Annotated in this window: 46 protein-coding genes and 1 tRNA gene; 27 read left to right on the top strand and 20 right to left on the bottom strand. The window is 48.4% G+C overall.

The genetic code is table 11. The features are described 5' to 3' along the window. Positions 1 to 1429 precede the first annotated feature (1429 nt). Positions 1430 to 3499 carry an NAD(+) synthase gene (locus tag LBQ00_03490; protein ID MDR2017929.1) on the bottom strand — a complete coding sequence of 690 codons (2070 nt, stop codon included), beginning with the start codon at positions 3497 to 3499 and terminating at the stop codon, positions 1430 to 1432. A gap of 70 nt (positions 3500 to 3569) precedes the next feature. Beyond that, on the bottom strand, positions 3570 to 5228 hold the full coding sequence (gene ilvD / locus LBQ00_03485; protein MDR2017928.1) for a dihydroxy-acid dehydratase: 1659 nt from the start codon (positions 5226 to 5228) through the stop codon (positions 3570 to 3572). Positions 5229 to 5441: 213 nt separating this feature from the next. Between ilvD and LBQ00_03480 the strand changes: the two genes are divergently transcribed. From LBQ00_03480 to LBQ00_03375, 22 genes are all read left to right on the top strand, one after another. Beyond that, on the top strand, positions 5442 to 6104 hold the full coding sequence (locus LBQ00_03480) for a class I SAM-dependent methyltransferase (protein ID MDR2017927.1): 663 nt from the start codon (positions 5442 to 5444) through the stop codon (positions 6102 to 6104). A 549-nt stretch (positions 6105 to 6653) separates the two neighbouring features. Next, the gene (locus tag LBQ00_03475; protein ID MDR2017926.1) at positions 6654 to 6893 is read left to right on the top strand and encodes a hypothetical protein; all 240 of its coding nucleotides are present in this window, start codon (positions 6654 to 6656) and stop codon (positions 6891 to 6893) included. Positions 6894 to 7071: 178 nt separating this feature from the next. Then, the gene (locus LBQ00_03470) at positions 7072 to 7611 is read left to right on the top strand and encodes a S26 family signal peptidase (protein MDR2017925.1); all 540 of its coding nucleotides are present in this window, start codon (positions 7072 to 7074) and stop codon (positions 7609 to 7611) included. A 9-nt stretch (positions 7612 to 7620) separates the two neighbouring features. Further along, positions 7621 to 8226, top strand: coding sequence for a lytic transglycosylase domain-containing protein (locus tag LBQ00_03465; protein MDR2017924.1), 606 nt, complete (start codon positions 7621 to 7623; stop codon positions 8224 to 8226). Then, positions 8223 to 9074, top strand: coding sequence for a P-type conjugative transfer ATPase TrbB (gene trbB, locus LBQ00_03460; GenBank protein MDR2017923.1), 852 nt, complete (start codon positions 8223 to 8225; stop codon positions 9072 to 9074). The genes LBQ00_03465 and trbB overlap by 4 nt, the downstream gene beginning before the upstream one ends. A gap of 118 nt (positions 9075 to 9192) precedes the next feature. Beyond that, entirely contained in the window at positions 9193 to 9501 is a 309-nt protein-coding gene (locus tag LBQ00_03455; GenBank protein MDR2017922.1) for a TrbC/VirB2 family protein, read from the top strand. 4 nt (positions 9502 to 9505) lie between these two features. After that, on the top strand, positions 9506 to 9754 hold the full coding sequence (locus LBQ00_03450) for a VirB3 family type IV secretion system protein (GenBank protein ID MDR2017921.1): 249 nt from the start codon (positions 9506 to 9508) through the stop codon (positions 9752 to 9754). Position 9755: 1 nt separating this feature from the next. Beyond that, the gene (locus LBQ00_03445; protein MDR2017920.1) at positions 9756 to 12176 is read left to right on the top strand and encodes a conjugal transfer protein TrbE; all 2421 of its coding nucleotides are present in this window, start codon (positions 9756 to 9758) and stop codon (positions 12174 to 12176) included. Beyond that, on the top strand, positions 12173 to 12448 hold the full coding sequence (locus tag LBQ00_03440) for a hypothetical protein (protein MDR2017919.1): 276 nt from the start codon (positions 12173 to 12175) through the stop codon (positions 12446 to 12448). The genes LBQ00_03445 and LBQ00_03440 overlap by 4 nt, the downstream gene beginning before the upstream one ends. Before the next feature lie 4 nt (positions 12449 to 12452). Further along, positions 12453 to 12635 (top strand): EexN family lipoprotein, encoded by a 183-nt coding sequence (locus tag LBQ00_03435; GenBank protein MDR2017918.1) that lies wholly within the window; start codon positions 12453 to 12455, stop codon positions 12633 to 12635. 90 nt (positions 12636 to 12725) lie between these two features. Further along, entirely contained in the window at positions 12726 to 12986 is a 261-nt protein-coding gene (locus LBQ00_03430) for an EexN family lipoprotein (GenBank protein ID MDR2017917.1), read from the top strand. Positions 12987 to 12995: 9 nt separating this feature from the next. Further along, on the top strand, positions 12996 to 13256 hold the full coding sequence (locus LBQ00_03425; GenBank protein MDR2017916.1) for a hypothetical protein: 261 nt from the start codon (positions 12996 to 12998) through the stop codon (positions 13254 to 13256). A 137-nt stretch (positions 13257 to 13393) separates the two neighbouring features. Continuing rightward, the gene (gene trbJ, locus LBQ00_03420; protein MDR2017915.1) at positions 13394 to 14185 is read left to right on the top strand and encodes a P-type conjugative transfer protein TrbJ; all 792 of its coding nucleotides are present in this window, start codon (positions 13394 to 13396) and stop codon (positions 14183 to 14185) included. A 10-nt stretch (positions 14186 to 14195) separates the two neighbouring features. Then, entirely contained in the window at positions 14196 to 14480 is a 285-nt protein-coding gene (locus LBQ00_03415; GenBank protein MDR2017914.1) for an EexN family lipoprotein, read from the top strand. A gap of 14 nt (positions 14481 to 14494) precedes the next feature. Next, complete coding sequence (locus LBQ00_03410) at positions 14495 to 14767, top strand: EexN family lipoprotein (protein ID MDR2017913.1); 273 nt, start codon at positions 14495 to 14497, stop codon at positions 14765 to 14767. Positions 14768 to 14776: 9 nt separating this feature from the next. Beyond that, on the top strand, positions 14777 to 16060 hold the full coding sequence (trbL, locus tag LBQ00_03405) for a P-type conjugative transfer protein TrbL (protein MDR2017912.1): 1284 nt from the start codon (positions 14777 to 14779) through the stop codon (positions 16058 to 16060). Next, positions 16057 to 16749 carry a hypothetical protein gene (locus LBQ00_03400; GenBank protein MDR2017911.1) on the top strand — a complete coding sequence of 231 codons (693 nt, stop codon included), beginning with the start codon at positions 16057 to 16059 and terminating at the stop codon, positions 16747 to 16749. Before trbL ends, LBQ00_03400 begins: the two co-directional genes overlap by 4 nt. Positions 16750 to 16763: 14 nt before the next feature. Beyond that, positions 16764 to 17759 (top strand): P-type conjugative transfer protein TrbG, encoded by a 996-nt coding sequence (gene trbG / locus LBQ00_03395; protein ID MDR2017910.1) that lies wholly within the window; start codon positions 16764 to 16766, stop codon positions 17757 to 17759. A gap of 8 nt (positions 17760 to 17767) precedes the next feature. After that, on the top strand, positions 17768 to 19081 hold the full coding sequence (locus tag LBQ00_03390; protein ID MDR2017909.1) for a hypothetical protein: 1314 nt from the start codon (positions 17768 to 17770) through the stop codon (positions 19079 to 19081). Positions 19082 to 19106: 25 nt separating this feature from the next. Then, the gene (locus tag LBQ00_03385) at positions 19107 to 19580 is read left to right on the top strand and encodes a single-stranded DNA-binding protein (GenBank protein MDR2017908.1); all 474 of its coding nucleotides are present in this window, start codon (positions 19107 to 19109) and stop codon (positions 19578 to 19580) included. A gap of 48 nt (positions 19581 to 19628) precedes the next feature. Further along, positions 19629 to 21308: a type IV secretion system DNA-binding domain-containing protein gene (locus LBQ00_03380; GenBank protein MDR2017907.1), complete on the top strand. Its 1680-nt coding sequence runs from the start codon at positions 19629 to 19631 to the stop codon at positions 21306 to 21308. A 523-nt stretch (positions 21309 to 21831) separates the two neighbouring features. Then, positions 21832 to 22794, top strand: coding sequence for a hypothetical protein (locus LBQ00_03375; protein MDR2017906.1), 963 nt, complete (start codon positions 21832 to 21834; stop codon positions 22792 to 22794). A 90-nt stretch (positions 22795 to 22884) separates the two neighbouring features. Here the strand turns inward: LBQ00_03375 and LBQ00_03370 are convergent, their stop codons facing one another. From LBQ00_03370 to LBQ00_03325, 10 genes are all read right to left on the bottom strand, one after another. Further along, positions 22885 to 23721: an FAD/NAD(P)-binding protein gene (locus LBQ00_03370; protein ID MDR2017905.1), complete on the bottom strand. Its 837-nt coding sequence runs from the start codon at positions 23719 to 23721 to the stop codon at positions 22885 to 22887. A 13-nt stretch (positions 23722 to 23734) separates the two neighbouring features. Beyond that, positions 23735 to 24814, bottom strand: coding sequence for a 4Fe-4S dicluster domain-containing protein (locus tag LBQ00_03365; protein MDR2017904.1), 1080 nt, complete (start codon positions 24812 to 24814; stop codon positions 23735 to 23737). Continuing rightward, positions 24814 to 25767, bottom strand: a complete 954-nt coding sequence (locus LBQ00_03360; GenBank protein MDR2017903.1) for a 4Fe-4S dicluster domain-containing protein — start codon at positions 25765 to 25767, stop codon at positions 24814 to 24816. The genes LBQ00_03365 and LBQ00_03360 overlap by 1 nt, the downstream gene beginning before the upstream one ends. Further along, positions 25757 to 26194: a hydrogenase iron-sulfur subunit gene (locus LBQ00_03355; protein MDR2017902.1), complete on the bottom strand. Its 438-nt coding sequence runs from the start codon at positions 26192 to 26194 to the stop codon at positions 25757 to 25759. Before LBQ00_03355 ends, LBQ00_03360 begins: the two co-directional genes overlap by 11 nt. After that, positions 26182 to 28143, bottom strand: a complete 1962-nt coding sequence (locus LBQ00_03350) for a CoB--CoM heterodisulfide reductase iron-sulfur subunit A family protein (protein ID MDR2017901.1) — start codon at positions 28141 to 28143, stop codon at positions 26182 to 26184. Before LBQ00_03350 ends, LBQ00_03355 begins: the two co-directional genes overlap by 13 nt. A gap of 104 nt (positions 28144 to 28247) precedes the next feature. Further along, positions 28248 to 28388, bottom strand: coding sequence for a hypothetical protein (locus LBQ00_03345; protein MDR2017900.1), 141 nt, complete (start codon positions 28386 to 28388; stop codon positions 28248 to 28250). Positions 28389 to 28396: 8 nt separating this feature from the next. Further along, positions 28397 to 28663 (bottom strand): hypothetical protein, encoded by a 267-nt coding sequence (locus tag LBQ00_03340; GenBank protein MDR2017899.1) that lies wholly within the window; start codon positions 28661 to 28663, stop codon positions 28397 to 28399. A 31-nt stretch (positions 28664 to 28694) separates the two neighbouring features. Further along, a complete protein-coding gene (locus LBQ00_03335) occupies positions 28695 to 29129 on the bottom strand; it encodes a hypothetical protein (protein ID MDR2017898.1) in 435 nt (144 codons plus the stop codon). After that, positions 29122 to 29532, bottom strand: a complete 411-nt coding sequence (locus LBQ00_03330) for a hypothetical protein (protein MDR2017897.1) — start codon at positions 29530 to 29532, stop codon at positions 29122 to 29124. Before LBQ00_03330 ends, LBQ00_03335 begins: the two co-directional genes overlap by 8 nt. An 8-nt stretch (positions 29533 to 29540) precedes the next feature. Then, positions 29541 to 29687 carry a hypothetical protein gene (locus LBQ00_03325; protein MDR2017896.1) on the bottom strand — a complete coding sequence of 49 codons (147 nt, stop codon included), beginning with the start codon at positions 29685 to 29687 and terminating at the stop codon, positions 29541 to 29543. 214 nt (positions 29688 to 29901) lie between these two features. Here LBQ00_03325 and LBQ00_03320 point away from each other — a divergent pair, with 214 nt between their 5' ends. The 3 genes from LBQ00_03320 to hemW all read left to right on the top strand — a co-directional run bounded on the left by LBQ00_03320 (position 29902) and on the right by hemW (position 33790). After that, complete coding sequence (locus LBQ00_03320; protein MDR2017895.1) at positions 29902 to 30690, top strand: lysophospholipase; 789 nt, start codon at positions 29902 to 29904, stop codon at positions 30688 to 30690. Positions 30691 to 30831: 141 nt separating this feature from the next. Then, the gene (gene lepA / locus LBQ00_03315; protein ID MDR2017894.1) at positions 30832 to 32628 is read left to right on the top strand and encodes a translation elongation factor 4; all 1797 of its coding nucleotides are present in this window, start codon (positions 30832 to 30834) and stop codon (positions 32626 to 32628) included. Further along, on the top strand, positions 32618 to 33790 hold the full coding sequence (gene hemW / locus LBQ00_03310; GenBank protein ID MDR2017893.1) for a radical SAM family heme chaperone HemW: 1173 nt from the start codon (positions 32618 to 32620) through the stop codon (positions 33788 to 33790). Before lepA ends, hemW begins: the two co-directional genes overlap by 11 nt. A 33-nt stretch (positions 33791 to 33823) precedes the next feature. Here hemW and LBQ00_03305 read toward each other — a convergent pair whose 3' ends face one another. The 3 genes from LBQ00_03305 to LBQ00_03295 form a co-directional block, all read right to left on the bottom strand. Then, entirely contained in the window at positions 33824 to 34333 is a 510-nt protein-coding gene (locus LBQ00_03305; protein MDR2017892.1) for a hypothetical protein, read from the bottom strand. Between the two features lie 778 nt (positions 34334 to 35111). Further along, positions 35112 to 35185 (bottom strand) — tRNA-Asn (locus LBQ00_03300). 437 nt (positions 35186 to 35622) lie between these two features. Beyond that, positions 35623 to 35817 carry a hypothetical protein gene (locus tag LBQ00_03295; protein MDR2017891.1) on the bottom strand — a complete coding sequence of 65 codons (195 nt, stop codon included), beginning with the start codon at positions 35815 to 35817 and terminating at the stop codon, positions 35623 to 35625. Here LBQ00_03295 and LBQ00_03290 point away from each other — a divergent pair. Together LBQ00_03290 and LBQ00_03285 are read left to right on the top strand one after the other, a co-directional pair. Next, on the top strand, positions 35734 to 35910 hold the full coding sequence (locus LBQ00_03290; protein MDR2017890.1) for a hypothetical protein: 177 nt from the start codon (positions 35734 to 35736) through the stop codon (positions 35908 to 35910). The two genes, LBQ00_03295 and LBQ00_03290, sit on opposite strands and share 84 nt — an antisense overlap. Then, the gene (locus tag LBQ00_03285) at positions 35850 to 36197 is read left to right on the top strand and encodes a hypothetical protein (protein MDR2017889.1); all 348 of its coding nucleotides are present in this window, start codon (positions 35850 to 35852) and stop codon (positions 36195 to 36197) included. The genes LBQ00_03290 and LBQ00_03285 overlap by 61 nt, the downstream gene beginning before the upstream one ends. A gap of 85 nt (positions 36198 to 36282) precedes the next feature. Here the strand turns inward: LBQ00_03285 and LBQ00_03280 are convergent, their stop codons facing one another. From LBQ00_03280 to LBQ00_03260, 5 genes are read right to left on the bottom strand one after another with little or no spacing between them, the layout of a single operon-like run. Continuing rightward, a complete protein-coding gene (locus LBQ00_03280) occupies positions 36283 to 36561 on the bottom strand; it encodes an integration host factor subunit beta (GenBank protein ID MDR2017888.1) in 279 nt (92 codons plus the stop codon). A gap of 12 nt (positions 36562 to 36573) precedes the next feature. Continuing rightward, complete coding sequence (locus tag LBQ00_03275; protein MDR2017887.1) at positions 36574 to 37407, bottom strand: phosphoribosylformylglycinamidine synthase subunit PurQ; 834 nt, start codon at positions 37405 to 37407, stop codon at positions 36574 to 36576. Beyond that, on the bottom strand, positions 37404 to 38213 hold the full coding sequence (locus LBQ00_03270; GenBank protein MDR2017886.1) for a cytochrome c biogenesis protein: 810 nt from the start codon (positions 38211 to 38213) through the stop codon (positions 37404 to 37406). The genes LBQ00_03275 and LBQ00_03270 overlap by 4 nt, the downstream gene beginning before the upstream one ends. Further along, entirely contained in the window at positions 38203 to 39522 is a 1320-nt protein-coding gene (locus tag LBQ00_03265; GenBank protein MDR2017885.1) for a cytochrome c biogenesis protein ResB, read from the bottom strand. The genes LBQ00_03270 and LBQ00_03265 overlap by 11 nt, the downstream gene beginning before the upstream one ends. Then, positions 39503 to 39952 (bottom strand): cytochrome c family protein, encoded by a 450-nt coding sequence (locus tag LBQ00_03260; GenBank protein MDR2017884.1) that lies wholly within the window; start codon positions 39950 to 39952, stop codon positions 39503 to 39505. Before LBQ00_03260 ends, LBQ00_03265 begins: the two co-directional genes overlap by 20 nt. Positions 39953 to 40714 lie beyond the last annotated feature (762 nt).

Below are 40714 nucleotides of genomic sequence, written 5' to 3'. Positions count from 1 at the left end.
CTTATATCTGCAGGTCTCCTGTGTTTTGGAAAACGGCTTGATATCAGTTCATATTGAGCTTCGTTAATTTCCATATAGTATAGTAGGTATATTTCGTCTTATGGTGATAAAGCCCTAGCCAATCATCCGACTGTACTCCTCTTCATTCCAACATGAACGGAAGAAGTAACACTCTTCTTTACATTTCCCGATCTTGCCACATTCCATCAGGTACCGTTTGCCTGAGATTCCAAGCGCTCCATCTCGTTCCATTTGATCAATACACGGCGGTCGTCTTGATTTACAGCCATGTTTGTTGTCACAATTAACGCAGAAGCCGCTCTTTAGTCCGATGGGATATCCTCACAAACCAAGTTTATAGGGCATTCTACCATCTGTCAAGTACGGTTACATTTGTCATGGAAGGGACAAACTACATTCTGAGTATCAATAAATCGTTGTCCAGATATCTCTTTTGCTTTGTATTCTCGAGATCTGTGCTTTCAGATAAGGGATGGAGACTTACCATCATATCTTAGAGCACGCCAAGAGACTGATTCAGCCGCGCCAGACCACCTCCCATTCTCTTATCTGAAATCTCCCTTGACTATCGTTGGGGTTCTTCCTTGTATGGCCGAGAAAGGGTTCATGGCGCTCTCGCTATCGCCCGGGAAAACAGCGACAACCGCGCGGTCCGTAGCCGGATAGAGGTGTCTCTTTGGCCCGACAGGAGGACGTAATACGTATTTTTAGGCGATTAAAACTGTGTAAAATAACTTTAGGATCTTTCCAACTAAACCAAAAGGAAATAATGTCAAGATATGCTTAAACATAGTAAATTAAGTGATTACAAAATTATTAAATGTTTTTGGACGACCTACGGAAGTCATCCCCGACGAACTTCAAGGGCAATAATCAACAAAAAAGTTCATCCCTTAAGCATAGTATTGCTACAAAGCCTGCGATGGTTTGATTTTAGACGGATATAAACACTCAACCACAGCACAGAGTTTACTAGCACATCAAAGAATGCGAATTCAGATTTAACTTCAGAAACGAAGACGTTTATGATATTTTAGTGAAAATAGTCAAGAAATTTTAGGAAGTTCGTGGAAAGACCCTATAGGAAAATGCTTTATTCCTGAACCAGTCGCATCCGATTTACCGCTCATCGGTATAGAGGAGACATCTTACGGCATCAACCGTGCCATTTTAGGATCCAAATTGGTACATCACTGGCAATTATCGAATATCATACCCAAAACTATCGAATGCCATCATCATGCTAATTTTCTGCCCACTGATTCCATTCCGGAGGAGTATGTCAAATACAGTTTCATCATATGCCTGTCCGACTTGATAGAGAAAACACACCTCACAGTAAAATCTTATTATTAAAATGAAATAAGATTTAGATGACGGATCTCTTCGGCTTCGACTCCATCTATTTTTAGTCAGGCTCGGTCTCGGGAATCCGTTCCAGTGATTCAAGCCAGGGCGTGGCCTCACTATCACTCGGCGCACGATAGTCACCCCGGGGGGAAAGAGACCCTCCTGACCCAACTTTCGGTGCATTTGCGATGCAACTTCTCTTGTACTGACTGGATTTAAAGAAACGCCTGATAAAAACTTTGAGCCACGCCTTGATCTCTCCAATTGTGTATTGATGACGCTGTCCCTCAGGAATATCCGGCCAAGTGCCTTTCATTTTGTCATGCCATGCAGACCAGGCCAGAAAAGCGACTTTGGTTGGAAGAAAACCGAACCGGAGCAAGTAATAGAGGTGGAAGTCCTGCAATTCATAAGGGCCTATCACATGTTCGGAATGCTGACCTGGTTCCTCATCTGTTGATCCAGGCACCAGTTCCGGGCTGATCGAAGTTGCCAGTACATCGTAAAGCACCACGCTCACCTGCATCCCAAGTTCCCTCTTGTCTGCCAACCACCGTATCAGATACTGCACGAGCGTCTTGGGCACACTAGCATTGACATGATAATGGGCCATGTGGTCGCCAACTCCGTATGTGCTCCATCCTAACGCAAGCTCGCTCAAATCACTCGTTCCCACCACTATCCCCTGCCTCAGGTTCGCAATCCGGAAAAGATGGCTTGTCCGCTCACCGGCTTGTACATTCTCGAAGGCAATGTCATATATCGGTACCCCTTGTGCATAAGGATGACCGATGTCCTCAAACATCCGCATGCAACTCGGCTTGATGTCAATCTCGTGAGTTGTGCACCCGACTGCAGCGGTCAGCCGTCGGGCCTGGTCAAGAGTGCGATTGCTTGTGGCAAACCCTGGCATCATGCACGCTATTATGTTAGTTCTTGGGAGACCCATCACATCCATTGCATGGGAACACACAATAAGGGCATGGGTTGAATCCAACCCTCCGGAAATACCTATTACTACGTTCTTTATGCCGGTGGCCTGAAGACGCTTCACCAGTCCCTGAACCTGGATCTCGTAAACTTCTCTACACCTGTCATCCTGACTGGACCGGCCACTTGGAACAAAAGGGAAACGCTCATAACTCCTGCGAAGAAATAGCGTTTCCTCAACAGGAAGAGGTACTTCCAACAGCACAGTGCGAAATCCGGCAAGATCTGCGGAGTTTCTCTCGGCATTCCGGCTGAAGCTGTTTTGATGCAGGCGGTCTTGGATCAGACGGTCGAGGTCGACGTCTCCGGTAACCAGTTGCGGCTCATAAGAGAACCGTTTCGTCTCCGCTATCATGGTACCGTTCTCGCAGATCATCCCATGTCCGTCCCATGCCAGATCAGTGGTGGATTCTCCGACTCCGGCAGCGGTATAGAGGTATGCGGCAAGACATCTGGCAGACTGATTGGATACAAGCTGGCGCCTGTAATCATCTTTCGTCACAGTCGCATTCGACGCGGAAAGGTTTATGAGTACAGTGGCTCCTGCCAGTGCGGCATAGGATGAAGGAGGGATCGGTACCCACAAGTCCTCGCATATCTCAATGTGAAGCGTCAAAAGCGGCTGGCTGTTAGTCTTAAAAAGAAGGTTATTACCAAAAGGAATATCAGACTGCCCCAGAAGACGGAGACTGCCCTCACGAACGCAGTCTCCGGTTGTAAATTGGCGCAACTCATAATACTCCCGGTAATTGGGCAGATAGGTCTTGGGCACAACCCCGCAAATTTGGCCCCGAAAAACGATGACTGCGCAGTTGAAGAGCATGTGGTCGACTTTCAGGGGCAGTCCTGCCACAATGACGACTGATAAGTTCCTGGAGGCTGTGCATATCTCCGAAAGTGCTCCCAGGCAACCATCAAGAAGTGCTTGCTGATGAAAAAGATCCTCACAGGTATAGGCCGACAGTCCCAGTTCCGGAAATACTACTATAAGGGCCTTTTCCTCCTCTGCTTTCTTCGCCAGGTCTATTGTCGTCCTCGCGTTAAAGGCAGGGTCCGCAACCCTTACCTCGGGCACCGCCATGGCGAGACGGACGAAATTATGATGATAAAGATTGAAAAAAGAGCTATCGGCTTTCATTCTCCTCTTTATCTCCTCTTCCGCCCGAATTCCCGTACACCTTTTTCGAATCGGTCAGGCATCCAAAGTTTCACTTAAAAACCGCCCCGGTCGCCGCGCTCGTTACTTTCTCCGCGTAGCGCGCCATGTAGCCTGTCTTTATCTTCGGTTCAGGACGCTTCCACGCCCTCTTTCTCTTTTCCAACTCCCTGGGGCTCACCTTCAGGTCTATACTTTTCCTGATGAGGTCAATCTCTATTATATCTCCGTTCTGCACGAAGGCAATTGGGCCTCCTTCGGCAGCTTCAGGGGAGACATGGCCTATACACAACCCTCTGGTTCCTCCTGAAAACCTTCCGTCGGTTATGAGAGCACATTGAGCATCCAACCCTCTTCCAGCAAGAACGCTCGTGGGGGTAAGCATCTCCCTCATTCCAGGGCCTCCTTTGGGACCCTCATACCGTATTATCAGCACTTCTCCTGGTTTAACCCTTCCTTCCATGATTGCTGATCCTGCGTCCTCCTCGCTCTCAAAGATTCTTGCCTTCCCGTTAAAATGCCAGGCGCTCTCATGAACGCCTATCCGCTTCACTATCGCGCCATCGGGAGCAAGGCTGCCGCTCAATACAGCGAGACCGCCCTTCTCGTGATAAGGTGCACTAAAGGGGCGGATCACTTCTCTATCTTCAATTGTAGCATCTTTGAGGAGATCTCCCACTTTTTTGCCCGCCACCGTTACACACTTCCTGTTGATAAGTTTCTTCTTCGAAAGCTCCTTCATGATGCCATATACACCTCCGGCCTCACACAGGTCCTCAAGGTGATGGGGCCCGGCAGGACTCATGTTACAGAGATGAGGTACCTTCTCGGAAATTTCGTCGAAAAGAGAAAGGGGCAGGTTAATGCCAGCCTCATGGGCTACGGCCGGAAGGTGGAGGGCGGTATTTGAGGACCCCCCGAAGGCCATGTCAACAGTTATGGCATTTACGAAGGAATCCATGGTCACAATGTCTCTCGGCTTAAGATCCTCTTTCACCAAGTCTACAATTCTCTTCCCCGTGACCTTGGCAAGTCTTATGCGTGCCGCATGCACCGCAGGGATCGTCCCATTGCCAGGAAGGGCTATACCAAGCGCTTCGGAGAGGCAGTTCATGGAATTGGCGGTAAACATACCGGCACAGGAGCCTGGGCCAGGGCAGGCACACTGCTCAAGCACGGAAAGAACCTCCTCGGTCATAAGACCTCCAGCTACTTTTCCCACACCTTCGAAGACGGATATTAAGTCCACGGCTTTTCCTTTAAATCTTCCCGCAAGCATAGGACCCCCGCTTATCATGATGGCAGGGATATTGAGCCTCATCGCTGCCATCATCATCCCGGGAATAATTTTATCGCAATTAGGTATGAGCACAAGGCCGTCAAAGGGGTATGCTTTCGCCATTACTTCAACGGAGTCGCAGATCAGTTCCCTTGAGCCGAGAGAATATTTCATACCCTCGTGGTTCATGGCAATGCCATCGCAAATACCTATAGTGGAAAATTCCATGGGCGTACCGCCCGCCAGTCTGATGCCGTCCTTGACGGCCTGGCAGACCCTATTCAGTTGGATGTGTCCCGGTATAAGCTCATTTGCTGAATTAGCGATCCCTATTATCGGTCTTTCAAGTTCTTCGGGCAGGCAACCCATCGCGCTAAACAAAGTTCTGTGAGGTGCCTTTTCGATCCCTTTCTTCATTCTGTCCGATCTCATTATTGTCTCTCCTTAGGCACAGGCCATGAATTTCCTTATTACTCACGGGACGCGGCGGCCTGGTTTTATACATAAGATAGAAAATTATTATACTATCACACGGTTGATTTCTCCATGGTTTTGTTCTATTAATATACCAATCAAAGGATGGAATGGAGTCGGACCGGTTTAAAAAACAGCCAGTCTTCAAGAGAAGGATCAAGGATAAGGATAATGAGGAAATCTATCAGGCAATTCGCCGGAATCATCGCTAAGACCCTGCCTATTGAGCAACCGGTTTACGAATTTGGTGCCCTTCAATTGCCTGGTCTGGAAGGAATCGCCGATTTGAGGTCCTTTTTTTCGGGCAAGGAGTACGTAGGATGTGACATGCGTGAGGGTACCGGCGTCGACCGTGTCCTTAACCTCCACCACATTGACCAGCCGGACAGCACGGTAGGTACAGTCATCACACTCGACACCCTTGAGCACGTGGAATTTCCACATACCGCTCTTCATGAAATACACAGAATACTTAAGCCGGACGGGATCGTCGTAATAACATCGGTACTCGACTTCAGAATTCACGCCACTCCATATGATTACTGGCGTTTTACCCCTGACGGCTTCAGAAGCCTTCTTGCGCCTTTTGCCTCCTCTTTTGTCGGCTATGCTGGGATCGACAGGTTTCCACACACAGTGGTCGGGATCGGTTTCAAAGGCAGGCAATACCCTCTTGAAAAGTTTTATGAGGAATTTGAGAAATGGAGGGTCCGTTGGCTGAAGCAGAAAGGCAATTCATGGAAAGATGTGGCCAACCTGTTTGTCCCCCCTATCCTACTCGGTTTAGACAGAAGGATCGCCCATTTTTTCGGAAAATCGAGGTCTCACAAATGATATTCAGGCCGACCTGTTCTTGTTGACCACATTACCCACAAACCTAGATTCAAATTCTATCCTTTATGATATGTCGGTCTAAAGAGCAAACCATATCCGGCTACGTCCTTGCGGTGCATCTCCTGAAAGTGAAAATACTACGGCGTTCCTATCGGATGCGGCAACCATCAGTGCATATTGAGTTTCGTTAATTTCCATAGAGATAGTATGGTATATTTCGTCTTATATGTTGACAGGGCTTAACTGAACACGATAGCCAGCGTCTTTTCACAAAGCCTTGTCCAATAACCGGCCCGAAGCCGATTGTTAATTGTGGGACTGCAACTCCAGTTTTCTATCCTGTTGATGGCTGCTCATCCAAATACTTTTTCAGATCGTTCATTACTAATTATCCTTCCAGCGACAAAATCTCTATTGTATATCCTCTGAAAGGATTGAGATTTTGGAAATATGTCTTGATTATTTCCATATGTCGTAGTAGAGATTAGCCTACATACTACATATAGCAAAAAGGCTTAATGCGCAAAATTACATTTTATCAGAGGGACGATGAGAACCGCTGGAACCGCTAAAGATGACCGGATTCATGTAAGACTTCCCACCGCCGAGAAGGAAAAAATACATAGTTACGCTAAATCCCTCGGCCTTAATGATTCTGAATTTATGCGTCGCCTCGCTATTCTGTACTGTGCCCTGGATTCTTTTAAGGAAGACATCAATTTTTTCAACTTTGTTGAACGTAATCGTGAAGTGCTTGATAAACTCGTAAAATCTTTCGATAAATTATGATGGTTTCTTCTTGACAGTTACACCCTCTTTAGGATAATGTAGATATACGTTACATCCTCTAAATATTGTCTGTATTTTTATTAGTACATCAATAAAATCTTTCGATAAATTATGGTGGCTTCTTCTTGACAGTTACACCCTATTTAGGATAAATTCTACCCAAATAAGGGAATGATGAATGAGAAGCGCACGGACTAATTCTTTTTCTGTATCAACACGGCAACGTAACATTCTGATTATAATATCCATAGCAACAATATTGCCGCTTCTGTCTATTCTCGCAAGTAACCCTCAAAAGCGTTACTACCTGAACCTCTCATCAAGTATGCCCCTTGGCATCTATAAGATCACCCCCGCTGCCGCCCTCACCCCGGGTGATCTGGTCGTCTTTGACCCCCCTGAGGTGGCCCGCCCCTATATTTATGGCCGCCGCTGGCTCCCGGCAGGCTGGCCTCTCATCAAGCAAATCGGCGCCCTCGCCGGAGATACGTTCTCCATAGAGGGCGCTTCTTTTTGTATCAACAATAAGTACATCGGCGCGGTCTATACCCAAGACGGCGAAGGAGGAACACTACCCAGAATTACAGGCATCCACACAGTTAAGTCAGGGACATTTCTGCCCATCTCCCCTTATTCACGCTCTTTTGACGGAAGATACTTCGGTGCTGTTCCGGTAAGTTCCATTAAAGGTAAAGCGACCCCCCTCTGGTATTGGTAAGCGCAGGGTATGATCGGGGCCATCTTCTTCTTAGCCGGCGTTTTTGGTTTGTCCACACTTACAACCTGCGGCCCCGAGGTCCATCCTGCGACCACCCAAGCCATAATCGACGTAGAAAGTTCCGGCAACCCTCTCGCCATCCACGATAACGACACCGGAACCTCCTACACTCCTTCCAGCCGCACCGAGGCTGCCGAGATTGCAAGCAGACTCCTTAAGAGCGGCCGCTCCATAGACATGGGCCTCATGCAGATCAACTCTTGGCACCTGAGAAAGAAAAAAATAGACCATGAAAGCCTTTTCGATCCCTGTACAAATATCAGGGTCGGCACGGAGATCTTAGCAGACTTTTATTATCGCCATCGGGACAAAAACCCCAAAGATTCTCCTGACCTTATTCTTCTTAAAGCCCTTTCTTCTTACAATACCGGCACTCCGTACAAAGGAACCCGCTATGTTACAAAAATCCTCAAAAAAGCCCGCGGCATAGATTGCTTACCAACGCACACTACCCGTCTCGTATCAACTCGCTCAGCTCGCACTCACTCCCTCCGCACAATCCCCTGCGAACCCATCAATGCTATCACCTTTTACCGTAAGGACGACGCCCCATGAACAATGTACGGGATCTCCACACAGATACTCACGACCACAGACTGCTTGAGATGCTAAGTACGGCCCTTGGACCTCACGTGAATAAACTTCTTGCCGATCCCTCGGTAGTAGAGTTGATGCTTAATCCCGATGGCCGTCTATGGGAAGACCGCCTGGGAGCCGGCAGATCAGATACCGGAGCCACCATGTCCCCCGCGGACGCCCAGCGTGTCATTGAGCTCGCCGCCAGTTCCACCGGATCAATATGCAATGCCGCGTACCCCATGGTATCAACGGAACTTCCGGGCAGCGGAAGCCGCTTTCAGGGGATGCTGCCCCCTGTCACTTCCACTCCCGTCTTTACCATACGCAAAAAGGCGCTCATGGTCTTTACGCTCAACGATTACATCAGAGACGGCATTATAACCGAGTCTCAAAAAGAAAAAATCATCGAAGCGGTCCAGCAAAAAAAGAATATCCTTATCGTAGGCGGGACGGGTTCCGGCAAGACCACCCTCGCCAACGCGGTACTCCATGAAGTCTCGAAAACCCAGGATCGCTGCATAATCATTGAAGATACCCTGGAACTCCAATGCACCGCGCCGGATACTGTATTCCTGCGCTCCCGGGATCATGTCTCCATGAATGATCTCTTAAAGGCCACCATGAGGCTCCGGCCGGATAGAATTATCGTCGGAGAAGTGAGAGGCCCGGAGGCCCTGACCTTACTCAAAGCATGGAACACGGGCCACCCCGGAGGCGTTGCCACAGTTCATGCCAATAGCGCAAAAGGGGGACTTACCCGCCTTGAGCAGCTAATTAGGAGGCAATACCAACACCGCAGCAGGCCCTTATCGCCGAGGCGGTGAACAACGTTATTTACATTGAGCGTTACCGTCACTCCAGAAGAATCCAGGAAATCATCGAGGTGACGGGATTTACAGGCGGCGATTATGTCGTCAAGAACTTACTTTAGGAGGTTTTTATATGAAGCGCTATTCGGTTTTGTTGATCATGGCGGCAATCCTTTTGCTGCCCGTCCTCGCCCATGCCGCAAGTTCCGGTCTGCCGTGGGAAAGTCCTCTTCAGAGGATCCTTGATTCCATAACGGGACCTGTCGCTAAGATCGCCGGTGTCCTCGCCATCGCCCTGACGGGCCTTGGCCTTGCCTTTGGAGAAGGCGGCGGCCTCATGAAAAAGGCCCTGGGCATAGTCTTCGGTCTCTCAATAGCCTTCTCCGCAAGCACCTTCGGTCTCGCCTTCTTCGGCTTCACCGGCGGCTGCTTTATGAGGTAGGGCCATGGAGGGATACGAGATACCGCTTCACAGGGCGTTAACCGAACAAATCCTCATGGGGGGAGTACCCCGGTCGGTTGCCATTCTTAACGGCACCATCGGCGCCGCCTTTGGTATAGCCCTCCACTCCTTCTATGTGATCCCCTTCTGTCTCTTCGTCCACATCGCGGCAGTCGTTATGACCAAGCGCGACCCCCAGTTCTTTGACTGTTTCCGCCGCCACATCAAACAAAAATCATACTACGGAACTTGACATGCTCAATCTCAGAGAATACCAGAAAAAATCTGACAAACTATCCGACTTCCTCCCCTGGGCGGCCTTCGTCGCTCCGGGGGTGGTGCTCAACAAGGACGGCTCCTTCCAGAAATCTTATGCTTTCCGGGGGCCGGACTTGGACAGCGCCACCCCTGCCGAGCTCGTCTCAATCACCGCCCGGCTCAATAATGCGATCAAGCGCCTCTCCGGCGGCTGGGCAATCTATACCGAGGCGCAAAGGATGCGCAGCCAGGAATACCCAGAGTCGGGGTTCCCTGACCCGGTGACTCTTCTGATTGAGGAAGAAAGGAGGGTATTTTTTTCTCTCGGCAACCACTACGAGAGTCTATATTATCTTACCCTGCTCTATCTTCCTCCCCCGGAGCGCCACCAGAAGGTAGAGAAAGCCTTCATCGAAAGAGGCAAGGGCCATGAAAAAGAGCAGGAGACATATCAGGCTCATCTGAAGGCGTTTATCACGGAAACGGACAGGATCTATTCCCTTCTCTCAGAGGTTCTTCCTGAGGCAAGGCCGCTTACCGACAGCGAGACGCTAACCTATCTCCACAGTTGCATCTCCCCCAAGAGACACCCGGTTATAGCCCCTGAAATACCCATGTATATCGACGCCTTACTTGCGGACACCCCCCTTATCTCCGGCTTTGAACCACGCCTTGGAGACTATCACCTTAGAGTTATCTCCATTATGGGCTTTCCTGGATCAACCGTGCCTGGCCTGCTGGATAATCTCAACAGACTCAACTTTGGGTACCGCTGGGTGACCCGGTACCTTCCCATGGATAAACGCGACGCTTTATCTGAGATTGGCAAATACCGCCGCCAATGGTTTGCCAAAAGAAAGAGTGTCGGAGTCCTTATCAAGGAAACCATCACCCAGACAGAAAGCGCCATGGTGGATAACGACGCCATGAATAAGGCGGCCGACGCCGACGCAGCTTTACAGGAGGTGGCCGACGACATTGTAAGTTATGGATACTACACCGCGTCGATTATCGTATGGGATAAAGATCCCATCTTAGCGCAAAAGAAAGTACGGGCCGTTGAGAAGACAATAACCAGTCTGGGTTTTACGGTGATCAACGAAACAGTGAACGCGGTCGACGCCTGGTTCGGCTCGCTCCCCTGCATCCCCCGAGCGAATGTAAGGCGGCCCCTCATGAGTTCCATGAACCTCGCGCACATATTCCCCTTATCGGCTCCGTGGGCAGGCCCTGAGATGAATACTCACTTAAATGCCCCGGTCCTCATGCACACGGAGACCTCAGGGAACACGCCCTTCCGCCTCAACCTTAACATCGACGACGTGGGCCATACCATGATAGTCGGACCGACAGGTTCCGGCAAGTCGGTGCTCCTTGCAATCCTCGCCGCGCAATTCAGGCGATATAAAGACGCCCAGATATACTTCTTTGACAAGGACGGCTCCATTAAGGCGCTCACGGCGGGAGTAGGAGGGGATTTTTACGACCTCGGCGCAGATACATCGGGGGGGACGCTCTCGTTTCAGCCCTTAGCCGCGATTGATAACGAGCTTGAGATCTCCTGGGCGGCCGAGTGGATATATGACTTCCTCCGGGCAGAAAATGTAGAAGTCAACCCCGACGTCAAAAAGGCCGTATGGACGGCCCTGAAGTCTCTCTCATCTTCCCCTCCTGAGCAGCGCACCCTGACCGGCTTTACTCTGCTTCTTCAAGACACTAAACTCCGGCAAGCCCTGGAACCCGCGACCATTGCCGGTTCCTTTGGCCGTCTCTTCGACTCAAGTCACGACACGCTCTCCTATGGCCGCTGGCAGGTCTTTGAGATGGCGAAGCTCATGGAGACACGAGCGGCAGTGCCGCCCGCCCTCTCCTATCTCTTCCATCGCCTTGAGCAGAGATTTACCGGATCGCCTACCATCCTCTTTCTTGATGAGTGCTGGCTCTTTTTGGACAATCCCATCTTTGCCGCGAAGATCCGGGAATGGCTCAAAGTCTTACGTAAGGCCAACGTGGCAGTGGTATTTGCGACCCAGTCGCTCCAGGATGTGGAGAATAGCTCCATATCGGCCGTGATCAAGGAATCCTGCCCCACCAAGATTTATCTCCCCAACTCCAACGCTCTTGATGAGCGGATGGCCGCCATTTACCAGGGTTATGGCCTCAATTCTCGGGAAGTGCAGATCATCGGCACGGCCACCCCTAAAAGGCAGTATTACTACAAGTCGCCCGAAGGATCCAGGCTCTTTGATCTTGCCCTTGGGCCTTTGGCTCTCGCTTACTGCGGATCAAGCTCCCCCGATGACCGAAAGATGGTGAGCGAGATCCAGGCAGCCGGGGAAGATTTTAATAACGCCTGGCTGAGATACAAGAATCTTGATTCATCATTCTTTGAGACTGTACAAGGAGAAGAATCATGATGGATGACGAAACCAAAAAAGCAGGGGAAGAATTTACTAAAATTGATTCAGAAACAAAAGTTCTCTTAGAGCGTATCGCGGGATACGCCGGTCAGGAAATATATACAGAGGCGCAGACACAAGCCAAGGAAGTCCGGGAGAAGATCGCACCCAAGGGGAAGTTTCCTCCTCAAGCGGGAAACCTTTATTCAAATGTACCGCGGAGACCATATACAGCGCCCCTTACAGGGACCGGGGAAGGGTCCGGGAATACAACATTTTTAGGAGAATAAAATCATGAAAAAACTATTGCTTCTTGTTGCCATCGCTATGTTACTTCCGGCCTGCGGGGCAAAGACCAAAGAGTACTACGAGAAACACCCTAAAGAGATGAAGGCGAAGCTGGAAAAGTGTGAACGAATGACCATAATGGAGATCCTTTCTGACGAAGAGTGTGTCGCCGCCATTGATGCCAAATAGAAAAGTAGGTTTGACCTTGGCCCCCCGAGAAGACCCCTTGACGGTCCGGGCAAGGGTCCGGGAATACAACAATTTTAGGAGGATAAAACCATGAAAAAATTATTACTTATTGTCGCCGTTGCTATGTTACTCCCGGCCTGCGGATCAAAAACCGCTGAATACTATGAAAAACACCCCGAAGAGATGAGAGCGAAGATAGAAGCATGCGGCAGGATGTCTCAAGCGGAAAAAATGGCTGACAGAGAGTGTGCGGCGGTTAACAATGTTATTTCCAAACGCTTCTTCAAAAGTACCATAAAAGAAAATCCTTTGCAGGGACCGGGTAACGGACCGGGAATAAAACAATTTTAGGATAGAAAAATGACACCCGATGCCGGTATACTTACCACACTCTTAAGCAGCTTCCGCGATGCCTTTACAAACGGCATCGGTTTTATCCACGGCAACGCCAAATGGCTTCTCGGTACGCTCATAGTCATAGACCTCACCCTCGCCGTGGTTCTCAATCTCAGCGATGGCGACCATATGAAGACCCTTATTCAGAAGACCTTGAAGTACGGTTTTTTTATTTGGTTTGTCATGGATTACAGGAGCCTCGTAAATTCAGGTTTTGAGGCATGATCGTTCGGCTTTTGAGGTCTGTACTCCCCGCTAGCCTTTGGGAGAGTAAGGCTGGAAGGCCGTTTAAAGGGTGTATAAGCAAGAGAACCGGTTACATAATATTTGTTAGAAGAAAAAAACCTAAAAGGAGGTAATGAATGATTCGTTGGAAGTACCTAAAGTACCTTTTTATCGGTATTGTTTTACTGCTGTCCATGCTCCTGTATTCTCCCTGCCAAGCCATACTCGGAGTCGGAGATATAGTCTTTGATCCGTCCGTCTACGTGCAGGCGATCCAGAGCTATCTCAAGCAGCTTGAGACAGCGTCCAACACAGCCACACAGATTGAGAATCAGATGCGAGCCTTGGAGAACCAGGCGAGAAATCTCCAGCACATGAGTCCCTCTGCCGCGTCCCTTTCCCTGTCCCGGATACAGGCCAATATGTCGGCCCTTGCCACGGTAAGGGACAGCATGCGCGGTATCTCCATGGACTACGCCCGGCTCCAAAACGCCTATGACAGCGTATATAAGAACTTTGCGAGCTACAATAACAACACTCCCGCCAAAGAATATGCAAATCAGGCTCAAAAGCTCTTAGACCAAAGCAGCAACAGCGCCTACGATGCCATGAGAGCGCAGGGACTGACCGCACAGATAGGAGATGATGAAGCCAACCTTAGAAGCCTGATACAAGCATCCCAATCAGCATCAGGCGCTGTTTCTGCCGCCCAGGTAGGAAATCAATTATCAGGTATGACCGTGCAACAGCTTATGCGCCTTCAGGAAATAGTCGCCGCGAGCAATAGGGCGCAAACATCGTACTTTGCAGCGGAAGCGCAGAAGCAGGCAATGTCGGAGACAAATTTGAAAAGGCAGCTTGACTTCGGCCCCCCGAGAAAAAGTCCGCTTGCAGGACCGGGTAAGGGGCCGGGAATACAACAATATTAGGAGATCAAACATGAAAAAATTATTACTTCTTGTTGCCATTGCTATGTTATTTCCGGGTTGTGGGTCAAAAAAGGATGCAAAGTATTATGAAAAACACCGCGTAGAACTGAGAGAGAAACTTCTAGAGTGCAGAAAACGAATGTCCAAAGCCGAGAAAATGGCTGACAGAGAGTGCACGGCAGCCGAAGAGGCGGCTTCCAATCAATTTCTTCCAATAATTCTAGAGAATCCGCTTGATAAGTATATTATAAAAGACCCTTTACAAGAACCGGGTAAGGGTTCCCACATCAAATAATTCTAGGAGAATTTATGAAAAAACTATTACTTCTTGTTGCCATTGCTATGTTATTTCCGGCCTGCGGGTCAAAAACCGTTGAATATTACGAACAACATCCAGAAGAAATGAAGGCAAAAATCGAACAATGCAAGCGTCTGTCCAGTGCCGAGAAAATGATTGACAGGGAATGTAGTGCCGCTATTGATGCATATTCTGCCACCAATCTGAAAAGACAGTTTGATTTCGGCCCCCCGAGAAGACCGCTTGACGGACCGGGCAAAGGACCGGGAATACAACAATATTAGGATAAAAAAATGACACCCGATGTTGGAATACTTACTATTATCCTGAAAAGCTTCGGTCTCGCCTTTATCAACGGCATCGGTTTCATCCACGGCGACGCCAAGTGGCTTCTCGGTACACTCATAGTTATAGACCTTGTGCTCGCCGTTGTTCTCAATCTCAGCGACGGCGACCATATGAAAACCCTTATTCAGAAGACTCTGAAATATGGCTTCTTTATATGGATCGTCATGGATTATAAGATGCTAATAAATACTGTCTCGAACACTTTTTCGGCAATAGGTCTCAAAGCCGGAGGGGGATCGCTTAGTAGCGCCCTACTGACAGACCCGTCTGCTCTGGCTGATCAAGGCATCATACTCACGGCTCCCATCTTTGATCACATCAAAAATATAGGCGTGATGGACATGATGAAAAATCTCTCGGACATAGCTTTCACCGGTCTTGTCGGCTTACTCATCGTCTTTTTATTCTTCATCATCAGCATACAAATATTCATCACCTACCTTGAATTCTATGTTGTATCCACGCTGGCCCTTATCCTTCTCCCTTTTGGAGTCAACAGGCGTACCGCCTTTCTCGGGGAGAAGGCCATCGGTGCGGTTCTTTCTTTCGGAATTAAGCTCATGGTCCTTGCGTTTATCGCCGCTGTTTCCATTCCTCTCGTCCAGACATGGACCTTACCTGTAGATCCGACCCTGCAACAAGACCTCTGTCTTCTCCTCGGCTCTCTCGCAATTACCTTCCTCGCCTGGCACGCGCCTACCGTGGCAACGAGCCTTCTCTCCGGGAGTCCCTCGCTTACCGCCGGGACTGCCGCAAGCGCGGCAGCCTCCGCAGGTTCGGCAGCAGCCACACTTGGTGGAGCTGCTGCCGGCGTGGCAAAGCAAGGTTATAACGCAGTCAAGGCGGCCGCCGGGGGAATAAGTCAGACCGCCGGCGCCGCCAAGGAAGGAAAAATGAGAGGGGAAGGAAGAATGGGAGGAGTAGCCGGCCTCGCCGCGGGTTATATATCAAAGGGAATCAACACGGTTACAGAGTCTTTAAAATCATCCTACAATACCGGCAGGCGGGCCGTTGCCGACCCTGACGGATTTATAAAGAGTTCAGGCGGGGCAGGGAAAAGCCCGCCATCACGAAGCGGCTCATCCAGCGCAGGATGGGGCAGTTTTTCCGGTACCAGCGGTATGGACTATGCGGCCATGAAAACCCGCATGAATCACGCAGATAACAAAGTTCCCCCTTCTGCCACAAAAGGAAGCGCAAAACCAGACCCGAAAGGAGATAAATCATGAGCAGTGAATTCAACCAGCCGACCCAAACCTACAAACCGGATGGCCTGCCTCTTACCCCCTACCTCAAGGCGAAGGAGATATGGGATAACCGCATAGGGACCGCGCGGATGCAGGCGTATAACTGGCGGCTCATCGCCTTCGCCGCCATGGGTCTCTGCCTGGTCCTAATCCTCGGGTTAATCTTTCAGTCAACAAAATCATCTGTAGCCCCCTACATCATCGAAGTGGGCCAGGCCGGGGAACTCCTTGCAGTGAGTAAGGCCACCCAGGCCAACCGCTCGGCAAACGAGAATGAGATCAAATACTTTCTCGGCAAGTGGGTTAAAGATATAAGGGCCTTGCCTCTTGACGCGGTGGTCAAGAAGCAGTCCTTCGTAAGCGCGTATGCCTCCATGCGGCAAAAAGCGGCGATCAAGATGAATGAGATCCTGAAAAAGGACGATCCCATGAGCAAGATCGGGGAAGAGACCATATCGGTCACACCGACTGCGATTGTCAAGATGTCGGAGAAGACCTATCAGGTACGCTGGACCGAAGACGTATTCTCCAAGGAAGGCTCCCCCAAGCAGTCCTACCGCATGACCGGTCTCATCACCATCGACTTTACCCCGCCCTCAAGCGAAAAAGAGATCATGATAAACCCGCTGGGACTATACATAAGCGATTTTTCATGGTCCAGGGAACTTTAAAAGGAGAGGAACAAATGAAAGCCATCAAAGACACATATAAGGCAATTAGGAACATTTTTGGAGGTGATTCTCCATTCAGAGACGCCTACAGGGCGTATCTCGTGGCCGTACTCGGCGCCGGGCTTATCGCCCTTTGCCTGTTACCTTACGCAAGCGTCATCCCTTCCGCCAGAGCGGGAGACGGCCCTGTACAGACAACAACACCAACGCCCCCGGATGAAGACCCCATGACCCCCAAGGAAGAAAGCGACTCTCTCAAGGCAGCTAAATCCATAGAGGCAGCCGAGCGGGAGGGCGTGGAGAACGCTTCTGAAGCCGTGCAGATCAGTGCCAAATCCATCTTCTTCTACCGACAGACCGGCATATATCAGATCTACTGTCACGAGGGGCACTTAACCGATATACAGCTCCAACCGGGAGAGGAAGTGGTCTTTGTAGGGGGCGGAGATACTACCCGCTGGATGGTGGACCGGGCGCAGTCGGGAAGCGGAGATACAAAGCAGTGGCACATATATGTAAAACCTTTGAAGTCAAACATCTCTACCAACTTCATAATCACGACGGACAGAAGATCCTACCAGATCAGGGCCCGCGCCGGGCAATCCTACAATCCGATCATAGGATGGACCTATCCGCTTGATGAGAAGGCGGCTTTCCTGCGGCAGGAGGCCGTGAAGAAGGAAAAGGAAGAAGAGCAGGTATCTGGCCTTATCACCCCGGAGAAGATAAATTTTAGTTACAAAATAGAGGAAAAAAGCGGTCTTTTCGGAGGTTCCTATTCCTGGACGCCAAGAATGGTCTTTGACGACGGAATGAAAACTTATATCCAGATGTCCCCTACAATGTCATCAGGCGAGGCCCCCGCTCTCTTTGTAAGCGACGGGAAGAACCTGATGCTCGTTAACTACAGGGTCAAGAGGAACTACTACATAGTAGACCGCCTCTTTGCCCAGGCGGAATTGATAAACGGCAAAGAAAGAGTAATTATCAAGAAAATCGAAAAAGACTAAGGGAGGACGTGTTGAAGATCCCGGATAAACTCGCATCATTCGTCAGGAAGAAGACAGACAGACCGCCGGAGGAACCCAAGGAGGTAACGGGCAGCTTTATCCATCCTCCTACTCCTACGGGCACGAGATTTAACCGTAAAATGCTCATAATCCTCGCCTCGGTGGCAGGACTTGTCATGGCTTTTACGTTTATGTCGGCACTTCAGCCCCCGAAGAAACTCACGCCCCAGGAGGCCGCCGAAGCGTCACAGAAGGCCCCTTCCTCCCCCGAGAACGTCCTTGCGACGGAGGTGATCTCCAACGCGCCTGACACCTATGACGGCCTGAGAGATTTTCACGAGGCGCAGCAGATCAAAAAAGGTGAAATGCAGGCAGCCGCTGCCGATCAGGATATGGGCGGCGTGGGGAGCGTAAGGAGCATATCTCCGTCCTCCATCAGCCAATATAACGCCCAGACAGGCGGCAACGTCCCTCAGATGGCCCAGATGTCGGACGCGGAAAAGGATCGTCTTGACGCGAGAAAGAGCCCGATAAAATTCTTAGGTTCAGCGAGTACGCCCACGGCGGCAGCGCCATTTCTCCCGACGATCCCCGCCATGATGCCTCCCCAGCTCAACATGCCAATCATGCCGTGGCAGAAGGACGACGATCAGAACATGCAGACCGCGAAGCGGGAATTTGTATCGGATCATGAAAACCTCACAAAGGACGTCTATGTAAAAGGCGCCCTCATATCACCGCTATCAAAGTATGAAGTCAAGGCGGGTTCCATTATTCCCGGGGTTATGCTCACAGGGGTCAACTCCGACTTGCCCGGCAATCTTACCGGACAAGTGCGGGAGAATGTCTATGATACGGTCACCGGAAGGTATCTGCTGATACCGCAGGGAACACGGGTAATCGGAAAGTATGACTCCAAGGTAGCTTACGCTCAGGAAAGAGTACTTATCGTTTGGACGAGACTTATATTCCCGAACGGCGATTCCATTGACCTTGAAGGAATGGCGGGAGTGGATCTCTCCGGCTATGCGGGCATGAAAGATAAGGTAAATAACCATTACGGCAAGCTCATTGCCGGTGTGATACTAAGCTCTACACTCTCGGCTGGCGCAAAGGTAGCCGCGGGAAACAACGACGTAGGGACCGCCACATTCCCCCAGCAGGCGGTATCGGGCGCGGCCCAGCAGATCTCCACCGCGGGGGCGAATATTACGAACAGGAACTTAAACGTGCAGCCCACAATAGAGATCAGACCAGGCATGAAATTCAATGTGTATGTAAATAAGGATCTGATACTTAAGCAGTATAAAGAGGCTGCATAAAGTCAGAATTAAACAAGGAGGACTTGTGAAATCGGTCAACCGGATCCAAATTACAGGCTATGTAAGGGAACCAAAAATCATCGATGCGGCGCATGGCAAGATGGCAACTTTCAGCATCGGCACAAAGCGGTACGATGGAAAAAACGAAGCAGGCGAAAGTATTTTTCATGAGGACTGGTTTAACTGTCAGGTTTTTGGTAAGATGGCTGAAAATCTCAAGGTTAAGAAAGGCGACTTTGTATTTTTATCCGGCGATATGCGAACCAACAGAAAAAGATGGGACTGTCTATTACAACGTCCACGTCGAGAAGATAGAGATTATTCTCAAAAAAGCAGGAGATTCGGAGCAGGAAACCGGAGAGAAGTAATGAACCAAATATCGGTTAAGTTGAGCGATAGCGAGCACAAAATATTGCAACGCCTCAAGGGAGACAGGAGCATTTCGGACTATATCCGGAAATCCCATCGCCTATTCACACCACAACAACGACTTGAATGAGCGTTTTAAGAAGCTCAAAGTAACCGTAAACGGAGAAAAGCACGAAGAATGATAAAAAAAACGAACTCATATAAAGGGTTTGAGACATGGTTCAACGGCATTCGCATGGCGCTCAAGATGCACCTGTATGTCTTCCTCGCATTCTTTGTCATTCACATCATCACCGCTTTGACTGTAACCTACTTTCTTCAGGGAAAGAGGTATGCGGTTCTCGGACGGTACCTGCTTGATTCAGTGAAAGCGGGCCATATGCCAGATACATATATCCTGCGGTCATATTTCGACTATCTCTCCGTGAACTTTATCTATGTTTTAACTTTCACCGCGGTAGTTTATTGCGGCTGTCCTTTTGTGATTGCCATGTTTAAAAGAAAATCAAAGAGGCAGCTTGAGACGAAGCACCTTCGCGGTGCGAGGCTTGTGAGCGCCCAGGAGTTCGCCCGGCAGATCGGACCGGGGGATCTGCCTTTCGGTTCATTCAGATTGCCCAAACAGGAAGAGATAAAACACTGCCTGACGGTAGGGAGACCGGGCGCGGGAAAGACGGTCTTTCTCTCTCAGGTGACGGAGAGACTCATTGAACGAGAAGCCAAAGCAGTGGTTTATGATTTTAATGGAGGTTATGTTGAAAGATTCTATGATCCCCGAAGGGATATTATTTTCAATCCTTTAGACCGAAGATCTGTCGAATGGAACCTCTTTTCCGACATTAAGACCAAGCGCGACATTAACGTCGCGGCTACCTCATTGATACCTCCTGTTTATACGGGCGACACATTCCGGAACGACGCAGCGAGAGAGGTCTTTTCCGGCATACTGCACTATCTCTGGAGGAATAATTTCAAGACCAATTCAGACATATGGAAGGGAGTTGCCGCGCCGGCTAAAAAAATACATGAGTGGTTAAGAATAACCCCGGAAGGCCAGGCGGGGTATCGCTACATTGAAGATGCGGGTTCCAGGCAGACACTCTCCTCGGTCTTTGCTGCCATGACGCAGTACGCCCATGCCTTCCAATATATGTCCCATGGAGACAGCGCCTTTTCTGTGACCGACTGGCTCTCAAATGACAGACCGGGGTTCATCTTTGTGACAAATCAGTCAGACGACACATTGAAGCCTATCCTTTCTCTCTTTGTTGACTTTCTCGGGAAGAAACTTCTTTCTCTTCCCGATGATCTCAAAAGGAGAGTATTTTTTCTACTCGATGAGTTCGGGACGCTGCAGCGGCTATCAAGTATCCAGGAACTTCTTATCGCCTCCGGGAGCAAAGGAGGTTCCTGCTGGATAGGGATACAGGATATAAGGCAGTTGAATAATCTCTATACCCCGGACGCGGCCGACACGATTGTAAATGCCTGTTGTTCATCCGTCATATTTGCGGTATCCGATCCCAAAACGGCGAAATATTTGGTGGACAAAATCGGGGATGAAGAAATCATAGAAACGGAAGAAACCTTTAACATGGGAGTATCTAACTATCGGGACGGCGTGTCTCTCACGCAACGGGAAAAAAGGCAGCGCTTAATCCTTGATTCTGAACTTATGAACCTTCCAGACCTTCACGCCTACGTGAAGATACCGAACAACCCATCCATCACTTTGAGCAAATTCGAGATAAGAGATTATCCGGCGAAAGAACCCTCATTTATAATCAAAGACGAATATATTCTGGAGGAAGTAGTCCAAAAGCAGGAGGAACTAATAAAGCAGCCGGTTTTACCATGAATATCCAATGAAAACATGACATTCCACGCAGTCGGTAAAACGCCGAAAAACCTCGGTCCTTTGCTGACCCAAGTACCCCCTCTCCTCATCCAGGTCCCGCCTTCCCTTATCCAATTGTTCCTCCTGTCCGCCGCTTTCTTTGATTCGCGGCAGGCATTGTAGACCACCAAGAGCGTCCAGATGTAAATGGGTTTTTCTTCGGCGGGGAAACATATTTCCCCTTCAATGCGGGCCGTAAGCGCCGATCAGCACTGCCCCGTTAATGTGATTTCTGCCGCAAGCAAACTCTGTGCTGTGGTTGAGTGTTAAATCAATGATCCTATTTTGAAATCAGTAAGGATAAAATTTATCAGGAGTCAATTCGAAATTCTCACAACATCCCGACAAAAACACTGGACCAATAAAGCGGCATGGGTTATGTTACATCATATGAGACGATATTATATCGGCCCGTCGGCATTTCAGTCTTTGGAAGGCTACCGTCAAACTGACTGTGGAATTTTTTCTCGTTCAGGAGGTGAGCGTGTTGAAAACCGTTTTCTGCGTGTTTTTTGGATTCTTTTTCACGATATGTCCCGCGTTTGCCCAGGAAATTTATGTCCATGGCGGATTGACAAACCGGACCGACTCGTCCGATAGCTCCTACGCATGGGGACTCACTTATCTCCATGGATTAGGCGACTATGCTGCATGGAGCGTAAGCTATATGAATGAAGGGCACATCCCAAACCATAAGCGTGATGGTCTCTCGCTGCAGTTCTGGGGACGGTATCCCTTGTTCGGCCGCTCTGTTTCACTGGCTGCTGGTATTGGTCCTTATATGTATTTCGATACAACGCGGCCGTCATTCGATAATTCCTACTCAAATACCCATGGAGTGGGCACCGTAATGAGCGTTTCAGCCACTCTGTACACCGAAAGCCGCTTTCTATTCCAGGCCCGCTCGAATTGGACCTGGACATCTCAAAACGCCAACACGTTCGCGACCACGATAGGGATAGGTTATCAACTTGAGGGAGCCACAAAAAAAGACGCACATAATGAATCGCCACATAAAACCTCTCCGTCAGGAAACAACGAAGTCGCTATCCTGGCGGGCGTGTCAGCAATCAATGAGTGGGCTGATCACGGAACAGGTTGGACAGGCGCTCTGGAGTATCGACGTAACCTGTTCCGCTATCTGGAATGGTCTACCGGCTGGCTCGTTGAAGGAGGACCTGTTTCCCGCAAAGGCCCTATGACACAGATTTGGGCGAGCAGGAAGTTTTTTGACGACAGGTTCTCTCTTGGTGTCGGTGCGGGACCATACCTCGGTTTTGAAGCATCTCGCGGCGGTAACGTAACGAAGGTGGACTGGCTCGTAAGCGCAAGCGCGAGCTACCAGATCCATAATAACTGGGCGATAAGGGCAACTTGGGGCCGCGTCACAACTGACTATGATCGGGATACCGATGTTGTTCTGTCAGGTATCGCATATCGATTTTAGAAGGCTTTCCGGCAGTAAAATAGAAAACTTCACCGTAATGGTCCCCAGGCGGGGTAGAAGTCGTTTTTGTGGGGTCCCCGAAAAGGTCTCCTACAGAGCCCCTGGAAGATCCCTTAGCTGAGCAAGGGAAAAGACCGGACCATCTTTGCAAATATATTTCGCCCCCAAATTGCATCTCCCGCAGATACCTATGCCGCATTTCATCCTCGCCTCCAGAGTAGTCACGATATTTTCATCGCCGAACTTCAACTGAGTCAGGTTCTGCAACACATACTTGATCATAATCGGAGGCCCGCATGTGATGGCAATCGTGTCGTCAGGAGACGGGGCGATTTCGTTTAACACGTTAGGAACAAAACCGACGCGTTTGCTCCATCCAGGAAATTCAGTATCCACAGTAAGAATCAAATTCACGTCACTGCGCGATTCCCACTCCTTCAAGTCCTCCTTATAGCAAAGATCGGGTGGAGTTCTGGAGCCGTAAACGATGGTAATATCTTTATAGTCACCCCTGTTATCAAGCATGTAAAGGATCAGTGTTCTCAATGTAGCAAGTCCTATTCCCCCGCCGATAAAGAGTACCTTTTTGCCCTTCATCTGCTCATAAGGAAACCAGTTGCCCAGAGGCGCCCTTACTCCCATCTGATCTCCCGGGAAAAGCTCATGGAGCGCCGCGGTAACCTCTCCTGCTTTCATAACGCTGAATTGAAGGTATTCCATCCTCGTTGGTGGTGAATTGATCACAAAGGTCGACTCACCAACCCCAAAAACAGAAAGCTGACCTACCTGGCCGGGTTCAAAAGTGAAAGTCTTCATCTTTTCCGGGTCATTAAACGCTACGCGAAAAGACTTGATATTGGGCGTCTCTTCTATAACATCCATGATAGTCGCCATTTCAGGCAAATAAGGATTCTTATTGTCAGACATTGGGTTTACTCCTTCAACTCTTATCGTTCCCACCCTGCTGAGCCGCGCTCACGCCTGATTCCTGCAGTTTTGACACTATTTCACGTATATCCACGGAAACGGGACAGAATCTCACACACCTGCCACATCCACAGCATGCAATAGCATTATTATACTTCTCCGGGTAGAACAGAAATTTGTGCCCTATCCTATTCTTGAACCGTAGAAACTTCGTCGATCTCGGGCTGTGACCGCTGCCATCCAAGGTGAAATGCTGGTACATGCAACTGTCCCAGCTTCGGATCCGCTCTCCCCTATTCGTAGCCCGCTCATCGGTAATGTTAAAACAGTAGCAGGTAGGGCAAAGGTACGTACATACGCCGCAGCTAAGGCATTTGGCGAGCTCTTCTTTCCAGAACTCATCGTTCCCGTAAAGCTCTTTTGAAACCTTAGGCGCCAAATTGTCAGCAAAAGGTTGTTTTACCGCACTGCGGGCAGCTTCCTGATTCTTATGCGCTTCATCCTGGTAGGCACTACCGTCTTCCACACCAGCTTCCTTGAGAAGTGTACTGCTTTTTTCGCTAAGGATTTCTACAAAATAACCCTTCTCTACCTCGGTGATGAGGGCGTCGGAACCTTCCTTATCAGCCGGGCCACTATGGACGGATGTGCAAAAACAACCAGCCGAGGGGTCCTGGCACGCCAGGGTCAGAATGGTCGTCTGTTCTCGCCTGCCCTTATAATAAGGATCAGGGGTGTCCGTCTCAGTGTAAGGTCTGTCATATATAGTAAAACCCTTCGCATCACAGGGCCTGGCCCCAATCAGAATAGTTTTGGGAAAATCCTTGTTTTCCGTCAGTTCCACACCAACCCTTTGAGGATTCTCTGGGTCCTTTATGAACTTGAAAGAAAAAAGCGTATCGCTCTGCGGAAAGATCACGGCTTTGGGTGGCATATTCGCCGGTCTCTCAAAACAAAGCGTCCTCCCTTTTTCGAAAGACCTGAAAATAATCATGTCACCCTCAAGGCAGGGTACATGGACCTGCTCCTTTGCACTCAGAACTTCTATGAATGTCGCCCACTTCTCTTTTGGGATAAAACCTGTGTCAGCCATTAGAGTTTATGCTCCTCTATCTTCTCTTCTTCAATGCTGAAAGTAAACATTGGTGGCTTTTCATCCGGCTTTACCCCCGGTTCGTAGTTGAAAAGCTCTCTCATATCACGATTAATCTTCTTCTTGAGTATATTGACCGGTATCCCCATAGGACAGACCCGTTCGCATTCTCCGCATTCCACGCACCTTCCCGCAAGGTGTAATGTGTGAATCATGTGAAACATGAACTTTTCGGTGAGGTTGGATTTCTGGCTAATCCAGTGAGGTTCCCTGCTTTCAGCGATGCAACTGTCCTGACATACACACATGGGACAGGCATTTCTGCACGCATAGCAACGTATGCAACGGTCAAACTCCTTTTCCCAGTAAACTTTTCTCTCTTCGAGAGATATGGCGGCTAATTCCTCCACATCTTTATAGACACCCTCATGGGCTTTGTCAGATTGGATTGCCTCCCCGATAAGGTAGTCATATACAACCGGAGTAGGGTAAAGGCAGGTTCTGCATTTGTCGGGTGCCACGTCTCTTATGGAAAATTTCTGCTCCCCCGCTGTCGTTATAACCGCTATCTCATCCCCTGAAAACTTTACATCCAAAATAGGTTGGCTGTTGACGTTGCTGAGAACTCTCTTCACGCTCACAACCCCGGTACAGGGCACCCCGATAACAACCACTTTTTCTCTGTTAATCAAACCTTCCTGCATATACTGGACTATCGTGCGACTGTCACACCCCTTGACCACCATGGCAATTTTCCTGCTCTTCAGTGATAGGAGATAATTTGCAAGATTCTGCGCACACAGGGCATTTAAAATTATCCGATCAGTCTGTTCGGGTTTGGTAATAAAACAGGGTGTGGCATGAAGTTTATCAAACCCTTCCTTATACCCAACCACCACATCAACATCCTTAATAATTTTATTAATAATTTCTTTCAGCTTCTCAGGACCCATTTTGTGCCTCCACCTTAGAATGCAATGGACCCAGTTTGTGGATATTTCTGGTGAAATCTGTCACCGTCTGCTGCCATCGAACTCCTTCGGAAGCCGATATCCATGTGTAATGAAATCGTTTCTCGTCTATGCCAAGAAAAGGTAGAAGCCGCTTCAGCATTTCAAGCCTGCGCCTTGCGTAAAAGTTGCCGTCGGTATAATGGCAATCTCGCGGATGGCAACCGGAAACAAGTACGCCATCCGCCCCGTTGAGCAGCGACTTTACCACAAACAGAGGGTCAACCCGGCCCGAGCATGGAACCCTGATGATCCTGAGATCCGTAGGCTGCTTGAAGCGGCTGACTCCTGCCGTATCTGCTCCACCATATGAGCACCAGTTACAGAGAAAACCAACAATTCTAAGCTCTTTGAAGGCTATTTCTGACATATTACATTAACCTCCGCCAACAATTGATTATCCGTAAAATGTGAGAGCTGTATGGCCCCGCATGGGCAGGTCGCTGTGCAGACCCCGCAACCGGCGCAGACTGTTTCAATAACACTCGCAACGACCTCTCCACCCCTCAATTCTTTCTCCTTAATGGCTTGAAAAGGACAGGTCCTCATACACTTGAGGCATCCGACGCAAGTATTTTCGTTAACTTTGGCCACCGCTGGATCCGATTCAAGCATGTCTTTAGAGAAAAGAGCAAGAACCTTGCTTGCGGCGGCACTTCCCTGCCCTACCGACGAAGGGATGTCTTTTGGTCCCTGGGCCGCTCCGGCAAGGTAGACGCCCAACGTATTGGTTTCAACTGGTCTCAGCTTGGGATGACTCTCCACATAAAATCCGAAGGCATCGTAAGAGATGTGCAGTTTTTCGGCAAGTCCTACAGCACCGGGGGCTGCCGTTACTGCGCTGGCGAGAACTACAAGGTCCGCTTCAACTTCCACTTGGGTACCAAGAAGCGTATCAGTACCCACTACGACCATCTTCTTACCCTTAAGGTATATGCGGGAAACTTTTCCTCTAATGTATTTAGCCCCATAGTCTTCCTGGGCCCTGCGAGTAAACTCATCGTAACCCTTACCCGGAGAGCATATATCCATATAGAAGACGAAAGACTGAGAGTCTGGTATATGGTCCTTTGTAAGAATTGCCTGCTTGGCAATATACATGCAACAAAAATTAGAGCAGTATGGTATACCGAAAGACTTATCACGGGACCCGGCACATGAAATGAATACTACCGTTTTAGGTTCGGTCTTATCGGAAGGTCTCAGGATATTGCCCTCCGTAGGACCGGAAGCATTGAGGAACCTCTCATATTGTATTCCTGTAATAACATCCGGATATCTGCCGCCACCGTACTCGGGAAGCCTGTCTATATCCATAAGGCCATACCCGGAGGCGACCACGATGGCACCAACATCCTCCGCAACTATCTCATCCTGCATCTCGTAATTAATTGCACCGGTGGGGCATATCTTTGCACAAATACCGCATTTCCCCTTTACGAATTGCCGGCAATATTGCGCGTCAATTTTTGCCTTCTTTGGAATAGCCTGGGGAAAAGGAATATTTATGGCCCGCGTTGGTGCCACTCCGAAGTTAAAATGATCGTAGGCATTCTTGGAGGGGCATTTTTCCATGCAGAGACCACAACCCGTACATTTTGTCCAGTCTACGTAGGTTGCTTTTTTCTTGATTTTGATCTGGTAATTCCCTACATATCCCTTGATCTCATCAATCTCGGAATAGGCATGCAGGGTTATCTTATCATGCTGGGCCACATCAACCATCTTCGGTCCCAAGATACAGATGGAACAATCTATGGTAGGAAAGGTTTTGTCGAGACGGGCCATCATGCCGCCCACGCTTGGACTCTTCTCGACAAGAATGACATCAAGCCCACCGTCCGCACAGTCAAGCGCTGCCTGCATTCCCGCCACACCTCCGCCGATCACCAACACCCTCTTATTCACTTTGAAGGATGACGAGAAAAGCGGTTTGTTCTGCATGACCTTTGCGACCGCCATCATGACCGTTTCCATCGCTTTATTGGTATTGGCCTCTTTGTCAAGGCCCACCCAAGAGATATGTTCCCTTATATTGGCCATCTCAAGGAAATAACGGTTAAGTCCCGCTTTCTCAATGGTGCGCCTGAAAGTAAGTTCGTGCATCCTCGGTGAGCAGGCCGCTACCACAATCCGGTTAAGTTTTTCCCTCTTAATTGCCTGTTTTATCTCTTCCTGGCCGGACTCGGAGCAAGTGTACATATAATTTGTGGCAAACGCCACACCCGGCAGCTTTCTCGTTTCCTGAGTCAACTTCGCCACATCAATGGTCCCAGCAATATTACTTCCACAATGACAAATAAATGCTCCAACCCGCATCTGTCAGGTCTCCTCCGCCTTTATTTTTTCCTTCGATTTGGCCTTCCCGGCCTTTTCTGTCTTTTCCGATTCCTTATGCCGCCTCTACCTGCTTTACCGTTTCCTCAAACAGTGATCCGTGACTGGATCAGGCCGTTAGAGTTTACGATCAGTTTGTCAAGGCCCAATTCCTTGAAAGAAAGACCAAAGGTCAGTTTCACGATCTGTGAAAAATAAAGAACCGACATATTGAAGCCCGTGCCCATAATGTTATTTACCTGGCGCTGCCGCAGGTTAAGATTTTGCTGGCAGAGCGGACGGACAGGCGGCTGCTATACAGTTTCTCTGAATCGAGGGCCATGTTGGGTGCTTTGTAAGCAAACCTGTTGACCATATCCCGTTTCGGTACTCCGAATGCCGCGCCGTAACATTCTACTTTAAAGGTAAAACTGCTCACCATGAAACCCACTGCTTCCAGTATTTTATCCATGGAAACTGGATTCGGGTCATCAAACCGGGCAATAACAGGAGGTCGGGTCAAAATGCATCCGTAATAAGGGGCAACCACCAAGTCAGGCAACACATGGGATAACTTTCGCGGCTATGGCCTCAAGACCGATATCTTCGTACATTACCTGCAACGTTGACTTAGGGCTCACTCCGCCATTGTAAGGTTTATCAAGAAGCTCATTTACTTCATTCTTGAAGGATTCGTCACCATCCATTCCGACATGAGCTCTCTTGAACACAGAAAGACAAAAAGGATATGGGACGATAACGGTCCTGGTTCCCATTTTCTTAATGATGGAAAGATTACGTGCCGCAAGAGCAACCGCAAAAATGTGATCCACCGTATGGGTCGGAGCAGACCCGCAGCAACTCCAATCTTCGGACTCCTTTATGTCTATGCCGAGAGTATCAAACACCTTCCGCATCGACATATTGTATTCAACCGCCGCGCCCTCCAACGAACATCCCGAGTAATACGCATACCCTGTCTCAATCACGTTTTTTTGCCTTATCCTGAAATCTCGTGAAAATTTTCGCTACCCGACTTATTCCATTAATGTTCTTGGGGAAGAAACCGATTTTTCCTTTCTCCATCGCTTTGGGGCTCAGTTCTGCGTCAGCAAGGAAATGTCCTTGATTAATATTGCACGCCATAAGCGTGCCCATCTCGAACAATCTTCCATACTGTTTCATCAAAGCAAGTACGGTATCATAAAAAAGCTTTATATCTTTCTCGGATACCTTGTTCTCACGACGAGCTATGATGCGCAACGCATCTATTGCGTTCGCTACATCGATCTTGCAAGGGCATCTTGTCGTGCATGTCTCACGTATGGCGCATAACCAGATTGCTTTTGAGGTAAGGACTATTCCTTTCTGCCAGGTCCGAAGAAACCCCATGATCTAACTCACTGGGTAATCAAAATACCGGATATAAGGACAGCCAGCAGTGCAGTTGCCGCATTGATAGCACAGAGAAGGTTCCTGCCCGCTATCGGACCCACATCCTCAATAAAACTCCAGTCAATGCTTGTTGAGAGATTTAACCCATCCATCGAATCCGCCTTATTTTATTCTTAATGTATTGGGCGTATACTGTTATCATAGCCTTAATGTTATTGTCAATCATATTAGGATATTATTCACAACCAAATTTTCTAAAAAACCACTGAGTCACCACTTCAGGGAGGGCAAAGCCTCCTTGCATAAGACATTATGATATGAGATAATATTATTGTTTTTTTACTCATTACGTGATTAGGAGAGAAGATGCCTGACTACACGCTCCTCGACAACTCTTCGGCATTGGAATATATTTTTTATCCCCGTGATACATACAGTCCGTGCCCGGCTTTTGCCTTTGATCTGCCGGTACCCGTGGACAAAGACATTTCCATCTCCTGCCGTTTTTACAGAGGCAATCCCGAATGGCCATGGATACTCTTCTTCCATGGGAACGGTGAGGTAATCAGCGATTATGACGAGATATCGCCGTTCTATTTCAAGAAGAACATCAACTTAGTTGTGGTAGATTACCGTGGATATGGAAAAAGCGGAGGGACGCCAACCATCACAGACATGCTCGGCGATGCTCATAAGGTGCTTGAGGCAGTAAAAAAGGAACTGGCAGCCAGAGGCCTTAAGGATAAGTTGTGGGTTATGGGCAGGTCTCTTGGCAGTCTGTCAGCACTGGAACTTGCATACCACTATCAATACAACCTGCCAGGAATAATAATTGAAAGCGGGTTCCTGAGCATCACGCGAATACTTGATCATCTGGATTTAACGACTGACGGGCCCAAACTCCCGGGAATTGAAGACGAGTGTATTGCCATGGTCCGCATGATTACCCTGCCCGTCCTTATCGTCCACGGGGAACATGACAATCTAGTCCCTTTCGCTGAAGCGGAGGACTTGTATAACAATATAAAATCAGAAGACAAACAACTTCTTATGATCCCTGCGGCGGATCACAATGACGTGATGTTCGTGGGTCTACACGAATACTTTAAAGCTATCCGGATCTTCATGGATCGGACGGACACAGGGGCTGAATAAGCGTCCCCCACCCCCGTCTGGCTCTCTCTGGTAAAACGAAGCCGTGTGGACATCTACCGGCAACTAAGGGTCAGCCACGGAGGCGATATATCCGGGGAATTATCTGAAGACCGTAATTCAAATTAACAAAGGCAAACCATCATGAAACAGATAAGAAATTTCAGCATCATAGCTCATATTGACCATGGGAAATCGACACTGGCCGATCGACTGATACAGTATGCACACCTTGTAGACGACCGGCAGTTCCGCGATCAGATACTCGACACAATGGACATCGAACGAGAGAGGGGGATCACCATAAAGAGTCAGACGATTAATATCCCCTACACCAGCCGCGCGGGAGAAGAGTTTGAGCTGAACCTGATCGACACGCCAGGCCATGTCGATTTTTCATACGAAGTGTCGAGAGCTCTTGCATCCTGCGAGGGAGTGCTTCTCCTGATCGACGCATCTCAGGGAGTCGAGGCCCAGACCCTTGCCAATCTTTACGCCGCCATGGAACACAATCTCGTAATTATTCCCGTTATAAATAAGATAGACTTACCATCCGCCGATATAGACCGCGTGAAGGAAGAAATAGATCAGGAGCTCGGTCTTGACCCTGACTCTGTCGTTCTCTGCTCCGCAAAAGAAGGTACCGGCATAGAGGATATCCTTGAGGCCATTGTGATCAGGATACCGCCACCCACCGGGAGCAACGGCGAACCTCTGTCCTCCCTTATTTTCGACGCTCACTATGACCCTTTCCGGGGCACTATCGTAAGTTGCCGAGTCTTTGACGGGAGTATCCGCCCCGGCCATATCATTCGTCTCATGTCAAACAAAGCAACATACAAGGTGGAGGAGACCGGTATTTTCCGCCTGAAGATGGAATCCAGGAAAGAACTCTCGGCTGGCTCGGTGGGGTATATAATCGCAGGAATAAAGACGGTAAGCGACACAAGAGTAGGTGATACGATCACTCTTGACGAGTATCCTGCGGCCAAACCCCTGCCTGGGTTCAAGGAAGTAAAACCCGTTGTTTTTTCCTCTATTTATCCCATTGCGTCGGATGACTATCTTTCTCTGGCTGAAGCCCTTGAGAAATACAAGTTGAATGACGCAGCATTGGTTTACCAGAAGGACTCATCCGCCGCCCTCGGGCAGGGATTCCGGTGTGGATTTCTAGGCCTCCTCCATCTTGAGATCGTCCAGGAAAGACTCGAACGGGAATTTGATCAGTCAATTATTCTCACCTCTCCCAGCGTGCAGTACCGGTTTTTTCTTGAGGACGGCATGGAGTTCACCATCGACAACCCCCAATACTATCCCGATCCTATAAAAATAGAGAGAGGCGAGGAGCCTTACATCAGGGCAAGTATTCTCGTACCAGAGAGATATGTGGGGGCTGTAATGAAATTATGTCTGGAGCGACGAGGGGTGAACTCACGCCTCGCATACCCGAGTCCCGGCAGAATAGAGATCACATTTGACATGCCCCTTGCCGAAGTGGTCTTCGATTTCTACGACAAACTCAAGAGCATTACCCAAGGTTACGGTTCCTTTGATTACGAGATCATCGATTACAGAGAGAGTGACCTGATAAAACTAGATATCCTGGTAAATGGGGAGAAAGTCGATGCCCTTTCTATGATCATACATAAGGAGAGGGCCCGCGAGCGGGCAGTCAGAGTCTGTGACCGGCTGAGAGATGAGATTCCAAGACAGCTTTTTAAGATTGCGATCCAGGGCGCTATCGGCGGAAAGATTATCTCCCGTTCAACCGTTTCACCGTACAGGAAAGATGTCACGGCAAAATGTTACGGCGGCGATATCACGAGGAAACGCAAGCTCCTCGAGAAGCAGAAGAAAGGGAAAAAGAGGATGAGCATGGTAGGAAATGTAGAGATACCGCAAAGCGCTTTCATGGCAGCCCTCAAGACAGATGATGAATAATACCTGGCCTATCCTCACGCCAGAATCACTTATTCCGAGCCCTGAATCCCAACTGCCAGGACTCTATGTCCACATTCCTTTCTGCAAAACAAAATGTCCATATTGCGATTTTTACTCCGTCACCGACACGGACTCGGTAGACCGGTGGCTCGGCGCCCTAAAGACAGAGATCGGGATATATAGAGAGCTCTTCCCTCATTTCGATTCTATTTATCTCGGAGGAGGAACCCCTTCACTACTTGACGCGCCGACCTTCGAACGCCTGATGAAGATCCTCCGCAGTCACTGGCCCGGAAATCCAGACGAGGAAGTTACTCTTGAGGCAAATCCAGACGACATAACCAGAGAAAAACTCTCCCATTACCGGTCAATGGGTGTAAACAGGCTCAGTCTCGGCGTCCAGTCTTTCGACGACAGAGAACTTAAGTTCTTGAGAAGGAGACATACCGCCACTTGGGCCAAGAGGGCCATCGAAATGGTACGGTCATGCGGTTTCGCCAATTTTGGAATTGACCTCATGTACGGCCTCAAGGGGCAAACGAGAGAAAAGTGGTTGAGCACGCTCGTACAGGCCGTTAAGTACGATCCTTCTCACCTTTCCTGTTACCAGTTGACCATCGAAAGTGGAACGCCCTTCGGTTTGCTGAAAGCAAAGGGTGCCCTCACGATACCAAAGGAAGGGGTGCAGAGAAAATTTTTTTTCGATACATCCTTATTTCTCTCGGACCACGGATTTATCCATTACGAGATATCAAACTTCGCGAAGGGGCAGGGCTGCATCTCTCATCACAATACCAAGTATTGGACCCACGCGCCGTACCTTGGCATAGGACCTGCGGCTCACTCATTCCTCAACGGGAAACGTTGGTGGAACTATCGGTCTGTCGACCGTTACTGCGCCGCCCTCCATGACGGAGTCGCACCTATCGAGGGGTTTGAGATTCTCACCGAGGACCAGATGAAATTGGAGAGCCTCTATTTTGGCTTCAGAACGGCACAGGGCCTTGCAGTCCTTGATCTGCCTGGCCCAGAGGACCGGGTATCAAGAGTACTTGAGGAGCTTATCAAGGCTCGGCTTATTATGATTCGGAACGGGCAAATCACCCCGACCGAAAAGGGTTTTCTTGTGGCCGACCGTATCCCTCTTATGTTTGCCGTCTGAGAGACTGTCTCTCGCAAGGAACTCCGTGCGAAGTCAGAATGCTTTCTTTTTCATCTTCTTGGCTCTCGCCTCGTTGATCTCTTCTTTTCTCTGCTGGTAGATATCTTCGGTCAGGGTCCCTACCCTCTCCCTCCATCTCGGATCTTCCCTGTTTGCCTCCAACTCCTCATAAAAATCAAGTATAGAATGATCGACGAGTTTGTAGGGATTCTCTTCCGAGTCTATGTCAAAATAGGCATGCCTCAGCTCGTGTCTGACGATCCTTTCCCTGTCTTCCTTTTCTATGGCTTCCCAACAGGTTTTATCCAAACAGACGATGTAGTCATAACCTTCAATGGGATCGACCCGATCTATCGTAAGGTGCCTCAAAAGATCGTTCGTCTTCATGATTCTGCCGAGTGTAATCCTCCCCCCAGAGGACCTCTTTTTTACATCAAATAAGACCTTGATCTTGGCATTCTTTAATTCCGGAAAGTACTGGGCGCGAACATCATGCAACAACTCGAGAACATCATCCGTCACTTCTTCATATCTGAGTCCCATTCCAACCTCCTTAGATATCTGAAAATTCTTGAGTACAGACGGGTGAAGCCTATCATGGCTTATAAGGAAATTTCAACTTGGTTCTCTCCATCCCCCCTCTCTCTCCTGACTGCCTATCCCGGCATCTCTCTTACATCAGATTATGGAGGGATCATTTCTCCCCCGTTTCGCCTATTACGACAATACACCTCTCTGTTGGGGGAGGTGTGTGAGGGGGTCTCTATACTGCACCCCATTATAAGACAGAACCCTACTTAAGGGAGTAAAATGACTCAGAGATAACGAGCCATGAAACGAAGGAAATGGGATTTCAAGACCAAGGCGCTTGTAGTGTTGCAGGGATTTGAAAGGTCGGCTGGTAGCCGATATCTGCAACGAACACCAAATCACTCAATCTGAGTGCTATCGTTGGCGAGAAGAGTTTCTGGTAAAAACGCCTAAAATCTTCGAAAACAATTCCAACATCCAAATGTAATTTGTTTATCATGTTTTGTGCAATTTACTTCAGACAAGGACTTTACCCGGTCAAGGAGGATTACGTCCGCTAACTGAGGTATGATGTTTACCAAATCTGTGGCTGGGGGGATCGGCAATCCCCTATTCAACGCATTGAAAGATTTCAGGAGACACCTGTCGCCGGGAGGAAGAGCAAACGTGGTGACTCAAGAAAGTGGACCAAGGCATGTTGTCGGATTAGTGGCGTTTTGTGGCAAACTGGTAATAGAAAAACAGGGGTCAAAAAACTTGAACCCCCCTTAAATTATTATATTTTATAAAGCTCCCCGGGCAGGACTTGAACCTGCAACCTACTGGTTAACAGCCAGCCGCTACTGCCGATTGAGCTACCGGGGAATGAAAAGTAACGGTAAAGAGTAAACAATAAAATTGTCCCAATGTCAAGAAAAACGGCTTGGCTTAAGGAACTATTGAGGCAGGTCCGATGCAGGTTTAAGTTGTGTTGCTCGTTTCCATAATCTTTGCCTGTAATGGGAAGGTTTGTGGCGCCCGGGTGTCGACCAATTGTCAGCGGGCAACGACCACATGCTATTTTCATCTCAGGTCGCGACAAAACCTGTCCGGACACGTGACTTTTTGCGGCTTGATTTTTTTTGCACGGGCAATATGATCCCTTTAAGATAAGAACGATCTATAGCGGCGAGTATTGTAAAGCATGACATTTATTTGAGCCGTGCGATGGGTGCTTACGCAACCGTATGGTGAAGCCTTAGAGCCTGTGGATACGATCAAGTGCGGCGCGATGAATTCGGGTTTTGCGCTGGTAGGGCCTTCTAGTCCCCATGGCTCATGAGCACTCCGTATGATGCCATGGGGTTCTGCATCTCCAGCAATATTGCCGTCGGTACGTGGTGCCTTTGAAGAAATATGATTTCAGACGGACATTGATCGTCGATTTTGATCTCCATCCTGGAAACGGGACACAACACAATTTTTACGGCAACCAGGAGTCTTCTATTTTTCAACACGCCAGCATTCTTGTTATCCTGGCAGCGGGAGCATGGGGGAAGGCATGGAAGGAGAGGGGAGAGATTATACGGGCAATGTGCTGCTCTCTATGATATGGGCGATAATGAGCATGGATATGTATTCAGGAATTTACGCATCTTGCGTTGGACCGATTGGGTTTGGCTCAATTCGATACTACTGCAACGGCCCTTGGGGCATGGCGGTCATGGAGACCTGGTTTGTCTTTATGACGCGGATACTTCTCGACATTGCCGACAGAGATTGCGGAGGCAAAATGGCCTTCGCTCTTGATAGAGGATATTACGTAATAGGGTGCATTACAAGGGCTTACCGCCCCAATCCTAGAACTGAAAAGAAAACTCCCTCGGAACCTGCGTAAAGCGATAAACCAGTCACAAGATACCATGGAAGTTGTCGATAAAGTGAAAGCTGCGATAAAATCCGTTTGGGGAGAGTTTTAGACTCTACTTTTTCCAGATCATGTCTTTCAACTCCTTCCCTACTTTGAAATAGGGAAGTTTTTTCGGTTCCACATTCACCACGTCCCCGCTCTTGGGGTTGCGTCCTTTGTACGCCTTGTATTGTCTCAGGGAAAAGTTTCCAAATCCTCTTATTTCGACTCTTTTGCCGTCTATAATTGCATCTTTTATCGTGTTCAGAATATTATCCACCGCAATTTTCGCTATCTTCTGATTGAGCTTCAATTCTTCGGCTATTTTATTGATTATATCCGTTTTATTCATTGTAGGTACCTCCTATCTATTTTCCATTGTATAGTTGAACGCATTTCTGAATACTTTCAGACCGTCTCCTTCTTTCTCTAGTTTCTCCCGTGTCCATCTAGGATGTTGCGTATAGGTGACGTAGGCTTCCGGATGGGGCATGAGTCCGAATATCCTTCCTGTCGTGTCACAAATACCGGCAATGGCTTCAACGGAACCGTTTGGGTTATGGGGGTAGGCCATGGTAATACATCCACTTTCGTCAATGTACTGCAGAGCCACATGGCCTCCCTTCTGCGCCTTTGCGAGGTTGTCGGCACTATCCGTGACGAATTTGCCCTCTCCGTGTCTCACTGGGAGATACACGGTCTCCATGTTCCTTGTGAAAATGCAATTGGAAAGGGGGTTGACTTTGAGGTTCACCCACCTGTCTTCAAACTTTCCTGAATCGTTGAAGGTGAGCGTTGCTGGTTGAGTTTCATCAGTACTGCTGAAGCCTGGAAGCAAACCTGTTTTTATCAGAAGCTGAAACCCGTTGCAGATACCTAACACAATCTTGCCATCGCCCACGAATTTTACCACTTCATCAATAAATCTTTTTCCGGTATCGCCGATTACCTGATACTTCCATCTTACAGCCTGTGCCTTGGCAGCCCCAAGATCGTCTCCGTCAAGAAATCCCCCGGGTAGATTGATAAACGAATAGCTATGTATGATGCGGGGGTTACCCATAAGGTCGTTAATGTGGAGGAAATCAGGCTTGAACCCCACAAGTCTATGGGTGTATGCTGTCTCGTATTCGCAGTTAATGCCGTTTCCGAACAGAACTAAGCTTTTAGGTTTTTGCGGTTTCCTTATTTTTATCATGTTGCGTAACTATGTAATCCTGACAGTATAAAATTTACTCCAAAATAGGTAAAAATGACACTCAAAAAACCGATAATCGATACCAAAGCAATTTTTTTGCCTTTCCACCCTCTTACGAGCCGTACATGCAGATATATGGCATATATTATCCACGTAATCAAGGACCATGTTTCCTTCGGGTCCCAACTCCAATAAGCGCCCCAAGCGTAATGGGCCCACACGGCACCAGTTAGTATACCAGCACTTAGCATTGGAAATCCAACAATAATACTTCTGTAGTTAATTTCATCCAGGATTTCTCTTGGGGGGACTATACTTTTCCATTTTGCGAGATAGAGGAGACTTGCTATGAAAGAGACTGAAAACGCCGCATAAGCGAGAAAACACGTAATCACATGGATGTGGAGCCAGTTACTCTGCAGAGCAGGCACGAGAGGTTGAATAGTCCTCTGTACTGTGGGGGAGAGGGACGCATAACCCATTAAGAATAGGGACATAAGGGACGTCAACCCCGTGATCACCGGGTAGGGAAGCCGTTTTTTCATTATTATGAGGACGAAGGAGACGCACCATGCAAAGAAAATGAGGGATTCGTAAAAATTCGAGAGAGGCACATGACCTATTCCCGCATTATAGGATTCCATCCAGCGGGATATAAGCCCGAGAGTGTGAAGACCGAAGGTGATGTAGATGGTCAGCCACACGACGGCCATGATTTTCTCTTTTTTTACGGCAAAGTAGAGGAGATGGATCACACAAATGAGAAGATAGAGAAGAGTTACTAGCCCCAGTATTTTATGATTCACTGCCGTCCGCCATCGCTTTCAGACGAGCAAACTCTTCCCTGAATGCCTCTTTGCCTTTGGGCGCAAACCCTGCCACAATTATATCCGTTGCTCTTCTTCTCATGAATATCTGTCTGTAATAAGTAAAGAAATTTACATAAAGGCCGAAGAGCATGAGGACAAATCCGGTCCATACGATCCATACCCCTGGGTCTTTCGACACTTCAAGTCCTGTATAAAACTCTTCTGCAATATTCTCCAGTCTTATATCGACACCGTTAAGATTTCTTTCCTGCATTCTCCCCGCATTCTTGAAAAACCACGCAGTCTTGGGTTCCCCTTTGTCGAGATACCCGATAAGAACTCCCGGCCCAAGACCATGGATTTGGCTCTCGAATCTGACCACCATGAGGAATAACTGGTCTTTACTGAAGGTTTCACGCTCCTTTAAAATAACATTTTCTCCACTAATATTAAAGAGGAATGAAGGCGCCCGTCCATAGCTCGACTGATACACACGGATCCCTTTGTAGTTCAGAGGATCGTTGACCCGGACATCTTTTTCCATTACAATCTTCCCGTTCTCAATCACCTCGACGGTACTCACATAGTCTTTTGGCTCTCCGCCTGGATAGAAGGCAACTTTAAAGTTTTTGCATTTCAGGGTAAAATTGAAGGTACGTTCCACGGTATTTTCGCCCCTTGTGACGATCCGGTCTTTCGCTTCGCCTTTAGTGAGCACCATGTAGCCCTTGTAGCCGAGCATGGTATCTGCAAATCCTCCTAGAAGAATGAAGACGATACTTAAATGGATGGTAAAGACCCCGTAGCGGGACAGAATCCCCTTTTCATAAACCATTTCCTTTGCGCTAGACATAACGCGCCGGTATGATTTGTCGATCCACTGCTCCATATCCCGGCTTCTTTCCGTCTCTATGACGAACGACAATTCCATAGCCGAGAGGCTCTTTTCGTCAGGCAGTACCAATTCGGAGCGCATGATCTTCATAAACCTAGAGAGGCGCTGCACGGTGCAAAGAATGAGATTAATAAGAAAGAGGACCAAAAGACTGTAAAACCATGTGGAGTGGTACACGTCGTCAAGGCCGAAAAATTTTATCAATCTTACCGTGTGTTCCGAGTATGCAGAGAGATACTCCTCCAGCGAGACTCTCTGTCTGATCGCAGTTCCAAAAACAGAACCGGTCGCGATCAGCGAGAAGAGAAGTATGGTGAACTTAAGAGAAGCTAAAAAACCGTATATCTTGCCCGTTACGCCGTGAAAAGGAACCGGGCCGGTCATATTCTTTTTATTTTTTGTGGCATTCATTGCATTTCTTCATGATTTCTTTATGACAGTTTTGGCATTGCTTATGGAATGCATCTTTTGCGGCTGGAGCGTCGTTATTCGTGTCTTTCAGGGAATGGCAGTCCACACACTTCTTGTATTGTTTGCCTTCCTTTGCCTTGTGGTGGCAGATGTTGCAGGTGATCCTGTCCTTGTCCGCATGAGTCTGGTGGGAGAATGGAACGGCCGCCATTTTAGCTCCCTCCGCTTTGATGGACATTGTTTTGGTGGGTGTCTTTTCCTGCGCCCAACTTACGTCGCAAAAGGTGGTGGCAAAAACAGATGCAAAAACCAAAATGATAGACGAAAGAGATATCTTTTGCATGGCATAATTAAAAAGACGATTTTTAAACATTAGCTCTGATATCATTTTAATGTCAAGTTTTTTATTTTTTACCTTTATTTTCATCATTTATCTAATATTACTCATATTTATATTAATTATTAATTTTTTATTCTATTTTATCTATTATGATGTATTATTAGCTTTCACGGCGAGCAAGTGAGGTCTTATATGGATATCAGGCGAATGGAAAGGCAATCTTTCTTTTTTCAGCTTCTATCTCAAACCTCTCTTGGAGAGACTTTAAGAATTGATGGGTTCTTTGAGGATGCTGTATGTTTCGCTAAGTCTTTATGGGTAAGGGCTGCATCTTTTCTTGAGAGATCCCTTATGAAACGTATATAGACTTACCCATCACTAGTGATAGAATATGACGTTACTACTGGCTCTATAATCTCTATCTGCAGAGCCAACAGGAGGGGGGGGGAACTGGTTCGGCGTATAAATGATGAGAGTATGACTCACGGTAGTTGTGATGTGTCGCAGCCATCTTTCGTCTGTTTTATCGATATACCTGTATAATGGAGTTTTGTTTCCATATTTAGACGAATAGAAATTGCGCCAGATTGTATATATGGCAGGAGACGATGAGAAAGGTATCAGTGGGACAGTTCCGAAGCCTAGGTGCCCTAAAGGGGTTGGAGTCAGACATTGTGGTCCATGTGAATAAAGAGGTATTATCATGTTTGTTGTAATTGTCAATTTTCCACCAGTTATACTCACCCTACTTTAAAACAGTCTGCAAGGGCATCGTCAAATGAATCGAATAGATGCAAGATACTACGCAGCCGAGATTTGAGCCAGCCCCAGAAACGTTCAATCAAGTTTAGT

Source organism: Syntrophobacterales bacterium, from assembly GCA_031274925.1.
GTDB lineage: Bacteria > Desulfobacterota > Syntrophorhabdia > Syntrophorhabdales > Syntrophorhabdaceae > PNOM01.
This window is presented reverse-complemented; position numbering and strand designations above follow the sequence as displayed.

Excerpts from the sequence above, each read along its gene's own strand:
- LBQ00_03490 (MDR2017929.1), bottom strand. The coding sequence starts at position 3,499 with ATGAAAGCCGATAGCTCTTTTTTCAATCTTTATCATCATAATTTCGTC.
- ilvD (MDR2017928.1), bottom strand. The coding sequence starts at position 5,228 with ATGAGATCGGACAGAATGAAGAAAGGGATCGAAAAGGCACCTCACAGA.
- LBQ00_03480 (MDR2017927.1), top strand. The coding sequence starts at position 5,442 with ATGAGGAAATCTATCAGGCAATTCGCCGGAATCATCGCTAAGACCCTG.
- LBQ00_03475 (MDR2017926.1), top strand. The coding sequence starts at position 6,654 with ATGAGAACCGCTGGAACCGCTAAAGATGACCGGATTCATGTAAGACTT.
- LBQ00_03470 (MDR2017925.1), top strand. The coding sequence starts at position 7,072 with ATGAGAAGCGCACGGACTAATTCTTTTTCTGTATCAACACGGCAACGT.
- LBQ00_03465 (MDR2017924.1), top strand. The coding sequence starts at position 7,621 with ATGATCGGGGCCATCTTCTTCTTAGCCGGCGTTTTTGGTTTGTCCACA.
- trbB (MDR2017923.1), top strand. The coding sequence starts at position 8,223 with ATGAACAATGTACGGGATCTCCACACAGATACTCACGACCACAGACTG.
- LBQ00_03455 (MDR2017922.1), top strand. The coding sequence starts at position 9,193 with ATGAAGCGCTATTCGGTTTTGTTGATCATGGCGGCAATCCTTTTGCTG.
- LBQ00_03450 (MDR2017921.1), top strand. The coding sequence starts at position 9,506 with ATGGAGGGATACGAGATACCGCTTCACAGGGCGTTAACCGAACAAATC.
- LBQ00_03445 (MDR2017920.1), top strand. The coding sequence starts at position 9,756 with ATGCTCAATCTCAGAGAATACCAGAAAAAATCTGACAAACTATCCGAC.
- LBQ00_03440 (MDR2017919.1), top strand. The coding sequence starts at position 12,173 with ATGATGGATGACGAAACCAAAAAAGCAGGGGAAGAATTTACTAAAATT.
- LBQ00_03435 (MDR2017918.1), top strand. The coding sequence starts at position 12,453 with ATGAAAAAACTATTGCTTCTTGTTGCCATCGCTATGTTACTTCCGGCC.
- LBQ00_03430 (MDR2017917.1), top strand. The coding sequence starts at position 12,726 with ATGAAAAAATTATTACTTATTGTCGCCGTTGCTATGTTACTCCCGGCC.
- LBQ00_03425 (MDR2017916.1), top strand. The coding sequence starts at position 12,996 with ATGACACCCGATGCCGGTATACTTACCACACTCTTAAGCAGCTTCCGC.
- trbJ (MDR2017915.1), top strand. The coding sequence starts at position 13,394 with ATGATTCGTTGGAAGTACCTAAAGTACCTTTTTATCGGTATTGTTTTA.
- LBQ00_03415 (MDR2017914.1), top strand. The coding sequence starts at position 14,196 with ATGAAAAAATTATTACTTCTTGTTGCCATTGCTATGTTATTTCCGGGT.
- LBQ00_03410 (MDR2017913.1), top strand. The coding sequence starts at position 14,495 with ATGAAAAAACTATTACTTCTTGTTGCCATTGCTATGTTATTTCCGGCC.
- trbL (MDR2017912.1), top strand. The coding sequence starts at position 14,777 with ATGACACCCGATGTTGGAATACTTACTATTATCCTGAAAAGCTTCGGT.
- LBQ00_03400 (MDR2017911.1), top strand. The coding sequence starts at position 16,057 with ATGAGCAGTGAATTCAACCAGCCGACCCAAACCTACAAACCGGATGGC.
- trbG (MDR2017910.1), top strand. The coding sequence starts at position 16,764 with ATGAAAGCCATCAAAGACACATATAAGGCAATTAGGAACATTTTTGGA.
- LBQ00_03380 (MDR2017907.1), top strand. The coding sequence starts at position 19,629 with ATGATAAAAAAAACGAACTCATATAAAGGGTTTGAGACATGGTTCAAC.
- LBQ00_03370 (MDR2017905.1), bottom strand. The coding sequence starts at position 23,721 with ATGTCTGACAATAAGAATCCTTATTTGCCTGAAATGGCGACTATCATG.
- LBQ00_03365 (MDR2017904.1), bottom strand. The coding sequence starts at position 24,814 with ATGGCTGACACAGGTTTTATCCCAAAAGAGAAGTGGGCGACATTCATA.
- LBQ00_03360 (MDR2017903.1), bottom strand. The coding sequence starts at position 25,767 with ATGGGTCCTGAGAAGCTGAAAGAAATTATTAATAAAATTATTAAGGAT.
- LBQ00_03355 (MDR2017902.1), bottom strand. The coding sequence starts at position 26,194 with ATGTCAGAAATAGCCTTCAAAGAGCTTAGAATTGTTGGTTTTCTCTGT.
- LBQ00_03350 (MDR2017901.1), bottom strand. The coding sequence starts at position 28,143 with ATGCGGGTTGGAGCATTTATTTGTCATTGTGGAAGTAATATTGCTGGG.
- LBQ00_03345 (MDR2017900.1), bottom strand. The coding sequence starts at position 28,388 with ATGGGCACGGGCTTCAATATGTCGGTTCTTTATTTTTCACAGATCGTG.
- LBQ00_03330 (MDR2017897.1), bottom strand. The coding sequence starts at position 29,532 with ATGGGGTTTCTTCGGACCTGGCAGAAAGGAATAGTCCTTACCTCAAAA.
- LBQ00_03325 (MDR2017896.1), bottom strand. The coding sequence starts at position 29,687 with ATGGATGGGTTAAATCTCTCAACAAGCATTGACTGGAGTTTTATTGAG.
- LBQ00_03320 (MDR2017895.1), top strand. The coding sequence starts at position 29,902 with ATGCCTGACTACACGCTCCTCGACAACTCTTCGGCATTGGAATATATT.
- lepA (MDR2017894.1), top strand. The coding sequence starts at position 30,832 with ATGAAACAGATAAGAAATTTCAGCATCATAGCTCATATTGACCATGGG.
- hemW (MDR2017893.1), top strand. The coding sequence starts at position 32,618 with ATGATGAATAATACCTGGCCTATCCTCACGCCAGAATCACTTATTCCG.
- LBQ00_03305 (MDR2017892.1), bottom strand. The coding sequence starts at position 34,333 with ATGGGACTCAGATATGAAGAAGTGACGGATGATGTTCTCGAGTTGTTG.
- LBQ00_03285 (MDR2017889.1), top strand. The coding sequence starts at position 35,850 with ATGGGGGAAGGCATGGAAGGAGAGGGGAGAGATTATACGGGCAATGTG.
- LBQ00_03280 (MDR2017888.1), bottom strand. The coding sequence starts at position 36,561 with ATGAATAAAACGGATATAATCAATAAAATAGCCGAAGAATTGAAGCTC.
- LBQ00_03275 (MDR2017887.1), bottom strand. The coding sequence starts at position 37,407 with ATGATAAAAATAAGGAAACCGCAAAAACCTAAAAGCTTAGTTCTGTTC.
- LBQ00_03265 (MDR2017885.1), bottom strand. The coding sequence starts at position 39,522 with ATGAATGCCACAAAAAATAAAAAGAATATGACCGGCCCGGTTCCTTTT.
- LBQ00_03260 (MDR2017884.1), bottom strand. The coding sequence starts at position 39,952 with ATGATGAAAATAAAGGTAAAAAATAAAAAACTTGACATTAAAATGATA.